Annotated in this window: 49 protein-coding genes, 1 other RNA gene and 2 pseudogenes (1 of these 52 cut by a window edge); 23 read left to right on the top strand and 29 right to left on the bottom strand. The window is 60.3% G+C overall.

Going from position 1 to position 57,151, the window contains the following annotated elements:
• Window positions 1-164 carry the final stretch of a molybdenum cofactor guanylyltransferase MobA gene (mobA, locus tag U5O12_RS11555; protein ID WP_322578780.1) on the top strand. Its footprint begins 466 nt before the window's first position, so only the last 164 of its 630 coding nucleotides appear in the window; the start codon falls outside the window, past its left edge; it ends in the stop codon at window positions 162-164.
• A 1-nt stretch (window position 165) separates the two neighbouring features.
• On the opposite strand, the gene U5O12_RS11550 is transcribed toward mobA, so the two are convergent.
• The 4 genes from U5O12_RS11550 to U5O12_RS11535 all read right to left on the bottom strand — a co-directional run bounded on the left by U5O12_RS11550 (window position 166) and on the right by U5O12_RS11535 (window position 5,851).
• Window positions 166-3,216, bottom strand: coding sequence for an efflux RND transporter permease subunit (locus U5O12_RS11550; protein ID WP_322578779.1), 3,051 nt, complete (start codon window positions 3,214-3,216; stop codon window positions 166-168).
• 6 nt (window positions 3,217-3,222) lie between these two features.
• A complete protein-coding gene (locus tag U5O12_RS11545) occupies window positions 3,223-4,464 on the bottom strand; it encodes an efflux RND transporter periplasmic adaptor subunit (RefSeq protein WP_322578778.1) in 1,242 nt (413 codons plus the stop codon).
• Between the two features lie 123 nt (window positions 4,465-4,587).
• Window positions 4,588-5,040 carry a ribonuclease HI gene (gene rnhA / locus U5O12_RS11540; protein WP_322578777.1) on the bottom strand — a complete coding sequence of 151 codons (453 nt, stop codon included), beginning with the start codon at window positions 5,038-5,040 and terminating at the stop codon, window positions 4,588-4,590.
• Between the two features lie 19 nt (window positions 5,041-5,059).
• Window positions 5,060-5,851 (bottom strand): class I SAM-dependent methyltransferase, encoded by a 792-nt coding sequence (locus tag U5O12_RS11535; RefSeq protein WP_322578776.1) that lies wholly within the window; start codon window positions 5,849-5,851, stop codon window positions 5,060-5,062.
• On the opposite strand from U5O12_RS11535, the gene gloB reads away from it, so the two are divergent.
• Both gloB and U5O12_RS11525 read left to right on the top strand, forming a co-directional pair.
• Window positions 5,850-6,620, top strand: coding sequence for a hydroxyacylglutathione hydrolase (gloB, locus tag U5O12_RS11530; RefSeq protein WP_322578775.1), 771 nt, complete (start codon window positions 5,850-5,852; stop codon window positions 6,618-6,620). The two genes, U5O12_RS11535 and gloB, sit on opposite strands and share 2 nt — an antisense overlap.
• Window positions 6,617-8,224, top strand: a complete 1,608-nt coding sequence (locus U5O12_RS11525; RefSeq protein ID WP_322578774.1) for a transglycosylase SLT domain-containing protein — start codon at window positions 6,617-6,619, stop codon at window positions 8,222-8,224. Before gloB ends, U5O12_RS11525 begins: the two co-directional genes overlap by 4 nt.
• 44 nt (window positions 8,225-8,268) lie before the next feature.
• On the opposite strand, the gene U5O12_RS11520 is transcribed toward U5O12_RS11525, so the two are convergent.
• From U5O12_RS11520 to dnaX, 4 genes are read right to left on the bottom strand one after another with little or no spacing between them, the layout of a single operon-like run.
• Complete coding sequence (locus U5O12_RS11520; protein WP_322578773.1) at window positions 8,269-8,682, bottom strand: MAPEG family protein; 414 nt, start codon at window positions 8,680-8,682, stop codon at window positions 8,269-8,271.
• A gap of 45 nt (window positions 8,683-8,727) precedes the next feature.
• Complete coding sequence (gene recR / locus U5O12_RS11515; protein ID WP_322578772.1) at window positions 8,728-9,318, bottom strand: recombination mediator RecR; 591 nt, start codon at window positions 9,316-9,318, stop codon at window positions 8,728-8,730.
• Window positions 9,319-9,333: 15 nt separating this feature from the next.
• Window positions 9,334-9,666 carry a YbaB/EbfC family nucleoid-associated protein gene (locus U5O12_RS11510; RefSeq protein WP_322578771.1) on the bottom strand — a complete coding sequence of 111 codons (333 nt, stop codon included), beginning with the start codon at window positions 9,664-9,666 and terminating at the stop codon, window positions 9,334-9,336.
• A 40-nt stretch (window positions 9,667-9,706) separates the two neighbouring features.
• Window positions 9,707-11,635 carry a DNA polymerase III subunit gamma/tau gene (gene dnaX, locus U5O12_RS11505; RefSeq protein ID WP_322578770.1) on the bottom strand — a complete coding sequence of 643 codons (1,929 nt, stop codon included), beginning with the start codon at window positions 11,633-11,635 and terminating at the stop codon, window positions 9,707-9,709.
• Window positions 11,636-11,704: 69 nt separating this feature from the next.
• On the opposite strand from dnaX, the gene U5O12_RS11500 reads away from it, so the two are divergent.
• The 4 genes from U5O12_RS11500 (at window position 11,705) to U5O12_RS11485 (ending at window position 16,593) form a co-directional block, all read left to right on the top strand.
• Window positions 11,705-12,766 carry an extracellular solute-binding protein gene (locus U5O12_RS11500; protein ID WP_322578769.1) on the top strand — a complete coding sequence of 354 codons (1,062 nt, stop codon included), beginning with the start codon at window positions 11,705-11,707 and terminating at the stop codon, window positions 12,764-12,766.
• The gene (locus U5O12_RS11495; RefSeq protein ID WP_322578768.1) at window positions 12,763-14,493 is read left to right on the top strand and encodes a diguanylate cyclase domain-containing protein; all 1,731 of its coding nucleotides are present in this window, start codon (window positions 12,763-12,765) and stop codon (window positions 14,491-14,493) included. The genes U5O12_RS11500 and U5O12_RS11495 overlap by 4 nt, the downstream gene beginning before the upstream one ends.
• 42 nt (window positions 14,494-14,535) lie before the next feature.
• Window positions 14,536-14,631, top strand: an RNA gene (gene ffs, locus U5O12_RS11490) — signal recognition particle sRNA small type.
• Between the two features lie 39 nt (window positions 14,632-14,670).
• Window positions 14,671-16,593, top strand: a complete 1,923-nt coding sequence (locus U5O12_RS11485; RefSeq protein WP_322578767.1) for a diguanylate cyclase — start codon at window positions 14,671-14,673, stop codon at window positions 16,591-16,593.
• A 67-nt stretch (window positions 16,594-16,660) separates the two neighbouring features.
• On the opposite strand, the gene U5O12_RS11480 is transcribed toward U5O12_RS11485, so the two are convergent.
• Genes U5O12_RS11480 through U5O12_RS11470 form a run of 3 tightly spaced genes read right to left on the bottom strand, consistent with a single transcriptional unit; the run spans window position 16,661 to window position 23,879 of the window.
• Entirely contained in the window at window positions 16,661-17,980 is a 1,320-nt protein-coding gene (locus U5O12_RS11480; protein WP_322578766.1) for a TIGR03862 family flavoprotein, read from the bottom strand.
• Complete coding sequence (locus tag U5O12_RS11475; RefSeq protein ID WP_322578765.1) at window positions 17,977-21,339, bottom strand: UvrD-helicase domain-containing protein; 3,363 nt, start codon at window positions 21,337-21,339, stop codon at window positions 17,977-17,979. Before U5O12_RS11475 ends, U5O12_RS11480 begins: the two co-directional genes overlap by 4 nt.
• The gene (locus U5O12_RS11470; protein WP_322578764.1) at window positions 21,336-23,879 is read right to left on the bottom strand and encodes a PD-(D/E)XK nuclease family protein; all 2,544 of its coding nucleotides are present in this window, start codon (window positions 23,877-23,879) and stop codon (window positions 21,336-21,338) included. Before U5O12_RS11470 ends, U5O12_RS11475 begins: the two co-directional genes overlap by 4 nt.
• 157 nt (window positions 23,880-24,036) lie before the next feature.
• Here U5O12_RS11470 and trxA point away from each other — a divergent pair, with 157 nt between their 5' ends.
• The 4 genes from trxA to U5O12_RS11450 all read left to right on the top strand — a co-directional run bounded on the left by trxA (window position 24,037) and on the right by U5O12_RS11450 (window position 28,050).
• A complete protein-coding gene (trxA, locus tag U5O12_RS11465; protein ID WP_105259664.1) occupies window positions 24,037-24,369 on the top strand; it encodes a thioredoxin TrxA in 333 nt (110 codons plus the stop codon).
• Between the two features lie 287 nt (window positions 24,370-24,656).
• Window positions 24,657-25,919 carry a transcription termination factor Rho gene (rho, locus tag U5O12_RS11460; RefSeq protein ID WP_322578763.1) on the top strand — a complete coding sequence of 421 codons (1,263 nt, stop codon included), beginning with the start codon at window positions 24,657-24,659 and terminating at the stop codon, window positions 25,917-25,919.
• Window positions 25,920-26,002: 83 nt separating this feature from the next.
• Window positions 26,003-26,260, top strand: a complete 258-nt coding sequence (locus tag U5O12_RS11455) for a type B 50S ribosomal protein L31 (protein ID WP_105259666.1) — start codon at window positions 26,003-26,005, stop codon at window positions 26,258-26,260.
• 86 nt (window positions 26,261-26,346) lie between these two features.
• Entirely contained in the window at window positions 26,347-28,050 is a 1,704-nt protein-coding gene (locus U5O12_RS11450) for a hypothetical protein (protein ID WP_322578762.1), read from the top strand.
• 4 nt (window positions 28,051-28,054) lie between these two features.
• Here the strand turns inward: U5O12_RS11450 and phoR are convergent, their stop codons facing one another.
• From phoR to pstS, 7 genes are read right to left on the bottom strand one after another with little or no spacing between them, the layout of a single operon-like run.
• On the bottom strand, window positions 28,055-29,404 hold the full coding sequence (phoR, locus tag U5O12_RS11445) for a phosphate regulon sensor histidine kinase PhoR (protein ID WP_416221483.1): 1,350 nt from the start codon (window positions 29,402-29,404) through the stop codon (window positions 28,055-28,057).
• A 17-nt stretch (window positions 29,405-29,421) separates the two neighbouring features.
• The gene (phoB, locus tag U5O12_RS11440; protein ID WP_322578761.1) at window positions 29,422-30,144 is read right to left on the bottom strand and encodes a phosphate regulon transcriptional regulator PhoB; all 723 of its coding nucleotides are present in this window, start codon (window positions 30,142-30,144) and stop codon (window positions 29,422-29,424) included.
• Entirely contained in the window at window positions 30,141-30,842 is a 702-nt protein-coding gene (gene phoU / locus U5O12_RS11435) for a phosphate signaling complex protein PhoU (RefSeq protein ID WP_094478445.1), read from the bottom strand. The genes phoB (U5O12_RS11440) and phoU (U5O12_RS11435) overlap by 4 nt, the downstream gene beginning before the upstream one ends.
• Window positions 30,843-30,859: 17 nt before the next feature.
• Entirely contained in the window at window positions 30,860-31,639 is a 780-nt protein-coding gene (gene pstB / locus U5O12_RS11430; RefSeq protein WP_322578760.1) for a phosphate ABC transporter ATP-binding protein PstB, read from the bottom strand.
• 34 nt (window positions 31,640-31,673) lie between these two features.
• Window positions 31,674-32,534 (bottom strand): phosphate ABC transporter permease PstA, encoded by an 861-nt coding sequence (gene pstA / locus U5O12_RS11425; RefSeq protein WP_322578759.1) that lies wholly within the window; start codon window positions 32,532-32,534, stop codon window positions 31,674-31,676.
• On the bottom strand, window positions 32,531-33,562 hold the full coding sequence (gene pstC / locus U5O12_RS11420) for a phosphate ABC transporter permease subunit PstC (protein ID WP_416221481.1): 1,032 nt from the start codon (window positions 33,560-33,562) through the stop codon (window positions 32,531-32,533). Before pstC ends, pstA (U5O12_RS11425) begins: the two co-directional genes overlap by 4 nt.
• Window positions 33,563-33,598: 36 nt before the next feature.
• Entirely contained in the window at window positions 33,599-34,642 is a 1,044-nt protein-coding gene (gene pstS, locus U5O12_RS11415; protein ID WP_322578758.1) for a phosphate ABC transporter substrate-binding protein PstS, read from the bottom strand.
• Between the two features lie 196 nt (window positions 34,643-34,838).
• Here pstS and U5O12_RS11410 point away from each other — a divergent pair, with 196 nt between their 5' ends.
• The 3 genes from U5O12_RS11410 (at window position 34,839) to U5O12_RS11400 (ending at window position 38,184) form a co-directional block, all read left to right on the top strand.
• The gene (locus tag U5O12_RS11410) at window positions 34,839-35,342 is read left to right on the top strand and encodes a fasciclin domain-containing protein (RefSeq protein WP_322578757.1); all 504 of its coding nucleotides are present in this window, start codon (window positions 34,839-34,841) and stop codon (window positions 35,340-35,342) included.
• Window positions 35,343-35,465: 123 nt separating this feature from the next.
• The gene (locus tag U5O12_RS11405) at window positions 35,466-36,611 is read left to right on the top strand and encodes an ABC transporter substrate-binding protein (protein ID WP_322578756.1); all 1,146 of its coding nucleotides are present in this window, start codon (window positions 35,466-35,468) and stop codon (window positions 36,609-36,611) included.
• A gap of 70 nt (window positions 36,612-36,681) precedes the next feature.
• Window positions 36,682-38,184, top strand: coding sequence for a Ppx/GppA phosphatase family protein (locus tag U5O12_RS11400; protein ID WP_322578755.1), 1,503 nt, complete (start codon window positions 36,682-36,684; stop codon window positions 38,182-38,184).
• A 453-nt stretch (window positions 38,185-38,637) separates the two neighbouring features.
• Here the strand turns inward: U5O12_RS11400 and U5O12_RS11395 are convergent, their stop codons facing one another.
• On the bottom strand, window positions 38,638-40,446 hold the full coding sequence (locus tag U5O12_RS11395) for a phosphodiesterase (RefSeq protein WP_322578754.1): 1,809 nt from the start codon (window positions 40,444-40,446) through the stop codon (window positions 38,638-38,640).
• Between the two features lie 134 nt (window positions 40,447-40,580).
• Here U5O12_RS11395 and U5O12_RS11390 point away from each other — a divergent pair, with 134 nt between their 5' ends.
• On the top strand, window positions 40,581-41,096 hold the full coding sequence (locus U5O12_RS11390) for a hypothetical protein (RefSeq protein WP_322578753.1): 516 nt from the start codon (window positions 40,581-40,583) through the stop codon (window positions 41,094-41,096).
• 17 nt (window positions 41,097-41,113) lie between these two features.
• Here the strand turns inward: U5O12_RS11390 and U5O12_RS11385 are convergent, their stop codons facing one another.
• The 5 genes from U5O12_RS11385 to U5O12_RS11365 are packed head-to-tail and all read right to left on the bottom strand — an operon-like array spanning window position 41,114 to window position 46,494.
• Window positions 41,114-41,575, bottom strand: a complete 462-nt coding sequence (locus U5O12_RS11385) for a SixA phosphatase family protein (RefSeq protein ID WP_322578752.1) — start codon at window positions 41,573-41,575, stop codon at window positions 41,114-41,116.
• Between the two features lie 16 nt (window positions 41,576-41,591).
• Window positions 41,592-43,685 carry a polyphosphate kinase 1 gene (ppk1, locus tag U5O12_RS11380; protein ID WP_322578751.1) on the bottom strand — a complete coding sequence of 698 codons (2,094 nt, stop codon included), beginning with the start codon at window positions 43,683-43,685 and terminating at the stop codon, window positions 41,592-41,594.
• A gap of 45 nt (window positions 43,686-43,730) precedes the next feature.
• Window positions 43,731-44,801 (bottom strand): glycosyltransferase family 1 protein, encoded by a 1,071-nt coding sequence (locus U5O12_RS11375; protein WP_322578750.1) that lies wholly within the window; start codon window positions 44,799-44,801, stop codon window positions 43,731-43,733.
• Window positions 44,798-45,667 carry a UDP-2,3-diacylglucosamine diphosphatase gene (locus tag U5O12_RS11370; protein WP_322578749.1) on the bottom strand — a complete coding sequence of 290 codons (870 nt, stop codon included), beginning with the start codon at window positions 45,665-45,667 and terminating at the stop codon, window positions 44,798-44,800. Before U5O12_RS11370 ends, U5O12_RS11375 begins: the two co-directional genes overlap by 4 nt.
• Window positions 45,667-46,494, bottom strand: a complete 828-nt coding sequence (locus U5O12_RS11365; RefSeq protein WP_322578748.1) for a GNAT family N-acetyltransferase — start codon at window positions 46,492-46,494, stop codon at window positions 45,667-45,669. The genes U5O12_RS11370 and U5O12_RS11365 overlap by 1 nt, the downstream gene beginning before the upstream one ends.
• Before the next feature lie 299 nt (window positions 46,495-46,793).
• On the opposite strand from U5O12_RS11365, the gene U5O12_RS11360 reads away from it, so the two are divergent.
• From U5O12_RS11360 to U5O12_RS11325, 8 genes and pseudogenes are all read left to right on the top strand, one after another.
• Window positions 46,794-47,837, top strand: coding sequence for an ArsJ-associated glyceraldehyde-3-phosphate dehydrogenase (locus U5O12_RS11360; protein WP_322578747.1), 1,044 nt, complete (start codon window positions 46,794-46,796; stop codon window positions 47,835-47,837).
• A 1-nt stretch (window position 47,838) separates the two neighbouring features.
• On the top strand, window positions 47,839-49,095 hold the full coding sequence (gene arsJ / locus U5O12_RS11355) for an organoarsenical effux MFS transporter ArsJ (protein WP_322578746.1): 1,257 nt from the start codon (window positions 47,839-47,841) through the stop codon (window positions 49,093-49,095).
• Window positions 49,092-49,421: a metalloregulator ArsR/SmtB family transcription factor gene (locus U5O12_RS11350; RefSeq protein WP_322578745.1), complete on the top strand. Its 330-nt coding sequence runs from the start codon at window positions 49,092-49,094 to the stop codon at window positions 49,419-49,421. Before arsJ ends, U5O12_RS11350 begins: the two co-directional genes overlap by 4 nt.
• A 55-nt stretch (window positions 49,422-49,476) precedes the next feature.
• Window positions 49,477-49,980: an arsenate reductase ArsC gene (locus U5O12_RS11345; protein WP_322578744.1), complete on the top strand. Its 504-nt coding sequence runs from the start codon at window positions 49,477-49,479 to the stop codon at window positions 49,978-49,980.
• A gap of 30 nt (window positions 49,981-50,010) precedes the next feature.
• Window positions 50,011-51,091 (top strand): annotated as a pseudogene (gene arsB, locus U5O12_RS11340) (ACR3 family arsenite efflux transporter).
• Window positions 51,088-51,510, top strand: a complete 423-nt coding sequence (gene arsC / locus U5O12_RS11335) for an arsenate reductase (glutaredoxin) (RefSeq protein ID WP_322578742.1) — start codon at window positions 51,088-51,090, stop codon at window positions 51,508-51,510. Before arsB ends, arsC begins: the two are co-directional and overlap by 4 nt.
• The gene (gene arsH / locus U5O12_RS11330; protein WP_322578741.1) at window positions 51,488-52,225 is read left to right on the top strand and encodes an arsenical resistance protein ArsH; all 738 of its coding nucleotides are present in this window, start codon (window positions 51,488-51,490) and stop codon (window positions 52,223-52,225) included. The genes arsC and arsH overlap by 23 nt, the downstream gene beginning before the upstream one ends.
• A 3-nt stretch (window positions 52,226-52,228) precedes the next feature.
• Window positions 52,229-52,759: a sigma-70 family RNA polymerase sigma factor gene (locus U5O12_RS11325; protein WP_322578740.1), complete on the top strand. Its 531-nt coding sequence runs from the start codon at window positions 52,229-52,231 to the stop codon at window positions 52,757-52,759.
• 151 nt (window positions 52,760-52,910) lie between these two features.
• Here U5O12_RS11325 and phoB (U5O12_RS11320) read toward each other — a convergent pair whose 3' ends face one another.
• The 5 genes and pseudogenes from phoB (U5O12_RS11320) to U5O12_RS11300 form a co-directional block, all read right to left on the bottom strand.
• On the bottom strand, window positions 52,911-53,630 hold the full coding sequence (gene phoB / locus U5O12_RS11320) for a phosphate regulon transcriptional regulator PhoB (protein ID WP_322578739.1): 720 nt from the start codon (window positions 53,628-53,630) through the stop codon (window positions 52,911-52,913).
• Complete coding sequence (gene phoU, locus U5O12_RS11315; RefSeq protein WP_322578738.1) at window positions 53,627-54,328, bottom strand: phosphate signaling complex protein PhoU; 702 nt, start codon at window positions 54,326-54,328, stop codon at window positions 53,627-53,629. Before phoU (U5O12_RS11315) ends, phoB (U5O12_RS11320) begins: the two co-directional genes overlap by 4 nt.
• 17 nt (window positions 54,329-54,345) lie before the next feature.
• Window positions 54,346-55,191 carry a phosphate ABC transporter ATP-binding protein PstB gene (gene pstB, locus U5O12_RS11310; RefSeq protein ID WP_322578737.1) on the bottom strand — a complete coding sequence of 282 codons (846 nt, stop codon included), beginning with the start codon at window positions 55,189-55,191 and terminating at the stop codon, window positions 54,346-54,348.
• 47 nt (window positions 55,192-55,238) lie between these two features.
• Window positions 55,239-56,894 (bottom strand): phosphate ABC transporter permease PstA, encoded by a 1,656-nt coding sequence (pstA, locus tag U5O12_RS11305; protein ID WP_322578736.1) that lies wholly within the window; start codon window positions 56,892-56,894, stop codon window positions 55,239-55,241.
• 18 nt (window positions 56,895-56,912) lie between these two features.
• Window positions 56,913-57,151 (bottom strand): annotated as a pseudogene (locus tag U5O12_RS11300) (phosphate ABC transporter permease); the annotation flags it as partial.

The following is a 57,151-nucleotide window of genomic DNA, read 5'->3' as shown; positions in this document are numbered from 1 at the left end:
CAACCAACCTGCATAGCTACTTGGATAGCGGTCAACGCAAAGTGCAAACGTGGTTGGAGGCCAACGAAGTGCAGTGGGTGGACTTTGATACCCCCACTTACCCAGCCCATGTGTTCGATAACTTCAACACCTTGGCGGACTTGGCCGCCACGGAACCCGGTTAAGTCAGGCTGGGTCTTTCTTAGCACCAGGTGCGTGTTTGCGGGCAAGCAAGGTGTACATGGTGGGAACCACAAACACCGTTAGCAAGGTGCCTACCGACATGCCTCCCACAATCACCCAGCCAATTTGCTGGCGACTCTCCGCCCCGGCGCCGGATGCCAGCGCCAACGGAATAGCCCCCAGCACCATGGCGCCAGTGGTCATCAGGATGGGGCGAATACGCTGAGATGCCGACTGCTGAATAGCTTGCAAGGTCTGCATGCCCTGCTCACGCAACTGGTTCGCAAACTCCACCATCAAAATGCCATGCTTGGTGATCAAGCCCACCAAGGTAATGAGGCCGATCTGGCTGAACACGTTCAGCGTTCCCCCAGACCACTTGAGAGCCACCAAGGCGCCAGCCATGGAGAGTGGAACACTGAGCATGATGACCAAGGGATCCACAAAGCTTTCGAACTGGGCTGCAAGCACCAAAAAAATGAAAACCAAGGCCAGCAAAAATACCAAGGACAAGGAGTCCGAGGACTTGCGAAACTCGCGACTGGAACCATTCACATCGGTGGCGTATCCCGGCTTGAGCACTTTCTTGGCCGTGGCATCCAAAAAGTCCAACGCCTCTCCGAGGGAGTAGTCGGGGGACAGGTTCGCTGTCACCGTCGCGGAGCGACGCTGCCCGAAGTGGTTCAGCTCACGCGGCACCACGACCTCCTTGACTTTGACCAAGGCAGAAAGCGGCACCATGGTGTCACCCTTTGCGCGCACAAAGATGTTCTCAATGTCATCGGGCGTATCCCGCCCTGTCGCAGCGGTCCGCACCACCACGTCGTACTGCTCTCCATCACGCTTATAGCGGGTCACATTGCGTCCACCCAACACCGTCTCAATGGATCGCGCAATCACATCCACACCCACACCCATGTCAGCGGCCCGCTCCCGGTCTACTTCCAGGCGGAACTCAGGCTTATTCAGGCGCAAATCGGTATCCACCTGCAGAAACCCCGGGTTCTTGGCCAATTCATCCTGAAATGCCCGTACCGCCTGCGACAAGTTCTGATAGCTCTCTGAGGTGATGATGACAAAGTTGACAGGCCGCTGGGTAAACCCTTGACCCAATGAGGGTGGCGTGATCGGGAATGCAGTGACCCCCGGCATACCGGAAACCCGGGGGGTCATCTCCCGGGCCATCTCCATGGTGGTGCGTTTGCGTTCCTCCCAGGGAACTGCACGAAAAAACACATTGCCCTGTGCCACCGTGGGACTACCAATGTTGGCAAAAATACGGTCGAACTCTGGAAAATTTTCGCCCACTTTTTCGATCGAACGGGCGTAGCGGTTCGTGTAATCCAGCGTGGCACCGTCAGGTGCATTCATTTGTGCAAGGACTACCCCCCGGTCTTCCATCGGTGACAATTCGCGTTTGATAGAGCCCATGACGGCCCAAGTCACGGCCCCGCTACCTACCATCACCAACACCACCAGCCAGCGGTGGCGCAATGTCCAAGCCAGAATGGTGCCGTAGCCTCTGGTGAAAGACTCCAGCGCATGTTCCATGGTGCTGTCAAACCAGCTGGGGCGCGGGTTATGACGCAACAACACGGAGGACATCATCGGAGACAACGTCAACGCCACCAATCCCGACACCAACACGGCACCCGCCAGTGCCAAAGCAAACTCCGTAAAGAGACGTCCTGTGCGCCCCGGAGCAAATGCCAACGGCACGTAAACCGCCACCAGAGTGAGAGTCATGGCAACAATCGCGAAGCCGACCTCCCGAGCACCCTGGATGGCAGCTTGGAACGGCGGCATGCCGTCTTCAATGTGTCGGTAGATGTTTTCCAGCATCACGATGGCATCGTCCACCACCAGGCCAATCGCCAGCACCAGTGCCAACAGCGTCAGCGTGTTGATACTGAACCCCGCCAAGGCCATCAGGGCAAAAGTACCAATCAGTGCCACCGGAATGGTGACCAGCGGAATGATTGCTGCGCGCAAAGTGCGCAAGAACACAAAAATGACCAAGGCCACCAACACGGAGGCTTCAACGATGGTTTGGTACACAGCTTTGATGGAGCGATCAATAAAAACCGAGTTGTCGTTGGCAACCTCCACCACCACTCCCGGCGGCAAATCCTTTTGGATTTTGTCCATCAAGGCCCGTACCCCGGCTGACAAATCGAGCGGATTGGCGGTTGCCTGCCGAATGACACCCACACCAATCGCATCCTTCCCATTGAGTCGCACACTGGAGCGCTCCTCGGCCGGCCCCTGCGCCACGCGGGCAACATCACCAATACGCACCGGAAAACCGTTGACGGTTTTAACAATCACCTGTGAAAACTCGCCGGGCCGGCTCAGGTCGGTCGCGGCGGTCACGTTGAACTCGCGCAGGTTGCTTTCAATACGCCCCGCCGGGACCTCCAGGTTCGAGCGACGCAATGCGTCCTCCACATCCTGGATCGTCAAGCGAAATGCCGCCAACTTGGCGGGATCCAAAGAGATCTGCATGGAGAACTTGCGTTCTCCGGAAATCGTGACATCGGCAGCACCAGGAGCCGTCTGCAAGATGGGTTTTACCAGGGTATTGGCCATCTCCGACAACTGCAAGGCGTTGTGGGTGTCGGAGCTCAAGGACAAGAAAATTACCGGGAACGCATCTGCCTCGACCTTGGCGATGACAGGTTCATCAATGCCCTGGGGCAAGCGTTGGCGCACGCGGGAGACTTTGTCACGCACATCGGCAGCGGCCGAATCCGCATCGCGCGACAGCGCGAAGCGGATAGAAATCTGGCTGCGCTCCTGGCGGCTGCTAGAAGTAATAACGTCCACGCCCTCAATCCCCGCCAAGGAGTCTTCAAGCACCTTGGTCACCTGGGCTTCAACCACCTCGCTCGACGCGCCGCCAAACCGCGTGGTCACCGTGACGACAGGCTCATCAATCTTCGGATACTCCCGGACTGACAGACCGGTGAAAGACACCGCACCGATCAACATGATGAGCAAAGACAGCACGGTCGCGAAGACCGGCCGGCGTATGGATGTTTCGGCCAATTGCATGGTGCATCAGCCTCCGGAAGAACGCGCCACTGGTGCACTTGCCGGTGCAGACGCTGCCGCGGCGGGGCCTCTTCCCAGTTCCACAATACGCACCGGCGTGCCATCGCGCTGCAAACGCTGCTGACCAGCAACCACGATCGTCTGCCCTTCGCTGACGCCCTCGGTGACTTCGACCTTGCCTTGGCGACGCACACCCAGCTTGACTTCCTGCCGCTTGGACACCCATTCTGTGTTGGCGGGCAAATTGGCAGCCGAAGGCACTTCCGATGGCGGCACAACCAGCACGACAAACTGCTTTCCACCCTGCGGCACGAGAGATTCTTCGGGCACGACAAGCGCGGCATCATTGACACCAAAAATCGCTGTTACCCGCGCAAACATGCCGGGGCGCAATGGTGCTCCTGCACCGACACCAGCCTGGTCGCCGCCATTGTTCGGCAGCACCGCACGAATGCCAACGGATCGGCCGTTTGCATCCAACAAAGGATCTACTGCCTCAATGCGGGCTTTATAGGCGCGTCCCGGAAATGCGTCCAAGGCCAACTCCACCACAAGACCGGGGCGCAATTTGCGTTGGTAACGCTCAGGCAGACGGAAGTCCAACAACATGCTGCCGGTATCCTCAAGGTTGATCAGGTCAGCACCGTCTTTGACATAGTCGCCCACATTTACTGCACGCAGCCCTACCGTGCCGTCGAAAGGCGCCACGATGGCCATGCGCCCCAAGCGGGCTTGCGCCAGCGCAAGTTGTACTTGCACCACCTGCACGTTGGCAGCACTCTCGTCCAACACCCTTTGTGCTACGAAGTTCTGAGCCACCAACTCTTGGTTGCGCTTGAAATTGGCCTCTGCGATGGACAGCTGGGCCTGGGCTTGGCTCAGTTCAGCACGTTGCAAAGTGTCGTCCAGTTGGACTAGCAGCTGCCCCTTGCGCACTTGGGCCCCATCCTTGAAGCCCAAGGTTTTGACACGTCCGGCCACCTCTGGGCGCACCATCACACTCTGGCGCGAGCGCAGGGAACCCACCGACTGCGCATCGTCTTGCAAAGTGATTCGCGCAACCTTACCCACTTCGACGCCCGCAATCCGTGGGGGAGCGGAGGCAGCTGCCGAGCCCGATGCTGCCTGGGCATTACCGCCAACAATTTCTTTGGGGCCCTGGGGTTTGGATTGGTACCACCAAGCCACGCCGGAGAGAGCTGCGATACCAACAAATGCGATAGCAGAGTAAACAGCTTTTGATGCCATGGGGAATGAGTGAGTGGATGGAATTGCAATCAGACGGGTTCACAATGGTAGCGTCGATGCATGACACGGCGCATCTCGCGACGCAAGCCCCGTGCCGGCCTACAGGAATTCAAGTTTTGCGCGTCAGTGTCGCCCCAAGGCCTTGTCCACGCCCAGGTTGGCCAGGGCATCTGCCCGTTCGTTGCCGGGGTCACCAGCATGTCCTTTCACCCATCGCCAATCAATGGTGTGGCCCGAGGTACTGACTAGGTGGTCCAACTGTTGCCACAAATCCACATTTTTGACCGGCTGCTTCGCTGCCGTCTTCCATCCTTTGGCTTTCCAGCCTGCCAACCATTCGGTAATGCCTTTGAGCACGTATTGGCTGTCCAGGTGCAACACCACCGCGCAGGGCCGCTTGAGAGCCGCTAGGGCCTGAATCACCGCCATCATCTCCATGCGATTATTGGTGGTTCCCAACTCACCGCCAAACAGTTCTTTCTCGCTCCCGTCAGGTGAGCGCAGTAGCACACCCCAGCCCCCGGGGCCGGGGTTGCCTTTGCAAGCGCCATCGGTGTAGATCACTACGGAATTCATGCTTTGTGTCACTTTCCTGTTACTTTCGTTGCTGTATTTGTGTAGTTTTCTGGTTGCGCTGCACTGCGGGCACGGGGGCTCCAACGCGTGCCTGGGCTGTTTTCCAGGCTGGCCCCAACAAACGCATGCCACGCACACGCTTGACGGCCACCACAAAATAGGCAGCTCCCAATATGGGCCACCAACGCGAACCGGCTGCGTCCATCCAGGCCCATCGCTCCAGCCACTTCTCGCTTCGCACCGCGGGACGGTAACAGCCGAGTCGACTTTCCTCCACCTCAAAGCCCAGCAGGCGCAACCAGTCACGCAAACGCCAGTAGCCAATGAACTCACCACAGTCCGGCAAAAACAACTCCCCCACACCCAGTCGCCGGAGGGCATGGGCACGGCGCTGCCTAAGCCCCCACAAACTGACGGGATTCAGGCCACAAATCACGACACGGCCTTCAGGCACCAGTACCCGCTCCACTTCCCGCAGCGTTGTATGGGGATCTGCACTCAGCTCCAGGGTATGGGGTAACACCACCAAATCCAGGCTGCAAGCCGAAAATGGCAAAGCGGCATAGTCAGTTACCAGTGCTGTACGCAATTCCGGCACAGTGGGGGCAGGCTCCAACGAGGGCATGCCCAGCCACTGGTGTGGCATACGATTGGCACGTAAACCGTCCAATTGGGGCACCCCGAGTTGCAGGGCATGGTAGCCAAAAATGTCGGCTACTGAGGACTGCAGCTGCGCATCCTCCCAACGCAACAAGTACTGACCCGCAGGTGTCTGAAACCAGTCGTGCAAACCTATAATTTGTCGGCTCATGACGTTAATACCGCTACCCGCTTTCTCAGACAACTATGTCTGGATGTTGCACGATGGACGAGAAGCACTGGTGGTGGACCCGGGTGACGCTGCGCCTGTCGTGCAGGCCCTGCAGCAAGAAGGGGTGGAACTGCGCAGCATTCTAGTCACCCATCACCATGCCGACCACACAGGCGGCGTGGACAGCTTGCGATTGACAACAGGCGCACAGGTTTGGGGCCCTGCGCACGAGAGCATCCCTCAACCCTATCTGCCTTTGGTACAAGGCCAACAGGTACACGCATTGGGTTTGGCCTTCGAGGTGATCGATGTGCCTGGTCATACCGCAGGCCACATTGCTTTTTATCACCCTGATGTAGATGGTGCGCCACTGCTGTTTTGTGGCGATACCCTGTTCAGCGCAGGCTGTGGCCGACTTTTTGAAGGCACTCCAGCCCAAATGGAAGACTCACTGAAGCGGCTGGCCGACCTGCCCGCGAATACTCGGGTGTGTTGCACCCATGAATACACTTTGAGCAACCTGCGCTTTGCGCTGGCGGTGGACCCACAAAATACAGACCTACTGGCCTACCAAGACCAATGCTTGGCGTTGCGCGATCAAAATTTGCCCACTTTGCCTTCTTCGATAGACTTGGAGCGGCGCATCAACCCTTTTCTGCGCGCATCTGCGCCGCCCATCCTTGCCGCCTTGGGTCACTTCGACGCTGCAGGGCTGGCCCGCGATGGTGCCTTTGCCACGCTACGGCGTTGGAAGAACGAATACCGATGAACTTTCTAAAATTTAGCAGCCTGCTGGCGGTGACCTTGCTGACTGCTTGTGCCAGCACAACCGCACCGCCAAGCAACTCTGCAGAAGCAGGCACGAATGCGGCAACCAGCAGCAGCGGTGCGACAGGCGTTTCCCCAGACAATTTGAACCTGCAAACCAGCAGGGAGCTGCAACGCACCGCCCCCACCAGATCAGCCCCGTCAACCGAACGTGCCACCAGTGCGGGCCCACTCAGCAACATCGATGCCCAGTCGCTGCCTTCGCGCACCGTTGTGGCCCTGGCCCCGCCGGCAGACCTGTGGGAGCGTATCCGTCGCGGCTATGGCATGCCCGATTTGGATACGGAACTGGTACGGGACCGCGAGCAGTGGTACAGCAGCCGTCCTGACTACATTTTTCGCATGACGGAGCGCTCCAAGAAGTACCTCTTTCACATTGTTGAAGAACTGGAGTTGCGTGGCATGCCCACCGAACTGGCTTTGCTGCCCTTTATTGAAAGTGCTTTTAACCCGCAGGCTGTGTCCAGTGCCAAAGCTGCAGGCATGTGGCAATTCATGCCTGCCACAGGCAAGTACTTTGAACTCAAGCAGAACGCATTTCGTGACGACCGCCGGGACGTACTCGCATCTACACGCGCCGCACTGGACTACCTGCAGAAGCTACATGGCATGTTTGGCGATTGGCACCTGGCCTTGGCAGCCTACAACTGGGGCGAAGGCAGCGTAGGACGCGCCATCGCCAAAAACAAGCGTACCGGACAAGCGACCAGCTACCAAGACCTGAGCATGCCCATGGAAACCCGGTTTTATGTACCCAAGCTACAAGCGGTTAAAAACATCGTTTCCAACCCTGCCCAATTCAATTCCAAATTGCCGCTGATTGAAAACCACCCCTATTTCCAAACAGTCACCATACGGCGGGATATTGACCTGACATTGGCCGCCAAACTAGCCGAGGTTGACCTGGCAGACTTCAAGGCACTGAACCCTTCCATCAACCGCCCGGTGATACTGGCGGCAGGCACGCCGCAAATTTTGCTGCCTTGGGACAACGCCGAAGTATTCCAGTCCAATTTGGAGGCTTATGGCAGCAACCGTTTGGCAAGCTGGACCGCATGGGTGGCACCCACCACCATGCGTCCGGCCGAGGCGGCCAAACGCGTAGGCATGTCCGAGAGTGATCTGCGCAACATCAACAACATCCCGGCCCGCGTCGTGATTCGGGCGGGCTCCACGCTGCTGGTACCGCGCAGCGCGCACATGGCAGATGTGACCGAAAGAGTCGCAGACAACGGCCAGCTGACTCTGGCGCCAGAAGTTGCCCTGCGCCGTGCCAGTGTACGCGCCGCGAAAGGCGAAACTGTTGCCAGCGTGGCACGGAGGTACAAAGTCAGTGCGGCATCGGTTGCCGAATGGAACAAGGTGGGCGCAAATGCCAGCTTCAAGGCTGGGCAGCAAGTGGTGCTCTACTTGCCCGCTAAGGCACGCAACAAGACCACTACCGCAAAGGCCAGGGGAAAAACTGCAATTGCCAAAGCGCCTGCCAAGGGCAAGTCTGTGGCCAGCAAACCGCGCGCTGCCTCAGCAAAAGTTGCCCGCAAATAAGAGACTTGCTTGGGTACGCCTTGCTGGCAGCGCCGGCCGGGCTGTCAACGATAGCCGACCAGCAATATAGCGATATTGCTCGCCAATGCCAAGCTCCATACGATGGAACGGGCCGTTCCCAGTCCGGCCACGTACATCATGATGTAGAGCATGCGAAGTACGATAAACAGAAAGGCCAAGATATCCAGGCGAGCTTGGTGCGCGCCCAACTGATGGGCGATGATGACTGCACCAATAAAAAAAGGCAGCGCCTCAAAACTGTTGGCCTGCGCCGCATTGGCGCGGGCACGCCAGTCGGTCTGGCGTGCAAGCCATTCACGCGGGTTCACGTTGTCATAACCACCTTCACGGCGCGGCACACTGATGCGCCCGGACTTGGCCAATCCGGCACAAACAATAGGCAGCAAGGCGGCAATCAGCACGCACCAGTAGGCAACGGTGAAATGGGTGTATTGCATGAAAAAATTACTTTCAAAAATCAAACCAGACTGACATGGCGCACCTCAGCGCCTGTCCACCAGCGCATGGGCTATGGTGCCCAGATCTACGTATTCCAACTCACTGCCCACGGGCACCCCACGGGCTAAACGCGTGGGCTTGATTCCGCGTGCCTTGAGCCCCTCGGCAATGACATAGGCCGTGGCCTCGCCTTCGGCAGTGAAGTTAGTCGCCAGAATGACTTCTTGCACCATTCCATCACAGGCTCGCTCAAACAGCTTCTTCAGGCCCAAGTCGTGCGGGCCAACACCGTCCAGCGGACTGAGTTTGCCCATCAGCACGAAATACAGGCCTTTGTAAGCGCCCGTGCGTTCCATGGCGGCTTGATCAGCCGGGGTTTCCACCACACACAGTTGGCTGTGGTCACGCCGCGAATCCAAGCAGGATGCACAGACCGGTTGCTCAGTAAACGTGTGGCAGCGCTCGCAATGGTGTACCTGGGTGCTGGCTTGCAGCAAGGCCTGTGCCAGCAGCTGTGCACCGGAGCGGTCATGCTGCAGCAAATGAAAGGCCATGCGCTGGGCAGATTTCACCCCCACGCCCGGCAGGCGCTTGAGCGCCTGCACCAGGGCATCCAGTGCGTTGGTATCGGACACGCGGGATAAGACCGCTTAGAACGGGAACTTCATGCCGCCTGGCAACCCCGGCATGCCAGCTGTGAGCTTGCCCATCTTCTCAGCCGATGTTTCTTCGGCCTTGCGTACAGCCGCATTGAAGGCGGCCGCTACCAGGTCTTCCAACATGTCTTTGTCATCAGCCAGCAGGCTTGGGTCAATCACCACCCGTTTGACGTCATGCTTGCAAGTCATGGTGACCTTCACCAGCCCGGCGCCGGACTCCCCGGTCACCTCAATATTGCCCAGCTCGTCTTGGGCCTTTTTCATGTTGTCCTGCATCGCCTGGGCTTGTTTCATCAGGCCTGCGAGTTGTCCTTTGTTGAACATGGATGTCCTTGAGTGAGAAAAAAGAAATAGAAAGGAGGCGTCAGAGTGGCCGGATGGAGCCGGGCACAATTTTCGCGCCAAAGTCGCGCACCATGGCTTGCACGAATGGATGGTCCGCAATTATCCTCTCTGCCGCCTGCTGCTTCTCGGCCGATGCCGCCGCATTGCGCCGACTGGGACTGTCTGTGACACGTCCCACTTCCACCACCAACTTGACGGGAAATCCGGCAGCTGTCAGGGCGGCCGTCAAGCGGTCGCGTGTCCCAGGCTGGTTGAGCGACTCGCGCTCGACACGCAGCAGCCATTGGTCAGTGTCCCGTGCAATCAGCTGAGACTGCAGGGCCAACTCACGCACCATGGCAGTGATCGCTTCGGCTTGAGCCAGTTGCTGCACCGTGGCGTGCCAGAAATCACCCTCTTCGGTGGGCAAGAGGACCTGAGGCACCTGGGTCGCCATGGCTTCCGATCGCCCCTCCAGCTGGGTGCGCACCGGGACCGCTACAACTTTAGTAGCTGCTTGCGCAGATACCACGCGCTCTGAGGGCCGATTTTCATCCTCATACAAATCGGCAGGTTCGTCATCCTGGTCAGGGCCGCTGTCGCGTACGGTCAGCACCTGTCCTGGGGGGATGGTGACGGTTTCGGGCGCTACAGCCATAGGCTCTGGCGCCTCCTCCCAGGGCTGCACCACCCCAGGACGCGCGATCACGGGCGCAGCGGGTGCCACCGGAGCGGGAGCCGGAACCGAGACAGTTGCAGGGCTCGCTACCGGCGTAGCCACAGCGATTGCCGCTGGTGGTGTTACGGGCAGCGCCCGTGCAGCGTCAGTTAGAGTTTTTTTTTCAGCCAGCGGCGCTGCGCCGCTTTGAGGCTTGAAGGCCAGCAGGCGCAACAGCACCATGGTCAGTGCAGCGTATTCGTCGGGCGCCAGGCCCAAATCGGCACGGCCATGCAAGCAAATGCTGTACAGCAACTGGGTTTCATCGGCGGGAAGCAAATCCGCCAGCCGCGCGGTGTCAGCAGCTTCGGGGTCACTGTCGTCAGCAGCTACGCCCCCCCCCATAGCCTGCAGTACCGCCATACGCTGCAGAACTGTAGACATTTCTTCCAGCGTGGAGGCTGCACTCAAGCCGTTGAGGCGGAGCGCTTCGGAAGTTTCTACCACCGTCTTGCCGTCGCTGCTTGCCAGCGCTTCGATCAGGCGGAACACATAAGAGCGGTCCACACTGCCGAGCATCTGGCGCACCGTGGCCTCCTGCAACTGGCCAGAACCAAATGCGATTGCCTGGTCAGTCAAGCTCAACGCGTCACGCATGGAGCCGCGGGCAGCGCGCGCCAACAGGCGCAGGGCTTGCACCTCCGAGCGCACCTGCTCCACCTCTAACACCTTGGTCAGGTGTTCACGGATGGTCTCAGGCGCCATGGGCCGCAAATTGAACTGCAGACAACGGCTCAACACAGTGACCGGCACTTTCTGCGGATCGGTCGTTGCCAGCACAAATTTCAAATACTCAGGTGGCTCTTCCAGGGTTTTCAACATGGCATTGAACGCCGTGTTGGTCAGCATGTGCACCTCGTCGATCATGAAGACCTTGAAGCGCCCTTGCACGGGTTTGTAGACCGCCTGTTCCAACAGGGCCTGCACTTCGTCCACACCACGGTTGCTTGCTGCGTCCAGTTCGGTGTAGTCCACAAAACGTCCGCTATCAATATCGGAGCAAGCCTGGCAAACGCCACAGGGAGTCGCAGTGATTCCCCCATTGCCATCAACACCTTGGCAGTTGAGCGACTTGGCCAGAATACGCGACACCGTGGTCTTGCCCACGCCACGCGTACCGGTGAACAGATAGGCGTGGTGCAGGCGCTGGGTGGTCAACGCATTGGTCAGGGCTTGCACCACGTGGTCCTGCCCCACCATTTCGGTGAAGTTGCGCGGACGGTACTTGCGGGCGAGCACGAGGTAAGACATACGCCGATTCTAGTGTGCCAACCCAGTCACACTCAGTTAGACTGGAAGCCCGCAAAGACCACCCCTTCCATGAATGTGCCTACTTTGTTGAGAAGCCGCTTTGTATGGCTGCCTTGTGTGCTTGCGGCATGCCTTTGGGGCGGCGCGGTGCAGGCCGGTGGCACCTTGAGGGTACTGGCCTGGCCCGGTTATGCCGACCCGGATATCGTCAAAACTTTTGAACAACGCACCGGGGCCAAAGTCGAAGTCAGTTATATCGACACCGACGAAGCCCTCTGGGCCCGCATCTCCAAGAACCAAGCTGGCGACTTTGATGTATTCGCTGTCAACACGGCGGAATTGCAGCGTTACATTCAAAAGGCGCTGGTGGTGCCCATCAATGTGCGCACCATTACCAACACCAAGCGCCAGCTGCCCAGATTTCAGGCATTGGCAAAGATTCCGGGCGTTGTGCATGCAGACAAGGTGTTCGCTGTGCCTTACACCTACTCGGAAATGGGCCTCATATATGACCGCCGGCAAGTCAAAACTCCGCCTACCTCCATTCAGGCGCTGTGGGACCCGCGCTACCAAGGCAAAGTATTGATCTACAACGGAGGGGCTCACAACTTTGCGCTGGCGGCACAAGCCTTGGGCAACCGCAACCCCTTTGAGCTGCAGGCAGCCCAATGGGAGAGTGCCGTGCAGCAGCTGATTGGCCTGCGGCGCAATGCCTTGACGTTTTACAGCCAGCTGGACGATTCGGTGGCATGGTTCCGGAGCCGCAAAGCGGCCCTGCTCTTTGCCAACTACGGTTCGCAACAATTCAAGCAGTTGCAGGCCGCCGGTTTGGATGTGGGCTACGCCATACCGAAAGAAGGCGCGCTGGCCTGGCTGGATTGCTGGGTTGTTACCCGGGGTGCCAAAGACACCGCACTGGCTGAGGCCTGGATCAACTACACCTTGGAAGACGGCCCCGGCAGGGTCCTGCTGGAACGCCAAGGCCTGGCCAATACCACCGCCACCTCACCCTACCTGAGGCCGGAAGACAAACTCATTTGGCTGGAGCCGGTGGAGAACGTGGAGCGCAGAAACCTGCTCTGGAGCCGCATTCTGTCAGGTGATCGCGCCACCAAGGTACTGGCACCATGAAGTTTGGCATCAGCGCCCGTTTGACACTGGTGTTGGCGCTGGTGGGCCTGCTGGTGTCCGGCCTAACCGGGTTTTATGCGTTCAACGTCAGCCGCACCCTGCTGGTGCAGTCCTCCCAAGACGAGTTGCTGTTATCCACACAAGTACTGGCACGCCGCATTGCGCTAACGCGCCAAGAAGTGTCACGCAACCTGATGGTGCTGGCGTCCCACCCGGCATCCCAAGCCTCGCTGCAGGCCGATGCAGGCAGCGCGCAGACCCAATTGGCCACGCTGTTCAAGGTGCTGATGTCGGCCAACCCGGCCTACCTGCAAATTCGCCTGATCAGCGCCAAAGATTACGGCATGGAGCGCGTGCGAGTGGACCGGGACAGCGGTACCTTGCAAGTGGTGACGGGCGACGACTTGCAGGAGAAAGGCCATTTTGCATACGTGTCCGAAACCCTCAAGCTCGCTTACGGCGAAACCTACCTTTCGCCCATTGCCATCAACCACGAACAAGGTTCCCATGCAGGCTTGGATCGCCCTACCCTGCAGCTCGCCACACCGGTCAGTGATGCACAAGGCCAGGCCCTGGGTCTGCTGGTGATCAACCTGGACCTTGACGGCCTCTTTGCCCTGCTTTCCGCGGACCTGCCTGAAGACTTTGCCTTGTACCTGGCCAATTACCAGGGTGACTACCTGATCCACCCCGACAACACCAAAACCTTTGGCTTTGACCGGGGCCGCCGCGTGCTGGTGCAAGACGAATTTGCACAAACGGCAGCCTTGGTAGACCAAACTGCAGAGAGCGTCTTGTTGCAGGCCGACCAAGGGCCTCACGCATTTGCTCCCTTGTTAGCGGCATTTGTCGGCCGCACGGTATTGGCCAGCAGTGAAGAGACCAGGCTTATCTTGGGACTGGCTCGCCCCCTGGAAGGTGTACTGAAACAAACTGACCAGTTGGGTCGCACGATTGTGCAGATCGTGATTTTGGTGAGCCTGGCGTGTGCTTTTCTTGCTGTTTTGGTGGCGCGTGCGCTCACGCACCCCATCAACAGCATGATTGCCGCAGTGCACCGGTTCTCCAACGACAACAAGGTCTTGCCCCTCCCGGTTGAGCGCAGTGACGAGATCGGCATGCTGGCACGCAGCTTTGCGCGCATGCAGAGCCAAATCCGCAAGCAAATGGATGACCTGCAAGATAGCCATGAAGAGCTAGAGCATCTGGCTCAGCACGACATGCTGACCGAGCTGCCCAACCGGCGCATGTTCATGGACCGGCTGGAGCAAGCCATTGCCCGCGCCCAGCGCACCGAAGAAGGCTTTGCGCTGTTGTTCATTGACGTAGACAACTTCAAAAGCTTCAATGACACGCTGGGCCATGCAGCTGGCGATGCCGTTCTCAAAACCGTGGCCCAACGTCTGGCCGCCAACACCCGAAAAATCGACACGGTGGCCCGCCTGGGCGGCGACGAATTTGTGGCGATGATCGACAAATTTTCGGATCGCAACCTCATCAGTGCATTCACCGAAAAACTGTTGGCGGCACTGAAAGCCCCTATGGAATTTGAGGGCCACACGCTGTGCGTGGAATTCAGCATCGGCATCAGCCAGTTCCCGGACGATGGCAGTACCGCCGAAGAGGTGATCAACAACGCCGACCGGGCCATGTACCGCACCAAGGCCGGTGGCCGCAACGGCTACCGTTTTACCTCGGATGCCAATACCCAGCCCAACCTGCTCTGACCGCTGGGAAACGGCCCCTGCGCTTTGGGTACAATGCGCGCTGACGGGCCTTCCCGCATGGTGAAGCGGCCAACCGGGTCAGGTGGGGAACCAAGCAGCCCTAACTGTGGAGCCAGTGCCGGGGTCAGGCTCGTCAACCCCCATTCCATGCCTAGCCACCCCTGAGGATTTCCGGGAATGACTCTCAGCGTGTTGTCCCGTTGGGTTGGTGCAGTGCTGCTGGCATGCGGAGCAGCGGTCGCCGCGTGGGCCGATACACCGAGCCACGGCACTGATTTCCCTCTGATTAGCCTTTCGGACGCCACACCCCACCGGGTTGAACTGGGCCACCATCTGGCCTATCTGGAAGACCCGGGCCGCAAACTCTCGCTGGATCAAGCCAGCAGCAGGCTCCAAACATGGGCAGTCATTGATCGCACCAGCCCGAATTTTGGCTTTACCGACAAGGCGTACTGGTTCCGTTTCGCCTTGGACAACCGCAGCGGCAAATCCATGCAACGGCTGCTGGAGCTGCCCCGTGCTTTCATCGACGATGTGCGCCTGTTCCAGCTGCAGGATGGCCAGCTCGTGACCAAATACGCGCTGGGCGATGAGCAACCCTTTGCACAACGGGTGGTACAGCACCAGAACCTTGTGATGCCACTCACGCTGACGCCGGGCATACATCAGATTTATCTGCGCATGGCCTCCAGCGGCACCATCGAGGCCCCGCTACGCCTGTGGGAGCCCGCTGCCTTTCAAGCGGCAGCAGCCCAAGAGCATTTGCTGGCCGGCGCGGTGCTGGGCATGTTGGTCGTGATGATCATCTACAACCTGTTTATCTACGCCTCCACGCGCGATATCAACTACCTCTACTACATCGCTTTTGTGGCCAGCTACTTGTTGTTCTGGAGCACCTTGTGGGGCTATACCTTTGCGTATGTGTGGCCCAACGAAATTCGCTGGAACAGCATTGCGGTGCCGGTCTTCATTGCCTCAGCCTGCGTGGCGGCTGCCCTGTTTGCCGACAGTTTCCTCAAGTTGCGGCGGTTTTCACGGACCGCGCATTTTGGGGTACTGGGGCTCGCAGGTATCAGCGCTTTGCTGCTGGTGGGGGCCTTTGTTTTGCCTTATCCCCTCATCATCCGCGCAACGTCGGCCATGATTCTGGTCGTCTCGGTGGTTGCACTGGGATGTGGCTACTGGCGCTGGTGGGCGGGCGCGCGTTTCGCACGCTTTTATTGCCTGTCATGGACTTCGGTGTTCGTCGGCGTCAGTGTGCTTACGATTGGCAAGTTTGGCCTGCTGCCGTCCAACTTCTGGACGGACAATGCCTCCCAAATCGGTGTGCTTTTACTGGTATTGCTACTGTCGTTCACCCTGGCAGACCGCATCAACACCGACCGCAGTCTGCGCATCAATGCCCAGGCCGTCGCCCTGGCCCATGCACAAAAAGCCCGCGCCTCGCAAAAAGCGCTGATCGAGTCCACGGCACAGGCCAACCGCGAGCTGGAAAGCCGCGTGCAAGAGCGCACCACCGAACTGCACGAGGCACTGGAAAAGCTGCAGACCGTGAATGCGCAGCTGCAACGCCTCTCCAACACCGACAGCCTGACCCAAGTAGGTAACCGCGCCTACTTTGACGAAATGCTGCAGACCGAACACAAACGCGCCAGCCGCCTGAAACAGCCGCTGGCGCTGCTGCTGTTCGACATCGACCACTTCAAGTCCATCAATGACACCTGGGGCCACCCGGCGGGCGATGCCTGCCTGCGCTACCTGGCCGACTTTCTGCGCAGCAAGGTGCTGCGCGCCGGCGATGTGCTGGCCCGCTACGGGGGCGAGGAGTTTGTGGTGCTACTGATCAACAGCACGCTGGGCGACGCGCTGGACGTGGCAGAAGACTTGCGCGCCGAGATTGCCACCCTGGAAATCCCCATCGAAGGCAGGCACTTGCGCATCACCGCCAGCTTTGGGGTCGCCAGCGCCATTCCGGCCAGCATGACCTCGGCCGCCACACTGGTGGCCGACGCGGACAAAGCCCTGTACGAAGCCAAACACCACGGCCGCAACTGCGTGCGCGCAGCTTCGCCGCGCATCAGCGCCCCGCAAAGCAGTTAAATTGCTATTTTTTTAGGAGCTGCTTGCGTAGCATCTACGGGCCCTAGAGGACTAAAAGGCTTAAAAATCAGTGCGTACGCAGGTAGGCCAAGGCGCCCTGCCCGGCCGCTACACCACTGGCAAAGCAGGCCTGCAGCAAGTAGCCACCCGTGGGGGCCTCCCAATCCAGCATCTCGCCCGCGCAAAACACGCCGGGCAACTGCTCCAGCATCAGATGGGGCGTCAGCACCTCAAACAACACACCACCGGCCGTGCTGATGGCCTCGTCGATGGGGCGCGCAGCTTGCAGCGTGATGGGCAAGGCCTTGATGGCAGCAGCCAGCTGGGCGGGGTCGTTCATCGCATCTTTGCTTAGCCGTTCATGCAGGATGGCGGACTTGATGCCTTCCAGGTGCAAGCGGCTCTTCAGGTGGCTGGACAGCGAACGGCTGCCGCGCGGATGCCGCACCTCGGCCAGCACTTTCTCCAGCGGCACATCGGGCAGCAGGTCCAGCGTGAAGGTGGCGCTGCCGTTGCGGATGATGTCGTCGCGCAGCAGGCTGGACGCGGCGTAGACCAGGCTGCCCTCCACGCCCGTGGCCGTGGCCACAAACTCGCCCTTGCGCTGAAAAGTCTGGCCCTGCGTCGTGCGAACGCCGATGGCCACCGACTTGAAAGGTTGGCCGGCGAACTTGTCGGCAAAAAACGTGCTCCAGCCGCCCTGCACATCAAAGCCACAGTTGGCCGGCAGCAACGGCGCCACCGCCACGCCGCGCTGGGCTAAGAGCGGCACCCAGGCCCCGTTGGACCCCAGCCGTGCCCAACTGCCACCGCCCAGCGCCAGCACCACCGCGCGCGCCTGCACTTGCTGGGGGCCGGTGGGCGTGTCAAAGCTCAAGACGATGCCGGTACTACCCGCAGCAGCTTCGCCCCAACCGGTCCAGCGGTGGCGCATATGGAACTGCACGCCCACCCCGGGCGCGGCTGGGTTGCGCAAGCGCTGCAGCCAGGCACGCAGCAGTGGCGCGGCCTTCATGTCCTTGGGAAACACCCGGCCCGACGAGCCCACAAAGGTCTCAATGCCCAGCCCCTGGGCCCAGGAGCGCAAGGCCGTGCTGTCCAGTCCTTTCAGCAGCGCCTCGACGGCACCCCGGCGCGCGCCATAACGTTCGGCAAACCGGTCGGCAGAGTCGGAGTGGGTGAGGTTGAGCCCGCCCTTGCCCGCCAGCAGGAATTTGCGGCCAATGCTGGGCATCGCGTCAAACAGGTGTGCGGCCACGCCCGCTTCGGCCAGCTGCTGGGCGGCCATGAGCCCGGCCGGGCCACCGCCCACGATGGCCACGTCCACACGGCGGACCTCGCCGAGGGAAGGCACAGAAGCGGCGGACGGAGAAAATTCAGAACTCATGCGGGGGTCAATTCAATCAGTTGGCCTTGCGGCGTTAAAAAAGCAGCGCGTACCGGTTGCCCGGGGTTGGCCAGCGCAACGGCATCGCGGTAACCCAGCAGCTGCGCACACAAGGCCGCATCCTGCTGCGGCTGTGCGCTCGACTTGTAATCCAGCACCCACCAAGCACCGCTGCGCTGCTGCACCAATCGGTCCATGCGCAGCAGGCGGCCACGCTGGGTGATGGGCACTTCATTGGCATGCCAAGCCAGTTGGGCACGGTCCCAAATCCAGGCGCCCTCGCCTTGCAAGACTGCTTGTGCCTTGTCTGTGGCAGCCTGGGCTTGCGCGACGTCGAGTGCAAATTCTTTGGCAAGCCGGGCCAAGGCTGCGGGGGGCCAAGTGTAGGGCCTGTTGGCGTAGCCGCCGGGCACGGGCGGCACCCATTCCAACAGCCGGTGCAGGGCCTGGCCCAGGCGGGACTCCAGGCTCTCGGTCGATTCGCTAGTGCTACTGGTTGCCAGTACCGCTATATTTTCAGGAGCTGCTTGCGCAATATCCACGGCACCTAGAGCCACTTTTGGCACTATTTTCAGGGCGTAGGGCACCAATGCATCCACCGCCACGCCGTCGCCCCCAGTGCCGGTCGGCACTGCGGCCGCAGCCCGGGGCGCATCCTGTGCCTGCCCCTCCAGCCTGCGCCACCAGCTGCCCGCATGTTCGCGGTGCGGCGCCAGGCTGGAGATCACCAGGGTGCGCTGCGTGCGTGTCAGCGCCACGTAAAGCGCATTGAGCTCTTCACGGCTGCGCTCGGCCTGCTCGTGCGCCAGCGCATCCACCACACAGGCGGGCGGGCGCGATTCGCTGGCCAGAAACACAAAACGCCGGGGGTGCGGGTCTTCGCCGGGCCAGTCCACCAGCACACCCATGGTTTCGGTCTTGCCAGCCTCGCCGTCGGTGTCCAGCATCAGCACCAGCGGCGCCTCCAGCCCCTTGGCACCGTGGATAGTGAGCAGGCGCACCGCTTGGGCGTTGGCACGCACGGGCGCGGGGTTGCCCCCGGCCCGCAGCGCGCGCACCAGGCCATAGGCGGTGGTGTAGCGCCCGCCATCGACCTGCAGCGCCGCGTTCAGCAGGGCGCGCACATTGGCCAGCACCCGCTCGCGCTGCGCGGGCGGGCTGGCGGCCGCGTAACGGGCCAGCACATCGCCGTCGTCGTAAATCGCGCTCAGTGCATCGTGCGGGGGCAGTGTGTCCACCCATTGTTTCCAGCGCAGCAGCGTGGCGTTGGCCTTGGACAAAGCGGGGGGTAGCGCGTCCGCAGCGCTGGCATGCAGCGCCTGCCACCAGCTCACCGCCTCGGTCTGGCCGGCCTCGTCGCGCGTGGCGGCCTGCAGCGCGCGCAGGCGCAGCACCAGGGCGACCAGGTCGTCGTCAGACGCACCAAACACCGGCGACTTGAGCACCCGGGCCAGCGCCAGGTCGTGGCGTGGCGAGACCAGCACATCGAGCAGCGCCACCAGGTCCTGCACCTCGGCAAACTCACCCAGCTCGGCCTTCTCGGGCTGCTGCGCAGGAATGCCCAGCGCTGACAGCTCCTGTTCCATCAAGGTCAAGCGCTCACGCTTGCGCGCCAGCACCATCACGTCTTTGGCCTGGGTGTGTCCGGCGGCCATCTGCGCGGCCAACCACTGTGCGGCCTGGCGGCACTCCAGTGTCTTGCGCGTGTCCTCGGCCTCGTGGCGGGGCATGGTCAGCGAGTCGCGCCACACGGCTTCGGGCGGCGGGGCCTCCTTGTCGGCCTTGGCTTCGCGCTCAATACGTGGCAGCTTGAACACCTGGCCGGTCTTGTCCGACGCGGTGCTGTGCGCGCGGAAGTCCTGGTAGGCGCCCTCGTCCTGCGCCAGGCCCATGGTCTGGTTCACCAGCGCAATGATTTCGGGCGCATTGCGCCGCGTGTGGTCACAGCTCAGCTGGTCGCCGCCCAGGCCCTGCGCCACAAAGGCTTTGGCCGCACGGAACACCTGCGGCTCGGCCCGGCGGAAGCGGTAAATGCTTTGCTTGGGGTCGCCCACGATGAACACGCTGGGCGCATTGCCAGCCCCGGCGTAAGACGACAGCCAGCTGTGCAGCGCCTGCCACTGCAGCGGGTTGGTATCTTGAAACTCGTCAATCAGCAGGTGCCGCACGCGCGCATCCAGCCGCTCCTGCACCCAACCGCTGAGCTCGGGGTCGGACAGCAACACCAGCGCCGTGCGCTCCAGATCGCCCATGTCCAGCCAGCCACGCTCGCGCTTGAGGGCAGCGTAGTCCTGCACCAGGCCACGCGCCAGCCGGGCCATGCGCTGCTGGTGCTGCCAGGCCTGGTCTTGCAGCTGGGCTTGTTGCACTTCTTGCAGCAGCGCCTGGGCGGCTTGCACGCTCGTCAGGTCCACCAGCTTGTCCGTGAGTTTGCGCGGGCTACCAGTCTTGGTGAACAAGGCATCTTCCACACCGGGCCAATGCGCATCGGTCAGTGCGCGCTCCAGCGTGCTGGCAGCCGTCAGGCAGGTCTTGCCGCTGCACTGGCCCAGCGCGCGGGCGCTGTCCCACAGCAAGGTTTGCACAGAAGGCTGGGCCATGCGCTCCTGTGGTGTGTTCAAGCCGGCAAAAGCCGGAAACTGTGCGGTGAAGTGCTGCACCGAGGCGTCCACCACGCCCTGCGCATCGGCCAGGTCAAACTCAGTGCGCTTGTTGAGCGCGGCCTCTAGCGCCTTGTGGGTCTGGTGGCGACCATAGAGGCGCACGGCGTCCTGGTAGTCGGCCAGCGCCGCAACATCACTGGCAACACGGGTCTGGAAGCGCCGCCACACCTGGGCCACGGCCACCGCATCGTTCTCCAGCAGCTCGTACTGCGTGGGCAGGCCCAGCTGATGCAGCACGCCCAGCGGCGCACTGCCCAACAGCGCAGCAAACCAGCTGTGGAAGGTGCGGATCTGCACCGGCCGGCCACCGGCCAGCAGCTGCGCATGCAGGCCGCGTAGCGTCTGTAGCTGCGCTGTATCCACCGCCTGCCGCACGCCGCGCATCTGCAGCTCCTGCTGCAAACGCGCATCGTCCAGATGGGCAAATTCACGCAGCCATTCCTGCAAGCGCTGGCGCATTTCACCCGCTGCTTTTTTGGTAAACGTGATGGCCAAAATCTCGTGCGGCTGCGTGCCCTCCAACAGCGCGCGCAGCATGCGCGAGACCAGCATCCAGGTCTTGCCCGCACCGGCGCAGGCCTCTACCGCCACGCTACGGCGCGGGTCGCAGGCAATCTCGTAAAAACGCGGGGCTTCAACCAGGCGACCGTTGTGCTCGTAGGCCGCGTGTTGCGAGAAAGATTGGGTGGGGCTCATGCGGCCTCCCAAAAGTCTTTGCGGCACAGGCCACGCACCTGGCAGAAGTCGCACACCGTGCCCTCGCCCAACGCCGGCAAGGCGGCACCGTCAGCAATGCGCGCCATATCGCTCAGCACACCTTCAACCAGGGCATCGCGCGCCATCACCACGTCCTTTTGCTCATAGGCATCGGTGCCCTCGCGCTCACCCACATTCACATAGGCCCCGCGCAACGTGTCGTGTGGCAAGAGTGCGGCGTAGAACGCCATCTGCGTGTCTTCCAGCGGGTCCTGGATACGCGTGCGGGTCTTGGCCACGGGTTCGGTTTTGTAGTCCAGCAGCATGACCGTGCCGTCGGGCAAAGCGTCGGTGCGGTCGGTGCGGCCGATCAGGGTGACAGGGCCGATGCGCTGGCGCTGCGGCATTTCACCGCTGGCAAACACGGCGCCTTGTGCCTCGTGTTGGGCGAGCCATTCCAGATAGCCGTCGCGCACCGCAGGCCAGGCGGCCGCAAACGGCAAAAACTCGCCTTCGGGCAAGGCCATGGCAGCGGTGACCTCGGCACTGCATCGGTCCAGCAAGGCCGTGCGTGCGGCCGACTCCGCCACCGGCTGCTCCGCCAAGGCCGCATGGAAGGCTTGCAGCACTGCGTGCAGCCAGAGGCCAAAGTCGCGCTTGTCCACCTCGGCATCCAGCTCGTCCACCGCGCGCAGGCCCAGCATGCGCTGGGCAAAAAAACGGTAGGGGCAGTGGCGCAAGTCTTCGTAGGCACTGGCCGACAGCGTGTGGACCGCCAGCGCGGGGCCGGTGGGCTGGGGCGGCACGCAGGGCTGCGGTGTGACCCAGCGGGTGCCGCGCGGATCGTGCCCGTCGGTGAACCCTGCGTCAGCCAAGCGCAACTGCTGCACCAAGGCGCTGGGTTGCAGCGCTTCGCCCGTGTCATCACTGCTGCGCCAGAGCACGTCACAGGCCGGGCTGGCCAGCGCATGGCGCCACACCTGGCGCAGCTGGCTTTCCAAGGCGTCACGCGAAGGCAGACCCAATGCCGCGCGCTGCGCAGGCGTCCAGCCACCTGCAGGTTCGGGGGACGGATTCAGCCGCACCTCGTCACAACCCGCCATCACCACCGCGGCAAAGGGACGTCCCAGCATCTGGCTCAGCGGCAGGATCACCACCTGCTCCTGGTCCGGGTAGTCGGGCTGAAAGCTCGCGCCCTCCAGCGCCTGGTTGACCCAGCGTGTGAATTCCATCAGGTCCAGCCGCTGCCCGGCCCACAGCGCCTGGTCCAGCAGCTGACTCCACTGAGCCGCGTCGGCGGGCGTGAGCCGCAACACCGCCAACAGCTTGCCACCGGCGCCGTCTTCCTGCAGGCGCGCCCACAGGCCCGTGCGTTGCAAGGCTTGTTGCAAGGCGGCGAGCCAGCCCGCCAAGGGCTTGCGGCCCGCCAGCGTGCCGCGCAGCTGCTCAACCTCGGCACAAGCCGCCTGCAGCGCCGGACTTTTGGCCACGGCGGGGCTCGTTGCCACCTGGCGCCAGTCACGCACCTGCTCACGCCGCACCGCGGCCTCCAGCGCATCGAGCGTGTCCAGATACGCCGGTGTCTGTTTCAAGGCGGCCAGCACCGCATCGCTGCTGGCGTTCCACTGCGCGGCGCGCAACAGCGCCATCACGCTGGCACCGGCCTGGCTGGTAGACAGTTTCCAGCCGTTTTCGTCACGCACCGCCACACCAGCCATGTCCAACAGGGCCCGCACACGGCGGGTCAGTGCACGGTCGGCACTCACCAGGGCCACCGGGTAACGCTCGGCCGCAATGTGCTGTAAAAGGCAAGCCGCCGTGCGCTGGGCTTCGTCTTCGGCGTCCTCGCAGGCGTGCAAGGCCAGCGCCTCGCTGAGGGCGGGCGCTTCATCCCCCTGGGATTCCGCCAGAGGCAGGCTCACCAGCTTGTCGCCCCAGACCGGGGCCAAGCCGGCCGGCAAGGCATCTTGGTTGGCACCCTGTACCAGCACCAGACACTCCAGCGCCTCGGGCCATTGGGGGTCGAACAGCGCGTCGCTGGTGTACGACGACACCGCCGCCCACTCCACCGCCAAGCGCGCTACACGGGCTTCCCAGGCCAGCGCCTGGCTGTCCATGCCCAAGGCCGCGTGCAGGCGTGCGGTCTGGGCCCAGCCCGCACGTTGCGCCGGCCCGGCCGCCGCAGCCAGAGGTGCGAGCTGATACGCGGCCTGCACCAATAGCGGCGCCAAGCCGTCCTGCCCCTGTGCACCACTGCCGGCCAGCAGCGCCTGCGCGGTCAGTGCGTCTACTGCGGGGTCCATGCTGATGTCCTGCGCATCCAGCGCCCGCCCGACGGTAGAAGCTACCCAATTCTGGGTGGTTTCAAAACGCGGGGAAAAGCCGTCGGGATAGAGCCGCGCCCACAGCCGGTTGGCCAATGGCAGCAACTGGGCGTAGGGCAAAAGTACCAGGGTGCGCGCTGGATGGGCCTCGCGCGCCTGCAACTGGGCTTGGATACGCGGCAGCAGGCCCGTGGTGTCGGCCAGCCACAGGGCCATGGCGGGGTGTTCTGCCCGATAACTGAAGGCCCTGAGCCCCGTGTTGCTATCGTTTTTGGCTATGCTCGCCATAGGCAGTGCAGCATGGGTGATGGGCTTGGTTTCTGTCACAATGCCGCAACTTTAGCTGCATTAGCAATCTTCCAAAGGAGCCACCATGGCCAGCGAACTCATCAAACATGTCACCGACGCCACTTTCGAAGCCGATGTGCTGGGTGCGGCACAACCCATTCTGGTGGACTACTGGGCGGAGTGGTGCGGCCCCTGCAAGATGATCGCCCCCATCCTGGACGAAGTGTCTGCCACCTACGAAGGCAAGTTGCAGATCGCCAAGATGAATGTGGACGAAAACCGCGATATCCCCGCCAAGTTCGGCATCCGCGGCATCCCTACCCTGATGTTATTCAAGGACGGTCAACTGGCTGCCACCAAAGTCGGCGCCTTGAGCAAGGCCCAACTGACAGCTTTTATCGATCAGCAGCTGGCCTGATTTGACATCTCATCGCCCCGTTCTCGGGGCGATTTTTCTGAGGGCTGGCTCACACCACGAACCACTTGGCGGCCAGCCGCGAAAGCTTCAAGCGCTAGCTGAATGCAAAAAACGGCACTGCTCCGTTTTCCTGTCATAATAAATCCCGTTCACCCGCCCACCCCAAGGCAGGCGCCGATTCCCGGCACAGAACGCAGAGGCGCTTACCCAGTTTTGCCTCTCCCCCATTCCCCCTGATTTTTGTAATTCGCCGAACATCGGTCAACGCCCTTACCGGGACTCACTCCATGCACTTAAACGAACTCAAGGCACTGCACGTGTCTGAAGTCCTCAAGCAAGCCGAAGAACTTGAGATTGAAAACACCGGCCGCATGCGCAAGCAGGAGCTGATGTTCGCCATCATCAAGAAGCGCGCGCGTACTGGGGAGCAAATCATTGCCGATGGCGTGTTGGAAATTCTGCCCGACGGCTTTGGCTTCCTGCGCAGCCCAGACACCAGCTACACCGCCAGCACCGATGACATCTACATCAGCCCCAGCCAGGTGCGCCGCTTCAACCTGCACACCGGTGACATGATTGAAGGTGAAGTGCGCACACCCAAGGACGGTGAACGCTACTTTGCACTGAACAAGCTCGACAAAGTCAACGGTGGCCCTCCAGAAGGCAACAAACACAAGGTCATGTTCGAAAACTTGACCCCGCTGTTCCCCAAGGAGCAGATGAAGCTGGAGCAAGACACCAAGGGTGAAGAGAACATCACCGGCCGCGTGATTGACATCATTGCCCCCATTGGCAAAGGCCAACGCGCCCTGATCGTGGCCCAGCCCAAGAGCGGCAAAACCGTGATGATGCAGCACATCGCGCATGCAATCTCGGCCAACTACCCCGACAGTTACCTCATGGTGCTGCTGATTGACGAGCGCCCCGAAGAAGTGACCGAAATGCAACGCACCGTCAAGGGTGAGGTGATTGCCTCCACCTTTGACGAGCCCGCAGCCCGCCACGTGCACGTAGCAGAAATGGTGATTGAGCGCGCCAAGCGCCTTGTCGAGCTGAAGAAGGACGTGGTAATCCTGTTGGACTCCATCACCCGCTTGGCCCGCGCATACAACAACGTTGTGCCTTCATCAGGCAAAGTGCTGACCGGTGGTGTGGACGCCAACGCTCTGCAGCGGCCCAAGCGCTTCTTGGGCGCAGCCCGCAATGTAGAAGAAGGCGGTAGCTTGACCATCATCGCCACTGCCCTGGTTGATACCGGCAGCCGCATGGACGAAGTGATCTTTGAAGAATTCAAGGGCACCGGCAACTCCGAAATCCACTTGGACCGCCGTCTGTACGAGAAGCGCGTGTTCCCATCCATTCAGCTCAACCGCAGCGGCACCCGCCGCGAAGAATTGTTGCTCCAGCCGGAAATCCTGCAAAAAACCCGCATCCTGCGCCAGTTCCTCTACAACATGGACGAAATTGAGTCCATGGAAATGGTGCTCAAACAAATGCGCGCCACCAAGAACAACAGCGAGTTCTTCGACATGATGCGTCGGGGCGGCTAAACATACCAATACGCTATAATCGGCGGTTTCGCGAAAAGTACGTCAGATAGGCTGACGCGGCTGACGCAACTGATGGAGAAGATATGAAAGAAGGCATTCACCCCAATTACCGCGAAGTTTGCTTCCAGGACATGTCCAATGGATTCAAATTCGTGACACGTTCTTGCGCTAACACCAAGGAAATGATCGACATGGAAGACGGCCGCAAGCTGCCCCTCTTCAAGCTCGACACAACCAGCGAATCGCACCCCTTCTACACAGGTACCCAGAAGTCCGTGGACAACATGGGTGGACGCGTGGAGCGCTTCCGCAATCGCTTCGGCAAAACTGCCGCCAAGTAATGTGGAATCAGGCTTGCGCCTGAGTTCTCTGCAAAAAGGCAGCCCGGCCCTCCGAGCTGCTTTTTTTTTGATCTGATTTTTTGCCCGTGAAACACCCCAATCCCGCCATCGTTGCGCAATCGGCCGTGCGTCGCCTACCCCGCTGGGCATTGCTATTGCTGTGCTTGAGTTATGTATGCGCAGGTTTTTTTGGCCGCGACGCGTGGCGCAGCGCCGACATCACCGCACTGGGCTTCATGGGTGTCCTGGCAAGTGGAGCGTCCTCCTGGTGGACGCCTTCTCTGATGGGCTGGTCACCAGAAACACCTGCCGTGCTTCCCTACTGGCTTGGTGCTTGGGCATTGCAACTGGCGCCTGTGGCTTGGCCCGCGGACTTGGTGGCACGCATTCCGTTTGGGCTGCTGCTGGGATTGGCATTGCTGGCCACTTGGTATGGCACGTATTACCTAGCCCGTAACCCGGCCGCGCAACCGGTAGCCTTTGCCTTCGGCGGAGAAGCACAACCGACCGACTATGCCCGGGCCATGGCCGATGGGGGCGTGCTGGCGTTCATCGCATGCCTAGGACTCGCACAACTCTCCCATGAAACAACGCCGGCATTGGCCCAACTGGGATTCAGTGCCTTGCTTTTTTATGGCATTGCAGCTTTGCCTTACCGACCTGTCGGCCCCCACATAGCAACCTTCGTGGGACTGATGGGCCTGGGTTTGTCCGGTGCACCCACCATGGCCATGCTGTACTTGCTTGGCGGCATGCTGGTGCACTGGCTAGACCGCGACAACGGCAGAACTTCGAATACGCCCCAATCAACGCAGAACAAGGACCTGGGTGCACTGCTGGCGTACGCCTGCGTGGCAGGTGTTATTGGCTACCAATTAGACCTGTGGCGATGGAAGTTGGAGGTCCCTCCATTCTCATGGCGCACAGTAGATGGATTCGCGCAACTTCTGATTTGGTTCACTTGGCCCGCTTGGCCGCTCGCGCTATGGACACTCTGGCGCTGGCGTTGGCAGCTATGGGGCTGGCGTCTGCACCGGCATCTGGCGTGGCCGGTCTGGTTTGCTGCGCTCACGGTGCTGGCAACACCATTTGGGAGCAACTCAGACCGCACACTCTTGCTCGCGTTGCCCGCTCTGGCAACTTTGGCGGCATTTGCTTTGCCCACCCTGAAGCGCCAGGTTGCCGCGCTGATCGACTGGTTCACCTTGCTGTTTTTCTCCGGCTGTGGATTCACCATCTGGGTGGTCTGGATTGCCATGCAAACGGGGGTACCCAGCCAACCGGCAGCCAACGTGGCACGGCTAGCACCAGGTTTTCAGGCCAGCTTCTCTGTGATCGCCTTTAGCGTGGCCGTCATGGCCACGCTGGCATGGGCATGGCTTGTAAAGTGGCGTGTGGGGCGGCACCGTGCCGCTATCTGGAAGAGTCTCGTACTGCCAGCGGGTGGCGCAGCCCTGTGCTGGTTGCTGCTCATGACGCTTTGGATGCCACTGCTCAACTACGCCCAAAGCTACCGCAGTCTGGTGCAGCAGGCCTCCCCTTTGGTGGGGCAGGAAGGCTGCGCGGAAACAGGAACGCTGCAAGCCGTACATGTGTCTGCGTTTCAGTGGTACAGCAACGTCCGCTTGGTCGCGGCGAATGGTGAAAGCCAATGTGAATGGCTGCTGAGCGAACCGGGCGACAACCTGGAAGTGCGCCCATCCGTGGACACCACACGCTGGATGCCCCACACCTTGCTACGCCACCCGGTAGACAAGGCAGAGGCCATCTGGTTGCTGCGCAGGCGGTAGAGATTTACACGGTGGTGACCAAGGCTGGCTCGGCAATCGCACGCACCCGGCTTGCCGGAAACACCAGAGAAAACACCGAGCCCTTGCCCGGCGTACTGTCAATACGAAGCTCGGCGCCATGGCGTTGGGCAACATGTTTGACAATAGCCAGCCCCAGCCCTGTTCCGCCCGTATCGCGCGAGCGACTGCGGTCTACACGGTAAAAACGCTCTGTCAGGCGTGGTACGTGCTCCGGTGCAATTCCCGGCCCCGTGTCTTCGACCGACAGCACACACGCGCCACTTGTCAGGGACTGCCAACGCACATGGATGCTCTTGTCCGCAGGGGTGTAACGAACAGCATTTCCAATGAGGTTGAACACTGCGCTATAGAGCTCGGGTTGTGAGCCGGCAAGTTCGCACGCTGGTCCCGCTTCAAACACGATGTCCTGGGGCCTCCCCCACAACAGGCGTGAGAGCTCCATGGCTTCCGCCTCACATGTTCGCAGCACGGCAGGCACGGACACCCAATCATGCACGGAGGGCAAGGGGCTGCCCTCCAAACGCGACAAGGTCAGCAGATCATTGACCAAGCTTTGCATACGTTGCGCTTGCTGGGCCATCAGCCCCAGATATCGCTGCCGGTCTTCTTCCCCCAAGGGCAATGCCTGCAGGGTCTCCACGAATCCCGCCAGCACGGTGAGTGGTGTACGAATTTCATGCGACACATTGGCGACAAAATCCCTGCGCATCGCCTCGGCCTGCTCCACCGCGGTGATGTCACGCGACAAAAGCAGGCTTCGCCCCTCGCCATAGGGGTGCAGATGGACGGACAAACGCACGGGTTTGGCACTCGTACTGTCACGACCGGGCATCACCACGTCATGGCTGAAATTGCGTTCAGAAAAATAGGCTGCAAACTCGGGGTCCCGCACCAAGTTGCCAAAATGCTGGAGCAGGTCACGACGCGCGTCGAAGCCGAAGTGTTCACCCGCGATCTGGTTAAACCACTCAATGCGTCCCTGCGCATCCAGCAAGACAACCCCGTTGGGAGATGCCTGCAGGGCGGCCAAGAAATCTTGTAGTTTGCCCTCGCCCTCAACGACTTGGCGCTCGCGGGCTCGCAACAATCGACGCATCCGGTCTGCAGCTTCCCCCCACAAACCCTGCCCCAAAGCCACTTCGGTGGACTCCCCACGCCGCAGCCAGTTCAACAGACGAAACCCGCGTACTGCATCCAACAGCAACCAGACGTACCCCGCGCCAATGGCAGCAACCAAGGCCATCAATACGCGCGCTCCCGGCTCAACCAATACCCACGCCAATGCAGCAGCCGCAGCCTGCAGCCCCACAAAGGACAACACGCGCCACACCATGCCCGATCCGCCTTGGTTCACACGCTAGCTTTATCAGCAGACACCGCAACAGCGGGCTTGGCAGTCAATCGGTAACCGGCGCCACGAACCGTTTCCACCATCGTTCCTGCCAAGGTCAGAGCCTCACGCAAACGTTTCACGTGCACGTCCACGGTTCGCTCTTCTATGTAGACGTGGTCGCCCCACACCTTGTCGAGCAGTTGGGCCCGGCTATGCACGCGCTCGGCATGCCCCATCAGGTAATGCAGCAGCTTGAACTCCGTGGGACCAAGCTTCAGGGCTTGCCCCTCGAAGGTCACCCGATGGGTAGATGGATCCAGGCTCAGGCCAGCGATGGTGATGACCTCGCCCGCCTCTTCGGGCGCGCGGCGACGCAACACAGCGCGGACACGCGCCAGCAACTCTTTGGTGGAGAACGGCTTGGCAATGTAGTCATCGGCTCCGGCATCCAACCCTGCAACACGGTCCGCCTCGTCACCGCGCGCTGTGAGCATGATGATGGGCGTGTCTTTGGTACGAGCATCAGTGCGCCAGCGCTTGGCCAACGTCAAGCCACTCTCACCCGGCAACATCCAGTCCAGCAAAATCAGGTCGGGCACAGCCGCATCAATCTCTCGCTGGGCAGAATCGCTGTCCATGGCCCAGCGGGGGCGAAAGCCGTTGTGCCGCAGGTTGACTGCAATAAGTTCGGCAATGGCCGACTCATCTTCAACCACCAGGACGGCAGGCATATTTCTCATTTGACGATGGACTCGATTTTTTCCATGGTGGAGTGGCGAACATCTTCACCCTTGACCACGTAAATGATGAACTCGGCAATGTTCTTGGCATGGTCACCGATGCGCTCAATCGCCTTGGCCAGGAACAACAAGTCCAGGCTAGGGGAGATCATGCGGGGGTCTTCCATCATGTAGGTCACCAGCTTGCGCACAAAGCCGTCGAACTCGGCGTCAATCAAGTCATCCTCTTTCAGGATGGCCACAGCCGCGTTCACGTCCAGGCGGGCAAAAGCGTCAAGTGCCTTGTTCAACAAACCGGAAGCGAGATCGGCAGCCACACGTAGCTCCAGCGATGGCAACGACCGTGGTGCACCGCTCTGGATGATGGAGCGCACCATGCGGGCAATCTTCTCGGCTTCATCACCCACACGCTCCAGGTTGGCGGTGGTTTTGGAGATGGCGATCAAGAGGCGCAGGTCGCGCGCGGTGGGCTGACGGCGCGCAATGATGGAGGACAGATCACGGTCGATCTCGATTTCCATGGCATTGACGCGGGCCTCGCGCGAGGTCACCTCGTTGGCCACTTCGACGCTGAACTGGGACAGCGCGTAAATGGCTTGGCGAATTTGCGACTCCACCAGCCCGCCAAGTTCCATAACCTGGGTGGAGACCGATGTGAGTTCACTGTCGAATTGGGTAGAGAGATGTTTATCAGACATGGGAGCCTCTGTGTCGATCAGCCGAAGCGGCCGGTGATGTAGTCTTCGGTTTCTTTACGCGTGGGTTTGAAGAACATTTGCTCGGTAGGACCAAACTCCACCAAGTCACCCAGGTACATGTAAGCGGTGTAATCGCTGCAACGCGCAGCCTGTTGCATGTTGTGCGTGACGATGACCACGGTGTAGTCGTTCTTCAATTCCACAATCAACTCCTCCACCTTGGCAGTGGAAATCGGGTCCAGCGCCGAGCAGGGCTCGTCGAGCAACAACACTTCGGGCTTGATGGCAATGCCGCGTGCAATACACAGGCGTTGCTGTTGGCCGCCCGACAGGCTGGAGCCGCTCTGGTGCAGCTTGTCTTTCACCTCGGTCCACAGGGCCGATTTGCGCAGCGCCCACTCCACCCGCTCTTCCATGTCGGTTGCATTGAGATTTTCGAACAGCTTCACACCGAAGGCGATGTTGTCGTAAATCGACATGGGGAATGGCGTGGGCTTCTGGAACACCATGCCGACCTTGGCGCGCAGCAGCGCCACGTCCTCTTTGCTGGTCAGCAGATTCTCGCCGTCCAGCAGGATCTGGCCTTCAGCGCGTTGCTCAGGGTAGAGCTCGAACATGCGGTTGAAGATGCGCAGCAAGGTGGACTTGCCGCAACCCGAAGGACCGATGAAGGCTGTGACGCGCTTCTCGGGGATTTCCAGGTTGATGCCCTTGAGGGCGTGGAATTTGCCGTAGTAGAAGTTCAGGTCTTTGACCGAAATCTTGGACTTGGTCGGGGCGCTAGGGGTGTTCAACATAACGATATTTCCGTTCAATGTGAGCCGTGAGGCCTCAGGATTTGTTGCGGGTCAGCACCCGGGCGAGAATGTTCAGACCCAGCACGGCAATGGTGATGAGGAAGACGCCCGCCCAAGCCAGCTGCTGCCAGTTTTCATAGGGGCTCATGGCGAACTTGAAGATCGTGACCGGCAGGCTGGCCATGGGTTCACCCAACGACGAGGTCCAGAATTGATTGCTCAGTGCGGTGAACAACAACGGCGCAGTCTCGCCGGCAATGCGGGCCACAGCCAGCAGGACACCGGTGATCACACCCGCACGGGCGGCCTTCAGTGTGATGCTCAAAATGACCTTCCACTTGGGTGCACCTAATGCGTAGGCCGCTTCACGCAAACCAGCCGGCACGAGTTGCAGCATGTTTTCGGTGGTGCGGATCACCACGGGAATTACGATCAGCGACAAGGCCAAAATGCCGGCGTAACCGGAGAAGGTCTTAAAGCGCGACACCACTACGGCGTACACAAACAAGCCAATCACGATGGACGGCGCGGACAGCAAAATATCGTTCACAAACCGGGTGAGCGAAGCCAGCCAGCTTTTGGAGTCAAACTCGGCCAAATAAATACCTGCCATCACGCCGACCGGGGTGCCCACGCAAGTGGCCAGAAACACCATCAGGAAAGAGCCGTAGATCGCATTGGCCAAGCCGCCTTCCTCGTTGGGCGGCGGTGTCATCTGGGACAAGGTAGCCCAGTTCATGCCGCCAATACCCAAGCGAAACGTTTCCCACAAGATCCAGAACAACCAGAACAAGCCAAAGGCCATGGCAGCCAGGGCCAGGCCCGTGGCAATGTAATTCACACGCTTGCGCTGGGCAAAGCGGGCAGCGCGGACTTGCGTCAGGGTGGCGCTCATGTTTTGGTTCCTTCGGCTTTACGCAGCTGAGACAGCAGCAGCTTGGACAGCGACAGAATGACGAATGTGATGAAGAACAGCACCAAGCCCAGGTACATCAAGGCCGCTTGGTGCAGCCCCTCGCCAGCTTCAGCAAATTCATTGGCCAGCGCAGACGTGATGCTGTTGGCAGCCTGGAACAGGCTCAGCGAATCGAGCTGGTTGAAGTTGCCGATGACAAAGGTCACGGCCATGGTCTCGCCAATGGCGCGCCCCAGGCCGAGCATGATGCCGCCGATCACGCCGGTCTTGGTATAGGGCAACACCACCTTGGACACGACTTCCCAAGTAGTGGCACCCAGGCCATAGGCCGACTCTTTGAGCAGTGGCGGAGTCACCTCAAACACATCACGCATCACCGAAGCAATGAAAGGGATGATCATGATGGCCAGGATGATGCCGGCCGACAAAATACCAATACCTACGGGCGGGCCGGAGAAAAATGCACCGAGGTAAGGGATACCGTTGGTCAGCGCTTGCAGCGGCTGTTGCACATAGGTGGCCAGCACTGGGCCGAACACCAGCAGACCCCACATGCCGTACACGATGGATGGCACTGCGGCCAATAGTTCGATGGCGGTGCCCAGCGGGCGCTTGAGCCAGGCGGGAGACAGCTCGGTCAGGAACAGGGCAATGCCAAAACTCACTGGAACCGCAATCAGCAGCGCGATGAACGAGGTGGCCAAGGTGCCATAAATCATCACCAAACCGCCAAACTCTTCCTGCACCGGATCCCAAGTTGAGTTGGTGAGAAAAGACAGGCCGTATTTGCTGATGGCGGGCCAAGCGCTAATGGTCAGCGTCACCAAGATGGCAAACAGAAGACCGAGTGTCAGCAGGGCAGAACCCTTGGCACACCAGCCAAAAATACGGTCGACCAGCGGACCGGAACGGGCACGTTTGACGGGAGGAGGTTGGGTCATGGCACGGGTAGGCGAAGTAGCAGACAGGCTGGACGGGGAATCCCCATGCACGAGTGTAGAGGACATGGGGTTGTTCTCCGTCAGTTCAGTGGTAGTGGTCGATTACTTGAAGGCCACAGGCTTGCCAGCACCGTCCTTGATCTCGCCCCAGGATTTCTGGATGGCAGCGACCACGGAATCGGGCATGGGCACATAGTCCAGATCGGCTGCGGCCTTGTCACCGTTGGCATAGGCCCAGTTGAAGAACTTCAGCGCTTCAGTGGCGTTGGCGGGCTTGTCCTGCTTCACATGCATCAGGATGAAGGTTGCACCGCTAATAGGCCAAGCGTCCTTGCCAGGCTGGTTCGTCAGGATGTGGTAGAAAGTCTTGGTCCAATCGGCCCCGGCCGCTGCGGCCTTGAAAGCGTCGTCTTCAGGCTTCACAAAGTTACCGGCCGAGTTTTGCATCACAGCGTAATTCAGCTTGTTTTGCTTGACGTAGGAATACTCCACATATCCCATGGAGTTAGGCAGGCGTCCCACAAAAGCGGCCACGCCTTCATTGCCCTTGCCGCCAGCGCCCACTGGCCAGTTCACGGCAGTGCCCTCGCCCACTTTGGACTTCCACTCCGCATTCACTTTGCTCAGGTAGTTGGTGAAGATGAAGGTGGTACCAGAACCGTCCGCACGGCGCACTTGGGCGATCGCTGCGTCAGGCAGGGGCAATGTGGGGTTCAACGCCTTGATGGCGGGGTCGTTCCACTTGGAAATCTTGCCCAGGAAAATGTCGCCCAGCAGCTGGCCGGTCAGCTTCAATTGGCCTGGCTCAATACCCTTGACGTTGATCACGGGCACCACGCCGCCCATCACAGTGGGGAACTGCATCTGGCCTTTGGACTTGAGCACTTCGTCTGTCTGTGGCATGTCGGATGCGCCGAAATCGACAGTTTTGGAGTCAATTTGTTTGATACCACCACCGGAACCGATGGACTGGTAGTTCACTTTCACGCCGGTGGCCTTGTTGTAGTCAGAGGCCCACTTGGCGTAGATGGGGGCGGGGAAAGTAGCGCCCGCACCGGTAATTTCTTGGGCGCCAGCAGCACCGGCAAAGCCCACTGCTGCGGTCATTGCAGAGACCAGCAGTGCGCGTTGGAAGGAAATAATCATAAGTAAAACCTCAGTCGGTTGGTTGATAAAACGGCGAACGATGTGAATTTAAGAACCTTTTGTGACAAAGGCATGACATAGGATGGTTTTTCGGGAGCCCCGGACGGTTCGGTCCACGTCATGCAATTTTCAAGCTTTTGTCATATTCTTGTCATGCGACCTTTCTACGCTTCGCGCTTTCAACTCGGAGCACACCATGACATTCAGCACCCATCTCACCCTTGGCCGCCGCACCTTGTTGGCTGCCGCCCTGCTCACCGGCATGGTGGGCTGTGCCACCCGTCCGACTCCGGTCGACGTGGCCCAAACGCTGGCCAACACCCCCGCCCTGAGCACCCTCAACACCCTGGTGGCCCAAGCCGGATTGACCGCAACCCTGAAAACGGGTGGCCCCTTCACGGTGTTTGCCCCCAGCAACGATGCCTTCAAAGCTGTGCCTGCCAAAACCATGGACGAGCTGGCCAAGAACCCTGAAAAGCTCAAAGCATTGCTGGCCTACCACGTGGTACCCGCCAAGCTGATGGCCGCTGACGTGAAAAACAGCAAAGTGAAGTCGGTTCAAGGCAGCATGCTGGCCCTGTCCAAGGCCGGCGAATTCGTCACCGTGGAAACCGCCGCCGTCACCCAGGCAGACATTGCAGCCACCAACGGCGTGGTGCACATCGTGGACACCGTGTTGCCAGCGCCCGCAGGCAAGTAATCCACCCCTGCCAGCGCCCATGGCCCGATTTCGGGCCATTTTTTATTCATATTGGCACCTAGCCCTTATGGAATATGCGCAAATAGCTCCTGTTTTCATAGCAAAAACTCGTTGGAACACCCTATGTTTAACACTTCGCCCCGCCTGGCCTCGCGCCGCATCTTTTTAGGGTCCTTGGCCTGCAGCGCAGGTCTGCTCAGCACATCCAGCTGGGCCCAAAGCCCCCGTGCGAACGCTGCCTCGCCCAGTGTTCTCCAGATTGTGGACATGTCGGACAGCCAAATCGATGTTTCCAAAGACTTCCTGGTGGGGGCACGCGCTGCATGGCAAGACCTCAACAGCCGCGGCGGCGTGCGTGGAAAAGCCATCAAACATGTGGTGCTTGAAGTGGATGGCAGCGCACCGTCCCTACGCTCCGCTGTGGACGCCCTCAAGGCCATGCCAGAGTGCCTGGCAGTGGTAGGGAGCACCGGTCACCGGGCGGCCACCCAGCTTGCAACCCTGCTGCAGCGTGAAGTGGCCGAAGTCGCCCACGTGGCGCCCTGGTTGCACAGCCAGCCCCCGGAGGGACAAGACACCACTTTTGGCATTTTCGCCACGCGGCAAGAGCAGATCAGCCATGCCGTGAAGTCGCTCTCTATCATGGGCGTAACTGAAGTGGGCGCTGTGTTTGCGTCTGCCGCGGAGCGGACCAGTTACCAAGCCGACTTGGAGCAGGCTGCTGCCAGCCTGAAACTCAAGCTCAGGACCTATGTGCCCAGCAACGGCCTGCAAGCCCTGGCCAACGAGCTGCGACCCGACAGCCCCCGTATCCTAATTTTTTTGGGCGGCACGCCCGAGCTGCTGCAGTTTTCCCAGGGAATCGAAAAACAGGCGGCGCAGCGTTACATCGTCGCCATGTCGGATGTAAACCTACAGGTTCTGCAACAGTTGGGGGTCTCCCGCTTTACGCCGGTCATCGCTACCCAGGCAGTGCCGCCGGTGAATGGCAACCAGCCCATCGTGCGCAACTACCGGGAAACCCTGAACCGCCTGTACGACGAACCCCCTACGCCGCAAAGCCTGGCCGGCTACCTTTCAGCCCGCTACGCACAAGAGGTGCTGGGCAACCTGGACGGTGCCCTGAACCGCGCCAATACCCTGCAAGCCTTCGCCCGCCGCCTGCCCGTGGACCTGGGGGGCTTTCGCATCAACCCCGATCCGCGGCGAATAACCCCGGCGTTTGTCACCCAAAGCATGGTGGCCGCTGATGGCCGCTTGGTGGGCTAACGCCCGCTGCCCGGCCGCAGGCCGGTGCTATGCTCTTCGCAGCTTTTAACCCTTACCTGACACAACGTCGATGCAAAACGGAAATCGCCTGGCCGCCGTGGACCTGGGCTCCAACAGCTTCCGCCTGGAAATTGGGCGTGTAGACCACGGTGAATTTCGACGGACCGAGTACCTCAAAGAGACCGTGCGCCAAGGTGGCGGTCTGGACGAAGACCGCAACCTCACCCCCGCGGCCATGCAAGCCGGGTGGGAATGCCTGGCGCGCTTTGGCGAACGACTGGCCGGCTTCAAGCCCGGTGAAGTCAAGGCCGTGGCCACCCAGACCCTGCGCGAGGCACGCAACCGCGACGCCTTTCTGGAGCGTGCCAATGCCGTGCTGGGCTTTCCCATCGACGTCATCTCCGGCCGCGAAGAGGCTCGCCTGATCTACCAAGGCGTGGCCCACATGCTGCCCGCCTCTGACGAGCGCCGCCTGGTGGTGGACATTGGCGGCCGTTCAACCGAGTTGATTCTGGGCACCGGGCTCACGCCCACGGTGATGGAGTCCTACCGCGTGGGCAGCATTGCCTGGTCCAAGCGCTATTTCCCCGACGGCCAATTCAGCAAAAAATCGTTTGAGATGGCCGAGATTGCCGCCAAGGCCGTGCTGGATGAAGCGCTGGACGCCTATCCGCCCGACCGCTGGGACACCGCCTACGGCTCCGCCGGCACGGTGGGCGCCATTGGCGATGTGCTGGTGGCCGCGGGCTGGCCCGCCGGCGTCGTCTCGCAAGATGGACTGGACTGGTTGCTGGAGCGCCTGATTGCCGCCCAAAGCGCCGACCGCCTGCGCCTGCCCGGCATGCGCGAGGACCGCAAAACCATCATTGGTGGAGGCGTGAGTGTGATGCGCGCCGTCTTCAGCTTGCTGGGCATCACCGAAATGCAGCACGCCGCTGGCGGCCTGCGCCACGGCCTCATTTGTGACCTGCTGGGCACCGCCAACACCTATGGCGACCTGCGCGCCAAAAGTGTGCAGCGCTTGGCCAGCAAGTTCAATGTAGACACCACCCACGGTGAGCGCGTCAGTACTGTGGCCACCCACCTGCTGCAACAGGTGCTGGACGTCCCGGTGGACGAGCAACACCCCGAACATGGCCGCACCTTCCGCAAGCTGCAATGGGCGGCCCGCCTGCATGAAATTGGCAGCCACATTTCGCACAGCGATTACCACAAACACGGTGCCTACATCCTGGACAACGCCGACGCGGCGGGTTTCTCGCTGTCTGAGATGCACCGCCTGAGCCTGCTGGTACTGGGGCACCGCGGCAAACTGCGCAAGCTGGAGGCCTCACTGGAGCAGGACGACCTGGTGCTGCAGCTGATGTGTCTGCGTTTGGCCGTGATCCTGTGCCACGCACGCCGTGCACCTGACCTGCAGGGCATGGTGCTGGCGCGTGGTGAGGACCATACGTTCCGGCTGCGTTGCCGCAATGGGTGGGCTACGGCTTTCCCGCAGAGTGCGCACCTCTTGCAAGAGGAAGTGCAGCTTTGGCAAAAGACGCCTTGGAGTTTGGAGTTGCTTGGGGTTTAGGTTTTTCTTGAGCCCCCTTCCTCTTGGGCCTTCGCTTTCTTGGTGCGCCTGCACCGCTTTTTTTGACACCCACTCCCCCAGCCCCTCGCCCCGTCGGCGAGGGGAGCTTTCAACAGCCATATCTTGCTTTTGCGCGCCGGACGCGGGCTACGCGCGTGAGGTTGCCACCGTTAGCTCGCGCCACGGCCCTGGGCTGCGGTTGTGGATACCTCGGAGATGTTTGTTCGGCACGGCTGGCGGCTGCGCCCGCCAGCGGCTCCGCGCAACCATATTGGCAGTGACTACAACCGTTGGCACTGGCCGTGGCGCACCCATCCAGTGGCAGCGGTACTTTTGTAGCGCCGTAGCCGGAACACTCCCACAAAATACGGCTGTTGAAAGCTCCCCTCGCCGACGGGGCGAGGGGCTGGGGGAGTGGGTGTCAAAAAAAGCGGTGCAACCCCACAAAAACCATCAAAGCACCCCAGCCTCACGCTCCCACAACCCCACCCCCGCCTGCTTGGCCGCATGCTTGGCCATTGCCGCCAGATTCGCCACATCTTCAGCCCGCGAAAACTGGCTGCCATCAATCACCGCCGCGCCAATGGACAGCGTGGTGCACGGGAAAAAGCGCTGCACACCGTGCCGGTCTTCGGCCTCAATACCACCGCGCTCACGCGCTGCTTCGTCAAACATGGCAAGCGCACGCTCCGCAAACTCCGCCACCAGGCGCTCGCAACGCACCCTCCAGTCTGGGCTCTGAAACAGGATGATGAAATCGTCGCCCCCCACGTGGCCCAGAAAATCGCGCTGGGAATCGCACTGCTCCATGGCGATGCGGGCCAGCAAGCGGATCATTTCGTCACCCCGCCAGTAGCCGTAGTAGTCGTTAAACGGCTTGAAATTGTTCAGGTCGGCATAACAGGCCACAAACCGCACCTGCTTTTTGAGCAGTCGTTCCATGTGCTGGCTGATGGGAATATTTCCCGGCAAAAAGGTCAGTGGGTTGGCATGGCGCGCTGCCTCAATGCGGGTCTCAGTCACCGAGCGCACCAACTGGTCACCCGTGCCGAGGCCCACATAGCGGCCGTTTTCGGTGGCAATAAAGCCATCGTTCAAATAGCGCTGGTCTTGTGATGTGAGAATGCCCACCAACTCGTCCACGCTGTGCTCGCGCTCAATCAACCGCGGCTCCGGGTTGGCGTGCACGACACACGGTTTGCGACCCCACACTTCGCGGTAAAAAAGTTTGCTGTATTCGTTCATGAACAGCGCGCGGTTGATAATGCCCACAGGCCGCTCGCCCTCCAACATCGCCACCGCATGCAAGGTGGGGTGCTCCAAAAAAATTTCGGCCAGCGTGTCGTTATGCGTATCCGGTGTCACCGTCGGGGCGCGCAACAGAGAGAGGCTGCGCAAATGTCCGCCTTGCGACATGCGTCCGAGTTCGGGAAACACCGCGACCTGTCGCTCACCAAGCACCCGCTGCGGGTCCACCCCCAGGTACTTCAGCGGCTTGCGGTCCGGGTGGCCCAAAAAGTAGCCCTGTCCATACTCGATGCCCAGGTCACGCAACACGCGCAAATCCTCAGCTGTCTCTATGCCCTCTGCCACCAGCGAGCTGCCAAAGATGGTGGCAATCTGCTGCAAGGCCTGGATGGTTTTGAGCTTGTCCCCATGGGCGCTGATGTTGCGTGTGAAGTACTTGTCGATCTTCACGATCTCGGGCTTGAGCTGGGACCACAGGCGCAAGCTGGAGTGGCCGTCGCCAAAGTCGTCCAGCGCGAGCGACACACCGGCCGAGCGGATTTCCTGCACCACCTCGGCCAGGCGGTCCATGCTATCCACACGTTCGTGTTCGGTGATCTCCAGCACCAAGGTACGCGGCATCACACGCAAGTCCAGGATCCAACGCAATAAGCCCTCGCGTCCGCGCAAATTGAATACACGCACCAAGGCATTCGCGCTGATGTTCACAAACAGGCGCCCACCACTGCGCATATGCCCCCAGTGGCGCAGGGTGGCCACCACACAGGCACTTTCAAACTCGTACCCCAGGTCTTCCTGTGCAGCCGCGCGCAAGAGGTTGTCGGGGGTGTGCAGTGCGGTGCCCGAGGGCCCTCGGATCAGTGCCTCGTGGGCGTGGATAGAGGCATCCGAAAGATTGACGATGGGCTGAAATACAGGGTACAGGCTGGCGTTTTGCAAGACCTGTTGCAGTGGCCCCTGGCCTGGGGCAAGGGGTGCAATGCCGGATACCAATCGCAAAGGCTGTGGCTGCATGGCACGTTCTCCAAGACACTCGGGGCCGTGAGTTTATGAAGTCTTGGTGACAGTGTTATGACAGTGCTTGACCACACAATTTGGACCTAGAATTAAACGGTATAAACCGTTTCACTTTTTGAGGAAATTTGCAGATGACACCGACAGAAAAAATGCCCGCCGCCCAACCCACTGCTGCTCCCGTGGCTCCCACCAAACCGGTTGCCAGCAAGAAGCCAGCGGACAAACCAGCAGCCAAACCAGTGGCCAAAGCTACCAAGCCCGTGGATCCCAAGCCGGCCCCCAAAGCCAAACCCGTAGCCGCCAAAAAGGCGACGGTCAGCGCACCAAAGAAAGCGGCCACCACCGCGACCAAAGCGGTTGCCAAAGCCATTGCAAAACCGGCTGCCAAACCCGCGGCACCCAAGCCCCCCAAGGCCAAGAAGCCCAAGATGGTGCGCGACAGCTTCACCATCCCCAAGCCTGAATACGATGTGCTGGACGTGCTCAAGCTGCGCGCAGCCAAGCTGGGTAACCCCGTCAAGAAAACCGAGCTGATCCGCGCTGGCGTGAAGGCCATTGCAGCGCTCTCCGATGCGGCCTTCAAACAGGCCTTGCTGGCCGTACCCAGCCTGAAGACCGGTCGCCCTGCGAAGGCCAAGAAAGCTTAAAACCTGAAGCGGCTGCGCTACAGCAGCTCGGGGGATTGGACTGTGACCACCACGGTTTGGCCCACTCCCTCGCGTTCGCGGTAGCGCAGCCACCACACAGCGCCTTTTTTAATGGCGCATTCGCTCTCGTTCAGTCCCAAGAGACGCGAAATGGTTTGTCCCAAGGTGGGCTGGTGGCCCACTACCAGCACACAGCCCTTGGCATGGGGCCACTGCACCAGACCCAGCAAGTCTTCCACGCTGCCCAGCGGAGCAATGGCGGAATGCTTTTTGAACTTTCTCCCGAGGGCCTGCGCAGTCTGGTCGGTGCGCACCGCCGGACTGGCCCAAATCTTGGTGCCATCAGGCAACTGACGGTCTAGCCAGGCCGCCATACGGGTGGCCTGCTTGTCACCTTTGCTCGTCAGAGTGCGCAGCATGTCGTCGCCCACCAGATCCAGGTCAATGGCTTCGGCGTGACGCCAGAGAATCAAATCCATTGCTCCCCCTCCCTGTTCAGTTGCTGTCACTGCGGGCGTAGCGCGTCATCAATGCAGCCTGCGCCCCATGCGCCGGAGCATGGGGGCTGTGCTGCACGCGCTGGTAGTGGCCGTCGGCCCCCAGGTCCCAGGCGTCCACCCCATCATGCAAATACGCCACCAGGCACTCGTCCACGATGCGCTGGCGCAATGCCGGTTCAGTCACCGGCCAGGCCAACTCCACGCGGCGCACCATGTTGCGGTTCATCCAGTCGGCGCTCGAGAGGTAGAGGTCTTCGGCCTCCCCTTCGCGGAAATAGAACACCCGCGAGTGCTCCAGAAACCGGCCGATGACCGAGCGCACGCGGATGTTCTCGGTGCGGCCCGGCACCCGGGCGGGCAGCATGCATGCGCCACGCACAATCAGGTCAATCTGCACACCCTGCGCGCCCGCGCGCATCAGGCTGCGGATCAGGGCTTCGTCGGTCAGTGAGTTCATCTTCGCCACAATGCGGGTGGACACCCCGCGGCGCGCTGCGTCACCCAGTGCGTCGATCTTGGCCACCAGGTTGCGGTGCAAATGAAACGGTGCCATCCACATCTTGGACAGGCGTGGCAGCTTGCTCTGGCTGGCCAGATGCACAAACACGTGCTCCATGTCGGTGGTGATGGCTGCATCAGCCGTAAGGTGGCTCAAGTCGGTGTAAAGCTTGGCAGTGCGCGGGTTGTAATTGCCGGTTGACAAGTGCCCATAACGTTTGAGTGCCTTGCCTTCGCGTCGGGTAATCAACATCATCTTGGCGTGTGTCTTGAGACCCACCACGCCGTACACCACCTGCGCGCCGATGGACTCCAGCATCTCGGCCCAGTTGATGTTGGCCTCTTCGTCAAAACGCGCCTTGAGTTCTACCACCACGGTCACTTCTTTGCCCCGGCGCACGGCCTCGCGCAGCAAGTCCATCAGCGCTGAATCGGCCCCCGTGCGGTAGATGGTTTGCTTGATAGCCAGCACCTGTGGGTCATTGACGGCCTCGCGCAAAAACGTCAGTACACCGTCAAAACTCTCAAAAGGCTGGTGGATCAGAATGTCGCCCTGGCGCAGCTGTGCAAACAGCGATTGGCCCTGCTGCAGTTGCACCGGGTAAGACGGACGGTAGGTTGGGAAACACAGCTCGGGGCGGCTCACCAAGTCGATGAGCTGGGTGAGACGCCCCAAATTGACGGGCCCGTGTACGCGGTACAGCGCTCTGGATGGCAATGCAAACTGCTTGAGCAAAAAGTCCGCCAGATGTTCGGAGCACCCGGCAGAAACCTCCAGCCGCACGGCCTGGCCGTAATGGCGGTGCACCAAGCCCTGGCGCAGGGCGGTGCGCAGGTTCTGTACATCGTCCTCGTCCACCGCCAGGTCCGAATGGCGGGTAACGCGGAACTGCGAAAACTGCCCCACCACGCGCCCCGGAAACAAGGAGTCCAGGTGCGCGCGAATCACGCTGGAGAGCGACACAAACAGGGTGCGCTTGCCAGATACCTTGTCGGGCATGCGAATCAGACGTGGCAGTACACGCGGCACTTTCACAATCGCAATTTCGTTCTCGCGCCCAAAAGCGTCCTTGCCACTGAGCCGGACAATGAAATTGAGCGACTTGTTGGCCACCTGCGGAAACGGGTGCGCCGGGTCCAGCCCCACCGGAATCAAAAGCGGGCGCACTTCACGCTCGAAATACTGCCGCACCCATGCGCGCTGGGCGGCGTTGCGATCGCCATGCGAGACGATGTGCAGGCCCTCGCGTTCGAATGCTGGCATGAGCCGCTCGTTGAAGAGCGTGTACTGGCGCGCCACCAGGGTGTGCAGGGCATCCGCCAGGCGCTCAAAGGAGCCGACGGTGAACTGGCCCTTGTGGTCGTTCGCCTGACTGGCCGAGAGGTGGGGCTCGGCACGCACTTCAAAAAATTCATCCAGGTTGCTGGAGACGATGCACAGATAACGCAAGCGCTCCAGCAGCGGCACGTCGTCGCGCTCAGCCCAGTTCAGCACCCGCTCGTTAAAGGCCAGCAGGCTGTGGTCGCGGTCCAGCAGATCGGGTGCGGCCAAGACAGGTTTGACAAGACGCTTGCGGACAACGGACACCATGAAAACCCACCCATTTATGACACATCGGTGAAGGATTGTTGACGTTTAAGATGACATTCGTGTGACATCTTGCGCCAACACCAATGCCCCTGTCTGTGCGCTGCGTGCTGGTACCAGATGCCCGGCAAACAGCAATGCCGCATATGCCCAGCCAAAGTGCAACGCCCGTGCTCGTGCTTCGTGGCGTGGCACGGACAGCGCGCCGTACCAAGCCTGTGTCAAATCGGCTTGTAGCACCCCACCTTGCGCCGGAGCACCCACCACTTCGTTGGGCCCTTCCACTGGGTAGGCTGCCACGGGCGTACCGCAGGCCATGGCCTCCAGCATCACCAGGCCAAAGGTTTCGGAACGGCTGGGCATGACAAACACGTCGGCTGCGGCATACACCTTGGCCAGCTCGTCGCGCGGCAACACGCCCAGCCAGCGCACATGCGGGTAGCGGGCTTTCAGGTCTTTTTCCAAAGGGCCCACGCCGCACACGATCTTGGTGCCGGGTACGTCCATCTGCAAAAAGGCGTCAATGTTTTTCTCGTACGACACGCGGCCCACGAACAGCGAGACCGGCCGCGCCAGCAGGCCCAGCGGCGCATAGACGCGCGGCTCCTCTTGGTAGGGGAAGAGCTGCACGTCCACGCCATGGGTCCAGCTGCGCAGCTTGCGAAAACCTTGTGCATCCAGCATGCGCAGCACGCTGGGCGTGGGCACCATCACGCCGGACGAGGGCTTGTGAAAGTGGCGGAACAGCGCGTACCCCATCCACAGTGGAATCTTGAGCGCCGCTTGCAGAATCTCGGGGAAACGCGTGTGGTACGCCGTGGTAAAGGCCAGCTTGCGCTTGCGACAGTAGCTGCGCCCAGCCCAGCCCAGCGGGCCTTCGGTAGCCAGGTGAATGGCATCGGGCGCACAGGCGTCCAGCATCTGCGCCAAGGCCTTGCCGGGGCGCACAGCCAGGTCGATACCCGCATAACCGGGGCAAGGCCGGGTCTTGAACAGGCCGGGGTGAATCACCTCCACCACATGGCCCAAGCCTTCGAGTTCGCGCACCAGCTCCACCAGGGTGGTCACCACGCCGTTGACCTGGGGTTGCCATGCGTCGGTAATCAGGGCGAGTTTCATGCGTGGGTTTCCTGCAGAGCGGTGGTAGCCACCGCAGTGGCCGGTGGGGTGGGCGTGCCCGCCCAATAGATGAGTTCGAGTTGGCCGTCCAGGTGCTCCACCAGCGCGGTGCGGCTCTCCACCCAGTCGCCGTCGTTGCAGTACAGCGTGCCGTCGATGGTGCGCATCTCGGCGCGGTGGATATGGCCACACACCACGCCGTCGTGGCCGCGCTGGCGTGCTTCCTGGGCTACAGCTTTCTCGAAATCGGTGACGTAGTTCAGCGCCTTCTTGACCTTGTGTTTCAGATACGCCGAGAGCGACCAGTACGGCAGGCCCATGCGTGCACGCAGGGTGTTGAGGTAACGGTTGAGCTTGAGGGTGAATTCGTAGGCGTTGTCGCCCAGGTAGGCCAGCCACTTGGCGCACTGGATCACGCCATCAAAATAGTCGCCATGCGTAACCCACAGCGTGCGGCCATCGGCGGTGGTGTGCACCGTGTCCTCGTGCACCTCGATGCCGCCAAACTGGTGGCCGACAAAGGCACGCGCAAACTCGTCGTGGTTGCCGGGGATGAACACCACACGGCAGCCCTTGCGCGCACGGCGCAGCAGCTTTTGCACCACATCGTTGTGCGCCTGCGGCCAGAACCAGCGGCGGCGCAGCTGCCAGCCGTCCACGATGTCGCCCACCAAGTACAGGTGGTCGCTGGGGTGGTGCTTCAAAAAGTCCAGTAGCGCCTTGGCCTGGCAGCCTGCGGTGCCCAGGTGAATGTCGGAGACAAACACCGCGCGGTAACGGCGGTGGCCCACCTCGTCGTCATCGGCTTCGGCGCCTGGCGCCAAACCCTGCCAGTTGGCTCCCAAAGCGTCGAAGGCGGTGCGCATCAGGCCCCCAGAAAGTGCTTGCGGTAACGCGAAGGCAGATCGGCGATGCGCATCAGCATCGGCAAGTCGGCCGAGTTGAAGTCCGGGTCCCAGGCCGGCGCTCCCAGCACCTTGGCACCCAAGCGCAGGTAGCCTTTGATGAGCGCCGGAGGTTCCACATCCAAGGTGCTGTCGAGCTGCTCAATGGGCAGCGGCAGGCGGGGTCGCACGTGGTATTCGATGGGGGCCAGATGCGTGGCTTCCACCTGGCGCCAGATGCTGGCTGCTGCATCGCCGCTGACCAAACCGTTGTGCAGCATGGGAATGCTGGCACAACCAATCATCGTGTCGAGCTGGTTGCGCACCATGAACTCGGCCAGCGCGCCCCACAGCGCCATGATGACGCCGCCATGGCGGTGGTCCGGGTGCACGCAGCTGCGGCCCAGCTCCACCATGCGTTCGCGCATGCTGCGCAGGCGGGTCAGGTCGAATTCGGTGTCGCTGTAGAAGCTGCCCACGCGTTTGGCCTGGGTGGGCGTGAGCACACGGTAGGTACCAATAACCTGGCCACTCGCCTGGTCGCGCACGATCAGGTGCTCGCAGTAGTTGTCAAACAGATCCACGTCGTGGCCTGCAATCGGGGTGTTCAAGCGTGCACCCATTTCACCGGCAAACACATCAAAGCGCAGACGTTGGGCAGCGCGCACTTCGTCCTGGTGGCGGGCCCACGACACGTCAATGCCGTTGCGCGCGGGCGCTGCCTGCAATGGGCTGCTGGTTTGCACCGCAATGGGGTGCAGTGTGGGTGCGGCCAGTGTTGGCACGGCAGCGGCGGATGTTGTTGGCATTCTTGTCCCCTTCCTTGAGCGTGATTGCACTGACCGGGAAGTGTGGGGAGCCCCTGTGACCCTCACATGGCAGCGGCATGAAGTTTTTGTGACAGAACAAACCCGCCGTGCGACGCCCCGCTACTCCAACACCGTCAGCCGCCCTCGGTAGTCATCAAGACGTCACATGAACCATCAATACTCCTGCATGAAGCGATAGCTGAATCAGGGTTTAGACGAAGTACATCGTGGAGGTTGCTTCAATGTTTTCGACAAACGCTAGAATATTTCAATAATTATTGAATTATGGAGATTTCGAAATGAAGATTGGTATCAACGGAATGGGGCGCATTGGCCGTTTGGCCTTGCGGGCGGCCATGGGCGCAGCAGAGCGGCAGTCAGACGACCCCCGTGCGGGCAACCGACTGGAGGTGGTGCACCTGAACGAACTCAAAGGTGGTGCGGCCGCCACCGCGCACCTGTTGGCCTTTGACACCGTGCAAGGCAAATGGCGCGAAAACATCCGCGCTGTGGACGACGGCACTGTCGCCATCGGCGACACCCAGCTTTCCTTCAGTGCGCACGCGAGCCCCGCCAACATTCCCTGGGGCGACTTGGGGGTAGATGTGGTTCTGGAATGCACCGGCAAGTTTTTGACGCCCGAGACCATCCAGGGTCACCTGGACCGCGGTGCAAAGCGTGTCATTGTGGCGGCACCCGTGAAGGTAGGTAATGTGCTGAACATCGTGGTGGGAGTGAACCACACGCTGTATGACCCGGCCAAAGACTTCATCGTGACCGCAGCCTCCTGCACCACCAATTGCCTGGCACCGGTTGTCAAGGTGGTGCATGAAAGCCTGGGCATCAAACATGGCCAGATCACCACCATCCATAACCCGACCAACACCAACCTCGTGGTAGATGCGCCCCACAAAGACCTGCGCCGTGCCCGCAGCGCCATGGAAAGTCTGGCCCCCACATCCACCGGTAGTGCAACCGCCATTGCACTGATTTACCCCGAACTCAAAGGCAAGCTCAATGGGCATGCCGTGCGTGCGCCGGTACTGAACGCATCGCTGACCGACTGCGTGTTTGAACTGCAGCGTGTAACCACCGCAGAGGAAGTCAATGCGCTGTTCGCCATAGCTGCCAAAGGACACCTGGCCGGCATTCTGGGCTACGAAGAACGCCCACTGGTCAGCGCGGATTACGCCCGCGACACACGCAGTTCCATCGTGGATGCACTGTCCACCATGGTGACCGACGGCACGCTGCTCAAGGTCTACGCCTGGTACGACAACGAAATGGGCTACGCCTGCCGCATGGTGGACTTGGCCTGCCATATGGAAACCGTGGGTATCTGACATGGGCGACACCGCCATCGCCACCCGCGCACCCAACCACGGGGCGCGCAACTACGCCATCGTCACCAGCGCCTACTGGGGCTTCACGCTTACCGACGGTGCGCTGCGCATGCTGGTGCTGCTGCACTTTTACAAGCTGGGTTATTCGCCGTTTGCGCTGGCGTTTCTCTTTTTGCTGTACGAAGCGGCCGGCATTGCGGCCAACCTGATCGGCGGCTGGCTCGCCACACGCTACGGCATTGCCCGCATGTTGACCGTGGGTCTCACCACACAGATCACTGGCTTCCTGCTGCTCTCTGCCCTTTCACCCGACTGGACCGCCACCCTGTCGGTCGCCTGGGTCGTGCTGTCGCAAGGCGTGTGCGGAGTGGCCAAGGACCTGACCAAAACGGCCAGCAAGTCCGCCATCAAACTGACGGCGGGTGAGGCATCCGGGCAACTTTTCAAATGGGTGGCGTTCTTCACGGGCAGCAAAAACGCCATGAAGGGCATTGGCTTCTTTCTGGGTGGTGTGTTGTTGGAGGTGTTGGGCTTTCGCGTATCACTTTGGGTAATGGCTGGGTTGTTGGCTTTGGTTCTGCTGGGTGTGGTGTTCTTTGTACCCAAGCTCATGGGCAAAAGCAAAGCCTCCAAATCCGCCAAAGAGTTGTTCGCCAAGAACAATGGCATCAACCTGCTGGCCGCTGCGCGCGTGGTGCTGTTTGGCGCGCGGGATGTGTGGTTTGTGGTGGGCGTGCCCGTGTTCCTGTATGCGTCTGGCTGGTCGCGGCCCATGGTGGGTGGCTTTCTGGCGTTGTGGACGATTGGCTACGGTGTGGTGCAGGCCATGGCGCCCATGATCGTGCGCCGCAGCAGTGATGGATTAAGCACAGAAGTTCCTGCAGCCCGCCTATGGTCTGCGCTACTAGCTATTATTCCGATAGCATTGGCAGTGGTGGTTGTGGTCAACCCACCTAACCTCGAATGGCTGGTGGTGGGAGGACTCGGTCTCTTTGGCTTTGCCTTCGCCGTCAATTCCTCCGTGCACTCCTATCTGGTGCTGGCCTATGCAGGCTCCGAGAAAGCCGCCGAGGACGTGGGCTTCTATTACGCGGCCAACGCGGTCGGGCGCTTTCTAGGCACGCTAATGTCAGGCCTGCTGTACCAGTGGGGTGGCTTGTTGTACGCGTTGGTGGGCTCTGCGGTCATGCTGCTTGCATGCTGGCTCATCACGCTGGCCCTGCCGATTGTCAAACCCCTGGAAAGGATTGCCCCATGAACGAACAAGACGTGGTGCGCGCACTGGCCGCATTGGCCCAGCAGTCGCGCTTGCAGATCTTTCGGCAACTGGTGGTGGCGGGGCCAGGAGGCATGACGCCCACCCGCTTGAGCGAGGCCCTAGGAATATCGGCGACTGCCCTCTCCTTCCATCTCAAAGAACTCACCAACGCCAATCTCATTACACAAGAGCGCGACGGTCGCAACCTGATTTACCGCGCTGCATTTGCCACCATGAACGAATTGCTGGGCTTTTTAACCGCGAACTGCTGCGAAGGCCAGGCGTGTGAAGTGGCGGAGGACACTGTGGTGTGCACCACCTGCTAATCAACTTCTTCTCTCCCATCCAACGTTTTCTCCATCCGATCTTTTAGGAGTCCCCATGTCCAAAACCCACATGAATGTTTTGTTTGTCTGTACCGGCAACTCCGCCCGCAGCATCATTGCCGAGGCGCTGATGAACCAACTGGGCGGCGGTCGCTTTCGCGCCTACAGCGCGGGCAGCCACCCTGCAGGGTTTGTGAACCCCAAGGCGCTGGAACTACTGGAGCGCAACCGCTTTCGGACCGGTGAGTTGCGCAGTAAAAACTGGGACGAATTTGCAGCGCCCGACGCACCGCAAATGGACTTTGTGCTCACCGTGTGCGACAAGGCAGCTGGTGAAGTGTGCCCGGTGTGGCCCGGCCAGCCCATGTCGGCCCACTGGGGTGTGGAAGACCCCGCTGCCGCGACGGGCACACCCGAGCAAATCGACAAGGCGTTTGCTGACGCCTTCATGGTGCTGCAGCGGCGCATTGCACTTTTCCTGAACCTGCCCATTGAAAAGCTGGAAAAGCTGTCACTGCTGGCGGAGTTGCAAAAAATCGGCAGAGTCACCAATGATTAACGTAGTTGCGTACAACCCAATGGGCCATTGATGAGCGACGTATCCAAAAAACTCTCCTTCCTCGACCGGCACCTAACGCTGTGGATCTTCAGCGCCATGGCGCTGGGCGTAGGGCTGGGCTATTTCGTGCCGGGCGTTGAGGCACTGATCAACCACTTTCAGTCTGGCACCACCAGCATCCCCATCGCGGTGGGGCTGATACTGATGATGTACCCCCCGTTTGCCAAGGTGCGCTACGAAGAACTGCCCAATGTGTTCCGCGACTTTCCGGGTGTTGGGCTTGTCGTTTGTGCTCAGTTGGGTGGTTGCGCCCCTGCTCATGTTTGGGTTGGCCGTCGTCTTTGTGCCGCAGTACCCCGACTACATGGTCGGCCTGATCCTCATCGGCATCGCACCCTGCGTGGCCATGGTGATTGTGTGGAATGACCTGGCGAAAGGCTCCACGGAATATGCGGCGGGCCTGGTTGCGTTCAACTCGATTTTTCAGGTGCTGTTCTACAGCGTTTATGCGTGGTTTTTCATCACGGTATTGCCCCCGTTTTTCGGACTCGCCGCCACCAGCGTGCCGATCTCGATGGGGCAAATAGCCATTACGGTGCTAACGTACTTGGGCATTCCCTGCGTTGCGGGTTTTTTGACGCGCTTTGTCATGCTGAAGTTCGTATCCAAAGAGTGGTACCACACGCGCTTCATCCCCAAGATAGCACCTGTCACCTTGGTCGCTTTGCTGTTCACCATCGTGGTGATGTTCAGCCTCAAGGGAAAACTCATTGTGTCCATCCCGCTGGACGTGGTGCGCATAGCGATTCCGTTGTTGATCTACTTCTTGGCCATGTTTTTGTTGACTTTTTTTGTGGCCAAACGCATGGGCGTGGGTTACCAGAAGACAGCCACCTGTTCATTCACAGCCGCCAGCAATAACTTTGAATTGGCGATCGCAGTAGCCATCGCAGTCTTTGGCATCGACTCCGGTGCTGCATTCACTGCAGTCATCGGACCGCTGGTAGAAGTGCCGATCATGATTGCGCTGGTAAATGCCTCGTTCTGGCTGAAAAGCCGGTACTTTGTGGCTGAAAGTCTGTCACCTTCAGCAAACGGGCATGCGCAATGAGCGATATAACCATTTTTCACAACCCCGCCTGCGGCACGTCGCGCAACACGCTGGCGATGATTCGCAACAGCGGCGTCGAGCCCACGGTCATTGAATACCTCAAGACCCCGCCTACCAAAGCCCGCCTGCAACAACTGCTGGCCGCCATGGGCACCGGCCCCCGCCCGCTGCTGCGCGAAAAAGGCACGCCCTACGCAGAGCTGGACCTGTCCAACCCAAAGTGGACCGACGACGAGCTGCTGGACTTCATGCTGGCCCACCCCATCCTCATCAACCGCCCCGTGGTGGAAACGCCTCTGGGCACCCGGCTGTGCCGCCCGTCTGAGCTAGTGCTGGACATCTTGCCCCAGGCCCAGCAAGCCGCCTTTGCCAAGGAAGACGGCGAAGCGGTGGTGAATGACAAGGGCGAACGTGTCTGAACTGACCCACACCCTGCCCCAGCTGGAGGCCGCGCACTTTCGGTTGCCTGATGCCGCCACGCTGCGCCCTGCCACGCCCGCCACCCACGCGCCGCGCATTGCACTGCTTTACGGATCGCTGCGTGAACGCTCATTCAGCCGTTTGTTGACCGAGGAGGCCGCGCGCCTGCTGCAAGCCATGGGCGCCGAAACGCGCATCTTCAACCCCAGCGGCCTGCCCCTGCCGGACGACGCGCCGGACACCCACCCCAAGGTGCAAGAGCTGCGCGAGCTGACACAGTGGAGCGAGGGCATGGTCTGGACCTCGCCCGAGCGGCACGGCGCCATGACCGGCATCATGAAAGCGCAGATCGACTGGATCCCACTCAACAGCGGCGCAATGCGCCCCACCCAGGGCAAAACGCTGGCGGTGATGCAGGTCAGCGGCGGCTCGCAAAGCTTTAATGCTGTGAACCAGATGCGCGTGCTGGGCCGCTGGATGCGCATGGTCACCATCCCCAACCAGAGCTCGGTGGCCAAAGCGTTTATGGAGTTTGGTGACGACAACCGCATGAAGCCCAGCAGCTACTTTGACCGCGTGGTGGATGTGATGGAAGAGCTGGTGAAGTTCACGCTGCTAACCCGCGACGTGTCGCCGTATCTCGTGGACCGCTACAGCGAACGCAAAGAGTCGGCCGAGCAGCTGATGAAGCGGGTAAACCAGCGCAGCATCTAAGCCATGAACTGCCTCACCCAAGCCTGGACCCGGCACGAACCCGAGCTGCGCGGCTGGGCGCGCCATCGCCTGCACAACGCGGCTGATGTGGAAGACCTGCTGCAAGACTTGTTTCTCAAGGGCCTGCGCCAGGGCGAACGTTTTTGCTCGGTGCACAACGCCAGAGCCTGGCTGTTTGAAGTCGCCCGCAACACGCTGGCCGACCGGCTGCGGGTGGCGCGCAGCACGGTCGAACTGCCAGACGACCTTGCCAGTCCGGAAGACGAGGCCGAGACAGTAGACACACTCACGGCCTGCCTGCCACGGGTGCTCTCAGAACTGTCCGCCGAAGACCGCGAGGCCATCACCCTGTGCGACCTGCAGGGCCTGCCGCAAGCCGACTACGCCCACGCCAAAGGTATCACCCTGAGCGCAGCCAAGTCGCGCGTGCAGCGCGCACGGGTGCGCATGAAACAGCAGATGACCACGGCATGCCAAGTGCAGCTGGACACGGCAGGCCATGTGCAGGACTTTGTACCCCGCAAGCCGCTATAAAGCGATTCAAAATTGCTCTCATTTCAGGAGCGGCTCACACACTATCCATGGCCTGAAGTGCCAATTTGAGCATGAACTCGGAAGAGGAATTTTCTGTACTATGACTTGGCTCAGTGCTTCTGTTTGCCTTGAATTGAATAGCCCAAGAAGACTACGCCAAATCGGTAGCTTGGGGCAGCTTTTCCGGCGAGACGGTGAGCCTGTATCCCACGCCATGCACGGTTTCAACCATGTTGCCAGCCTGTTCCAAAGACTGGCGCAAGCGCTTGACATGAACGTCCACGGTGCGCTCTCCGATATAGACATTGTCACCCCACACCTTGTCCAACAGTTGGTTACGACTGTGCACCCGCTCGGCGTTACCCATTAGAAAGAGCAATAGCTTGAACTCTGTGGGCCCCATCTTCAGTGAACGGCCATCAAGCAGGACTCTGTGTGTTAGCGGGTCAAGGCTCAATTGCCCAACACTGAGGGGCTCCTGCACAGGCTCGGGTTTGGTGCGCCTGAGCACTGCGCGGATGCGTGCAAGCAATTCTTTCACGGAAAATGGCTTGGCAATGTAGTCATCTGCGCCGACGTTTAGGCCTGCGACACGATCAGTTTCCTCTCCGCGCGCGGTCAAAATAATGATGGGGATTTTTTTGGTTCTCGGGGCCGATCGCCAGCGCCTGGCGAGCTCTAGTCCACTTTCACCCGGTAGCATCCAATCGAGCAGTATCAAATCTGGCAAGGACTCGTCCATAGTCAGCTTCGCCTGGACACCGTCCATGGCCCAGGTCGACCGATATCCGTTGTGGCGCAGGTTGATAGTGATGAGTTCGGCAATGGCTGACTCATCCTCCACCACAAGTACCGAGGGCTGGCGTCTCATTTGGTGACAGCTTCAATCTTTTCCATACTGGTGTGCCGAACATCTTCACCCTTGACCACGTAAATGACAAATTCGGCAATATTCTTTGAATGGTCGCCAATGCGCTCGATCGCCTTGGCCAAAAACAACAGATCCAAACTGGGGGAGATCATGCGCGGGTCCTCCATCATGTATGTGATGAGCTTGCGCACGAAGCCATCAAACTCGGCGTCGATCAGTGAATCTTCTTTCAAGATGGCCACGGCTGCAGTGGTATCAAGGCGCGCAAACGCGTCCAAGGCCTTATTCAATAAACCGGATGCGAGGTCGGCAGCCACACGCAGCTCTAACGAAGGCAGCGAACGCGGCGCACCGCTTTGAATGATGGAGCGCACCATACGCGCAATCTTCTCTGCCTCATCGCCCACGCGTTCCAGATTGGCAGTGGTCTTCGAGATCGCAATCAGCAAGCGCAAATCGCGTGCAGTGGGCTGGCGTCGGGCAATGATGGAAGACAGATCGCGGTCAATCTCAATCTCCATTGCATTGACGCGGACCTCATTGGTAGTAACCTCATCAGCCACTTCCACACTGAATTGCGAAAGAGCATAAATGGCCCTGCGGATTTGGACCTCAACCAATCCGCCCAACTCCATGACTTGTGATGAAACCGACGTAAGTTCAGCGTCGAACTGCGTAGACAGGTGTTTTTCTGACATAGCGTAGTACCCCTTTTTTAGCCGAATCGGCCAGTGATGTAGTCTTCGGTTTCTTGGCGGGTCGGCCGCATGAAGATTTCTTTGGTTTCCCCGTACTCAATAAGCTTGCCGAGGTACATGTAGGCGGTGAAGTCTGACACCCGAGCTGCCTGTTGCATGTTGTGCGTCACGATGACAATCGTGAACCTGGTCTTGAGTTCGTGCAGAAGCTCTTCGACCTTTGCGGTGGCAATCGGGTCTAGCGCCGAGCAGGGCTCATCCAGTAGCAGCACTTCTGGCTCCAACGCTATAGCACGCGCTATCACCAGGCGTTGTTGCTGGCCACCAGAGAGACTCAGGCCGCTGGTATCCAAGCGGTCCTTCACCTCATCCCAGAGCGCGGCACCGCGCAAGGCTTTCTCCACCGTTTCATCCAGTTGGTTGCGGTCGTTGATGCCGTGCAAGCGCAATCCATAGGCTACGTTCTCAAAGATCGACTTGGGAAACGGATTGGGCTTTTGAAACACCATGCCAACGCGGCGGCGCAGGGTTGCTACATTGACTTTGCGGTCGTAAATGTCGTTCCCATCAATCAGTATCTTGCCTTCAATGCGGCAACTGTCCACCAAATCATTCATGCGATTGAAGCAACGCAGCAAGGTGGACTTGCCACAGCCGCTGGGGCCAATAAAGGCCACCACATGGCCCTTTGGGATGTTGATGTTGACTCCATGCAGGGCCTGGTTGCTGCCGTAGAAGAGATTCAAGTTCTGGACAGCCAGGGTGGTTTCAAGGTCTTCCAGCCGCTTCGGTGGCGCGTCACTAGAGGCAAAGCTGGTGGCAATACGGATACCGCCTGGAAGGCTTTCGGAGTTACTTGACATAGTGCGGTTCTCTTCGGGTTTGATAAGTGAAAGGGTTGCGCTGGACATCACACTGACTCCAAGCCGTGGAATTTCTCCCGCATCCGGTTGCGCAGGCGTATGGCCGCCAGATTCAAGACCATGATGACGATCACCAACAGCAAGGCCGTCGCGTAGACCAAGGGGCGGGCAGCCTCAACATTGGGACTTTGGAATCCCACGTCATAGATATGGAAACCCAGGTGCATAAACTTGCGCTCCAAGTGCAGGTAGGGGAAGAATCCATCCAATGGCAGGGTAGGTGCCAGTTTGACTACCCCCACCAGCATCAACGGTGCCACCTCACCGGCTGCGCGGGCAATTGCCAAAATCAAACCCGTCATCATGGCCGGCCCTGTCATGGGCAAAACTGTGCGCCACAAAGTTTCCGCCTTGGTTGCACCCAAGGCAAGACTCCCCTCGCGCACCGAGCGCGGCACACGCGCCAACCCCTCTTCGGTCGACACAATCACCACCGGCAGTGTCAGCAGCGCCAGCGTCAACGAGGCCCACAAAATGCCGGGGCTTCCGAAGGTCGGCGCGGGCAATGCCTCCGGGAAGAACAACTGGTCAATATTGCCACCCAAAAAGTAGACAAAGAAGCCCAAGCCGAACACGCCGTACACAATAGACGGCACACCCGCCAGGTTGTTCACAGAGATACGAATGATGCGAATCAATACACCCTGTTTGGCATATTCACGCATGTAAATGGCAGCCATCACGCCAAAGGGTGTGGTGATGACCGACATCAAAAGCACCATCAGTACCGTACCAAAGATGGCGGGGAAAATGCCGCCTTCCGTATTGGCTTCGCGCGGGTCATCCATCACAAATTCACCGAGCTTGCGAAAGTAGAAGCCAATTTTTTCGAACAGGGTGAGGGTATTGGCTTCGTAAACATCCGCTACCAACGCTAGCTTGATTTCAACGGGCTTGCCATCCATGACCTCGGCCACTACCGTGTCGCGACCAATCTCGTTACGCAACGCCTGGAGCGTAGTTTGGTAGCTCTCGAACTGAGTTTGCAACAGCTTGCGGCGTGCCTCCAGATCGTTCTTGAGAGCATCGGTCACCTGCCCTTTGAGTTCGGCCCGGCGCTGTTCGAAGCGCAACTGCTCCAGGTTGAAATTTACGCGGCCAATGTCGTATTTCTCGATCTTGTAAATCTGCTTAAACAGTGCGTCCGCCCGTTCGAACCGTGCCTTGAGCTCAGGAAAAATCTCAGGGCCGCTGGCCACAACTTTTCCATCTTCCTTAATTTCCTTGAGGTGGCCATAGAAGTTTCCCCACTCGCGGCGCTCAATGGTGATGACATCCTTGGGATAGGTCAACTCGCCGATCAGAGGCTCGGGGTACCACTTGAAGTCAACCCCGGTCACGTCGCGGTTGCCAAGTTTGATCAGCAAGCGATTGACAAACGCATCGCTCGTATTGATCTTGAAGCCGGCTTCGGTGAGGCGCCGCAAGGCCACTTCTTCGCGTTCACGGATTTCACCAATCAAGCGGGTGGTACTTCCGTCACTCTCAACAAAAGTGGTCTCCATGACGGGCTTTGGCCAGAAGTGACCTAAGCCCCGCAGTGCGGTTAGTGCCAGCACCCCGGCCACCGCCAACACACATATGGCTGTGGCGCCAGCGGTGAGCCAAATCCATGGGGAGCCCGAGTTAAACCAATTTTTCATACAGTTTCTCCGCTTGGATCAAATGGTTTGGTATTTTTCGCGGAGGCGCTGGCGCACAATTTCTGCGGCAGTGTTCACGACGAAGGTAAAGGCAAACAAAACCAGCGCGGCCAAGAACAGCAGGCGGTAGTGGGTCTCACCAACCCCAGCTTCTGGCATCTCCACGCCAATGTTGGCCGACAGGGTGCGAAAGCCGGAGAACATGCTGAAGTCCATAACCGCCGTGTTGCCTGTGGCCATCAACACGATCATGGTTT

It is taken from the genome of Rhodoferax sp., assembly GCF_034519335.1.
Lineage (GTDB): Bacteria > Pseudomonadota > Gammaproteobacteria > Burkholderiales > Burkholderiaceae_C > Allorhodoferax.
The sequence above is the reverse complement of the archived record's forward strand: the minus strand, read 5'-3'. Positions and strand labels throughout refer to the sequence as shown.

Bases quoted from the DNA above. Each gene is read 5' to 3' on its own strand.
- U5O12_RS11550 (WP_322578779.1), bottom strand. From the start codon at position 3,216: ATGCAATTGGCCGAAACATCCATACGCCGGCCGGTCTTCGCGACCGTG.
- U5O12_RS11545 (WP_322578778.1), bottom strand. From the start codon at position 4,464: ATGGCATCAAAAGCTGTTTACTCTGCTATCGCATTTGTTGGTATCGCA.
- rnhA (WP_322578777.1), bottom strand. From the start codon at position 5,040: ATGAATTCCGTAGTGATCTACACCGATGGCGCTTGCAAAGGCAACCCC.
- gloB (WP_322578775.1), top strand. From the start codon at position 5,850: ATGACGTTAATACCGCTACCCGCTTTCTCAGACAACTATGTCTGGATG.
- U5O12_RS11535 (WP_322578776.1), bottom strand. From the start codon at position 5,851: ATGAGCCGACAAATTATAGGTTTGCACGACTGGTTTCAGACACCTGCG.
- U5O12_RS11525 (WP_322578774.1), top strand. From the start codon at position 6,617: ATGAACTTTCTAAAATTTAGCAGCCTGCTGGCGGTGACCTTGCTGACT.
- U5O12_RS11520 (WP_322578773.1), bottom strand. From the start codon at position 8,682: ATGCAATACACCCATTTCACCGTTGCCTACTGGTGCGTGCTGATTGCC.
- U5O12_RS11510 (WP_322578771.1), bottom strand. From the start codon at position 9,666: ATGTTCAACAAAGGACAACTCGCAGGCCTGATGAAACAAGCCCAGGCG.
- dnaX (WP_322578770.1), bottom strand. From the start codon at position 11,635: ATGTCTTACCTCGTGCTCGCCCGCAAGTACCGTCCGCGCAACTTCACC.
- U5O12_RS11500 (WP_322578769.1), top strand. From the start codon at position 11,705: ATGAATGTGCCTACTTTGTTGAGAAGCCGCTTTGTATGGCTGCCTTGT.
- U5O12_RS11495 (WP_322578768.1), top strand. From the start codon at position 12,763: ATGAAGTTTGGCATCAGCGCCCGTTTGACACTGGTGTTGGCGCTGGTG.
- U5O12_RS11485 (WP_322578767.1), top strand. From the start codon at position 14,671: ATGACTCTCAGCGTGTTGTCCCGTTGGGTTGGTGCAGTGCTGCTGGCA.
- U5O12_RS11480 (WP_322578766.1), bottom strand. From the start codon at position 17,980: ATGAGTTCTGAATTTTCTCCGTCCGCCGCTTCTGTGCCTTCCCTCGGC.
- U5O12_RS11475 (WP_322578765.1), bottom strand. From the start codon at position 21,339: ATGAGCCCCACCCAATCTTTCTCGCAACACGCGGCCTACGAGCACAAC.
- U5O12_RS11470 (WP_322578764.1), bottom strand. From the start codon at position 23,879: ATGGCCCTGTGGCTGGCCGACACCACGGGCCTGCTGCCGCGTATCCAA.
- trxA (WP_105259664.1), top strand. From the start codon at position 24,037: ATGGCCAGCGAACTCATCAAACATGTCACCGACGCCACTTTCGAAGCC.
- rho (WP_322578763.1), top strand. From the start codon at position 24,657: ATGCACTTAAACGAACTCAAGGCACTGCACGTGTCTGAAGTCCTCAAG.
- U5O12_RS11455 (WP_105259666.1), top strand. From the start codon at position 26,003: ATGAAAGAAGGCATTCACCCCAATTACCGCGAAGTTTGCTTCCAGGAC.
- phoR (WP_416221483.1), bottom strand. From the start codon at position 29,404: ATGGTGTGGCGCGTGTTGTCCTTTGTGGGGCTGCAGGCTGCGGCTGCT.
- phoB (WP_322578761.1), bottom strand. From the start codon at position 30,144: ATGAGAAATATGCCTGCCGTCCTGGTGGTTGAAGATGAGTCGGCCATT.
- phoU (WP_094478445.1), bottom strand. From the start codon at position 30,842: ATGTCTGATAAACATCTCTCTACCCAATTCGACAGTGAACTCACATCG.
- pstB (WP_322578760.1), bottom strand. From the start codon at position 31,639: ATGTTGAACACCCCTAGCGCCCCGACCAAGTCCAAGATTTCGGTCAAA.
- pstA (WP_322578759.1), bottom strand. From the start codon at position 32,534: ATGAGCGCCACCCTGACGCAAGTCCGCGCTGCCCGCTTTGCCCAGCGC.
- pstC (WP_416221481.1), bottom strand. From the start codon at position 33,562: ATGTCCTCTACACTCGTGCATGGGGATTCCCCGTCCAGCCTGTCTGCT.
- pstS (WP_322578758.1), bottom strand. From the start codon at position 34,642: ATGATTATTTCCTTCCAACGCGCACTGCTGGTCTCTGCAATGACCGCA.
- U5O12_RS11410 (WP_322578757.1), top strand. From the start codon at position 34,839: ATGACATTCAGCACCCATCTCACCCTTGGCCGCCGCACCTTGTTGGCT.
- U5O12_RS11405 (WP_322578756.1), top strand. From the start codon at position 35,466: ATGTTTAACACTTCGCCCCGCCTGGCCTCGCGCCGCATCTTTTTAGGG.
- U5O12_RS11400 (WP_322578755.1), top strand. From the start codon at position 36,682: ATGCAAAACGGAAATCGCCTGGCCGCCGTGGACCTGGGCTCCAACAGC.
- U5O12_RS11395 (WP_322578754.1), bottom strand. From the start codon at position 40,446: ATGCAGCCACAGCCTTTGCGATTGGTATCCGGCATTGCACCCCTTGCC.
- U5O12_RS11390 (WP_322578753.1), top strand. From the start codon at position 40,581: ATGACACCGACAGAAAAAATGCCCGCCGCCCAACCCACTGCTGCTCCC.
- U5O12_RS11385 (WP_322578752.1), bottom strand. From the start codon at position 41,575: ATGGATTTGATTCTCTGGCGTCACGCCGAAGCCATTGACCTGGATCTG.
- ppk1 (WP_322578751.1), bottom strand. From the start codon at position 43,685: ATGGTGTCCGTTGTCCGCAAGCGTCTTGTCAAACCTGTCTTGGCCGCA.
- U5O12_RS11375 (WP_322578750.1), bottom strand. From the start codon at position 44,801: ATGAAACTCGCCCTGATTACCGACGCATGGCAACCCCAGGTCAACGGC.
- U5O12_RS11370 (WP_322578749.1), bottom strand. From the start codon at position 45,667: ATGCGCACCGCCTTCGACGCTTTGGGAGCCAACTGGCAGGGTTTGGCG.
- U5O12_RS11365 (WP_322578748.1), bottom strand. From the start codon at position 46,494: ATGCCAACAACATCCGCCGCTGCCGTGCCAACACTGGCCGCACCCACA.
- U5O12_RS11360 (WP_322578747.1), top strand. From the start codon at position 46,794: ATGAAGATTGGTATCAACGGAATGGGGCGCATTGGCCGTTTGGCCTTG.
- arsJ (WP_322578746.1), top strand. From the start codon at position 47,839: ATGGGCGACACCGCCATCGCCACCCGCGCACCCAACCACGGGGCGCGC.
- U5O12_RS11350 (WP_322578745.1), top strand. From the start codon at position 49,092: ATGAACGAACAAGACGTGGTGCGCGCACTGGCCGCATTGGCCCAGCAG.
- U5O12_RS11345 (WP_322578744.1), top strand. From the start codon at position 49,477: ATGTCCAAAACCCACATGAATGTTTTGTTTGTCTGTACCGGCAACTCC.
- arsC (WP_322578742.1), top strand. From the start codon at position 51,088: ATGAGCGATATAACCATTTTTCACAACCCCGCCTGCGGCACGTCGCGC.
- arsH (WP_322578741.1), top strand. From the start codon at position 51,488: ATGACAAGGGCGAACGTGTCTGAACTGACCCACACCCTGCCCCAGCTG.
- U5O12_RS11325 (WP_322578740.1), top strand. From the start codon at position 52,229: ATGAACTGCCTCACCCAAGCCTGGACCCGGCACGAACCCGAGCTGCGC.
- phoB (WP_322578739.1), bottom strand. From the start codon at position 53,630: ATGAGACGCCAGCCCTCGGTACTTGTGGTGGAGGATGAGTCAGCCATT.
- phoU (WP_322578738.1), bottom strand. From the start codon at position 54,328: ATGTCAGAAAAACACCTGTCTACGCAGTTCGACGCTGAACTTACGTCG.
- pstB (WP_322578737.1), bottom strand. From the start codon at position 55,191: ATGTCAAGTAACTCCGAAAGCCTTCCAGGCGGTATCCGTATTGCCACC.
- pstA (WP_322578736.1), bottom strand. From the start codon at position 56,894: ATGAAAAATTGGTTTAACTCGGGCTCCCCATGGATTTGGCTCACCGCT.